Below are 56,657 nucleotides of genomic sequence, written 5' to 3'. Positions count from 1 at the left end.
ACCGCATCGCTGCAATGCAGACAGACAGCGACCAATTCAAGAATGCGGTCAACAGGCTGAGTGAACGTCTCGGCATAACCAAAGAAGGCCCAGCTCATGAGATGTGGCACGATATAAAGCAACGACTGCGATTGGCCGAAGTCAGTCAAAGCCAGCGCGCCGATCTTGAGAAGCGACTGGAAAATGCAACGCTGGCCCAAGCTGACCTCAATCGAAAGGCAAGAATCCATCGCACCAGAACGGAAGAGTTCGCAAGCTTTTTCCAAGTGGACACCTGGCAGCAGGCCCGTGAAGCACTGACTCGTGCCGGCGACCGCACTCTGCTGGTAAAAAGCCGCAATGAATGCGCTGCAGATCTGTGTGCCCAGATGCATGCCGGAAAGACTGAAGAAGCGCTGGAACGGCTGAAAGGGACCGATGAGATAGAATTGGAAGCACGTGCAGAGAGCCTTCGAACAGATTTGAAAACTCTGAGGTCAGATCAGGAAGAGGCGCACACGGGCTTTCGTAATGCCGAGGATGCCCTAGAGAATATCGGTGGCGATGAAGCCGTTGCCCGGCTTGAGGAGCAGCGCCAGACACTCCTTCTGGAGATGGAGGATGGCGCACGGCAAAACCTTCAACGACGGCTTGGCCTGCTTGCGGTCGATGCCGCACTCAGACAATATCGCGACACCCATCGCAGCGGCATGTTGGAACGCGCATCTGAGGCGTTTCGCGCCATGTCTCGCGGGCGCTATTCCGGCCTTGCCGCACAACCGGACGGCGCACGCGAGGTTCTCGTAGCACTGGCTGCAGAGGGCGGCTCCAAGGAAGCTGATCAGCTTTCTGACGGCACGCGCGCGCAGCTCTACCTGGCTCTAAGGATCGCGGGGTATCACGAGTTTGTTCGCAACAACGGACCAGTTCCATTTGTCGCGGATGACATAATGGAGAGCTTCGACGATGACCGTGCGGCTGAAGCGTTTGGGCTTTTGGCAAAGATGAGCGAAACCGGCCAGGTGATCTACCTGACGCACCATACCCATGTGTGTGATATTGCACAGAAAATTTGCCCAAGTGTGCGCATCCACGAGTTGCCGATTTGAATCACCTTTTAATCACTTTTGCAGACAAGCTCCCGCGGCCTGCACCCTAGCAGAACTCAACAGGCCCACTATTCTTCTCTCGGTCGCAACAGCCGTGGTCCCATCTTGCATGTAATAATTCAACCATTCCCTAACAGTGCGAATCCGCCAACATGCCATGGTAAATCCTCCACCCCGAGATACAAAGAAAAACGACCGCCAGTCATGATGGCGAACAGGGCAAAGGAATCGTTTAGCCCCTGTTTTACTAGAGCGACCAGCAGAAGTGACGCCTGAAGCGGGATTGTCCGTCGTCATTCTCATTTACCGGAAGCCAGACTTTCCAAATCAATCAGAATATCCGGATTGCTACCCTTGCCTTCCAACTCTTCACAGACTTGCTCAAGGATCCTGTGGTAGCGTTCCAAGCGCCCATCATGGAATTTGCGCTTGGACAAAAACATGGCCAATTCACGGGTGGCAGATGCTAAACGATCAGCAACTGGATCTTGGCCAACAACGAGTGCCCAGGGGTCGCGTAACCGCCAACGCAACAAACCGACCAGCAGGTAAGGGCCATAAATGTAGGCCGAAGTAAAATCTCGCCCGATTGCCTCGAGCACTTTCATTTCTGCAACTTCTGCTAGGAAATTGACTTCGCTGCGTTCCAGAAGCAACGGTGCACTGTCTGTGCGCGATAGCATAAATGCGGCGCAGGCGATCTGGTCCTTTTTCCACCTCTCCAAAGGAAGTGATAATAGGTGCCTGAAAGCGCGCTCTTGATGCTTCGGATCACGTGCTGTTCTTCCTATTCCCTGCAGCATGAGACCGCGTGATCCACCGGATTGTACAAAGGTATGATTTCCCGTTTGCGCCTCAGCTCCGTCTAACAGATGCGGCACGATCCATTCTGGGCACATATGGAAAAGCCAGGTCAGAAACCGTAGGGATTGGTTATCTCGTGTTCCTTCTCCTGCAAGTCGTTCATGGACGTCTTTTTCAGCGAGACTGATTGCGTCTTGAAGCAAATAATGCGCGGATTGAGGTAGCTCACTTGGAAATTCGCCATCACTCGAGAGAGCATACTCACCAAAAGAACGGCTTGACAGTTTCCCAGTCAGGGCCTTCCAGTCTGGTGCTGACATATCGAGCTCTCGCGCAAGTATATCTTCAAGCCCAGGCTTGTTGTCTTGCTCGAGCCAGGATCCCATCCCACCCGGCAAAACCAGTCGTTTTGGTACAGTGGGATTTTCCTGTTCCAGACTCTCTATGATCTCTTCCCAACTTTGGTCGAGCTCTGATGCGTTTTTCCAGTCCACGACCAAAGGACCAGAAAACGCGTCGGATATCGGCACCAATTGCAGATTCCAGCGAGAGCGACACAGGCGGAAGGTCGGGCAAAGACCGCTGCGGGGACAAAACCGAATGATGAGCAAAGCAATTAAATTAACGCGCCCTTTGAAATTTGAAACCGGTCACTTAACCTGAGCAAGCCAATGAACAGAGGCTTATCTATGACTGACAAACACGACGAAACAAACAGCTGGCAAACTTCCCAGCGATATCCCGATCCTTCCGTGATCTCGCTCGATCCGCGCTTTGATCGATACAGGTTGCCTTTGGCCGGGGTCGAGCGGTTGGCAACCGGCTGTCGCTGGTGCGAGGGGCCTGTGTGGTATGGTGATGGACGTTACCTTTTGTGGAGTGATATTCCAAACAACCGGATCATGCGCTGGGATGAAGTTACTGGGCTGTCATCCGCGTTTCGCCAACCATCGAATTTCGCGAATGGTCAAACACGCGATCGGCAGGGCCGCCTGATCACCTGCGAACATGGCGGGCGACGGGTGACACGCACGGAATATGACGGTTCCATAACGGTGTTGGCAGATAGCTATGACGGCAAAAGGCTCAATTCGCCTAATGACGTGATTGTCAAATCCGATGGCAGCATTTGGTTCACCGATCCGCCATTCGGCATACTTGGCAACTACGAAGGCCACCGAGCTGAACCCGAGCTGGGCCAAAACGTTTATCGGCTAGATCCCAACACAGGGGCGCTGAGCGTCGTTGCTGATGACATTTTTGGACCAAACGGGTTGGCTTTCAACCCCGACGAAACGGTCCTCTATATCGTGGAATCGCGGGGCGTACCGACGCGCAAGATCTTGGCCTATGACGTGGGCACGGACGGGGTCTCGATTCAGAACAAGCGCGTGATGATCGACGCCGGGCCGGGAACGCCAGACGGGTTCCGCGTAGATGTGGATGGCAATCTCTGGTGCGGTTGGGGCATGGGCGAGGCAGAGTTGGATGGAGTGATGATCTTCGCCCCGGACGGAACCTCCATCGGTCGCATTGCCTTGCCCGAACGCTGCGCCAACCTCTGCTTTGGAGGTCGTGCAAACAGTCGGCTTTTCATGGCTGCAAGCCATTCTGTCTACGCTCTTTATGTTAATATCGCCGGAGTGACGGGAGGTTGATTGCACTTCCGGCAATTCCCGCATGTATCTCAACCTGGAGCATTGCCTACCGTAAACACCTATCTCCATACCGCAACCGATGTACCTGAAACCCACCTCGCGGGCGTACTTTCAGGGCGCACGGGATGCCGGTCTTCTTGCCCACCCCATAGCCAATGATCCAGCGAATGACGTTTGACGGTTCTGAATTTCTGTTATCTGGATTGGCATACCCTTGCCGCTCATCGACGGTTTGAAGCCATGTTGGCGCAGGATCTTCTGGTAATCGTGCGAACAATATTGCGACCCACGATCCGTGCGATGGATGCAGTCCTTAGGTGGCGCACGGAACGCAATCGCCATCTTCAAAGCCCGGATTGCCAAGTCCCGTTTCATCCGATTGCTCACGGCCCAACCAATAACGCGGCTGGAATGCAGGTCCAGGATGACGCCGAGATACAACCAACCTTCTCACGCCCAGATATAGCTGAGGTCACCAGCCCACTTTTGGTTTGGGGCATCATCGTTGAAGTCGCGATCCAACAGGTTCGGCGCGATGTTGAACATGTGATCGTTATCGGTTGTGACTTTGTGTTTACGCGTTCGCACTACCGGGTTCAGAAAAACTGTGTTCGCCTTGCCAACGACGCGCTTATCGCCCAGTACGAAGGCCTTGCAGGTCGCGTCCGCCCATCCAAGCCGACCAATTGACTCATAGCGCCCAACGGGTGTCCAGCCGGCGATAAGCTCATTCAGCTGTCTGCGCGCGGGCGTTCCTCTGGCGATCTTGAGACCTTGGTCACAAAGGTCTGCGAGCACTTTGTTAAAGCCAAAGGTCAAGTCTTTTTCGAGAACGTAGCGGCGTCGCACGACGTCCTCGGGATTCACGAACTCAATGCAGCGGCTCCAACTCGCATGCTGGACATTTCGGCCACTGGCTACAACGGCCAGTGGCGAACACAGCCATTCCAATTCAACCTCACCATCCTTGCCGATAGTTTCCACGTAAATTCCCTCATGTGTAGCCGGCCTCGGTAGCGATCTGGAGCTGGGACTTCGTAGGTTTTAGCTCGAGCATCCTGCGTTCGATGTATTTTGCTAAAGGAGTTTCTTCGTGTGGTTTCTTGGTCATTTTCGCTCTCTCAAATGTGACACAGCGCGTGCTGCATGTCTCAAATATAGCGATATTGAAGTTGGGGATGCGTGGCGGGAAGTAATTTATTTTCAGTATTTTAACAAGGATTCAGCTCACGCCACTTGGCCGAATCCGTGTCCAATGTCAGTCTTTTGAGAGGGGACAACAGATTTTTTTGGGAATTTTCTGCATCCGACGTTTGGGTTGCTATAGTTAAAACATGCACGTCAATCTGGATACTCTGCAAGCCGCATATAGCAAGGCGGCCTTATTGGTTATTGAAGACCCGGTTTATCTGCCGGTCTTCGAGAGGATCGAGCGTGAAATCGCCCTTTTCAAAAACCAGGGCGACACAATCCAGCGCGCGAAGGCCATCGCCAGGCGCTAAAAGGCCGTCGCCTGAATGAGCCCCCGCAAGTGGTCCAGGCTCGCTCCCTTGCCATATCGTTCCCGATCTAGCGCATGCCCCATCAGATCGCGCCGGATGCGATCATCGAACCCTGCGGCCAGCATACGGTCCTCGAAGCTGTGACGTAGGCTGTAGAGTGTGTGCTTTGGAGTCTCCATCAAGCCATTTCCGCGCAGGAATTTATTCACTGTCGCTGACAAGCTGGCGGAACTGTCCCGATAGCGGGGGAAGCCGTCCGGGCAGGTACGTATGGCTTCCAGACTAACACCGCAGAGCGGTATCACCCGACGCGCATTGGCGCTCTTGAGCTGACGCTCGACAGGTTCAATGGATATATGCGGCACGCTCCCTTCAAGGTTTATCTGGTGACTCGTCAGAGCTGCGAGTTCGCTCGGTCGAGCACCTGTATTGATCATGGAGAGCAAAATGCAGCGCGCATCCTTGTTCAGTCCGTCCAAGGAGCCTGGCGCTAAGATCTTGCCACGGATCCAATCGTCCGAGAATGGAGGTCTCGCTGAGGCTTCACTTTCTTTGAAACTGAGATCGGACAGGGGAAGAAGCAAGTTCAACCGTTTCATTTTGTTAACTGTCTTCAGGACCTTCCCAAGATGGATAAGGTCCTTGTTCGCACTCCCGGGCGATAGGCCTTCATGCTGGAGCCGATCGAGCCACCAGGCGCGAAAGTCAAGCATGTCGTCGCCGGATATGGCCGAAATCGGTTTGTCGCCGACAACGCTAATGAATGTGCGAATGGCTTTTTTGTACGGATTCTCCCACTTGCGAACCTGATCCTTGCTCTTCCCAAGGGTCTTCTCCCGCGCCAAGTCCCAATAAAGCTCAAGGGCCCGGGTGACAGTGATCTCGGGCTCCCTGGCACCACCGAGAAGCGCTGCTGCCTCCTTCAAGTCAGGCTTGCCTTTGCGGACGGAGACTGCGTCGATCCGCTCTAGAAGTTGGTCAGTGGGCAGTGTTGCGACTCTGTCGACGCGCACGTACCGAAAGCTACGCGCCTCTGCCAGTTCACGAGCCGCTTCGAACCTTTGCTCCGCATCCGATGTGTCGCCGGCTAGCTTGGCCTCCCAGCCAGCGATCAACTGCTCCCACGCCGGGCCAGCCTTCACCTCTGCTTCGGACATGCTGTCCGTGTGCAAGGCCAGCCAGATGAACTTGCGCGCCTCGACGGATTCATACCTTTTGGGGACTCTTCTGTAGAGAGAAAGCTTTTTACCGCGGGGTTTGATCGCCATTCTTGCCTCACTGCTCGGTCAACAATGTAAAGCAGAATGTATAGCGATGTGTATAGCAAAATCGATGGATGAAACTAATCCTGACGCGCTAATTTTACTATTTCACGAATTATTACAAAGGCTTAATCTATTTTTACGCCGTTGATTGATGGCGGAGACGAAGGGATTCGAACCCTCGATACCGTTTCCGGTATACTCCCTTAGCAGGGGAGCGCCTTCGACCACTCGGCCACGTCTCCGCCGACGGGTATATCCTTGCTGGCAAAGGAAGTACAAGACCATTTTTGAGGAATATCGAACCAGATTTGACGAAATTCTTCTGGCTGCAAGAGGGGAGCTTCCCAAATTCCCACAAACCGACGCAGAACGGATGCCTGTAGGGAGAAGAAAACCCGTAACCAACTGAATATAAACAATAATGATTGCTTCGCGTCATCTTATTCATGCGTCGAACACGGGCAAAAAATATGCCACACCGGCTGTAATCTCCCCCGAAAGCTAGTCGCTTGGAGTTGGCTTAATCGCCCTGTGCTACTCTAGATCACTATGTGACCTCATAAGGACGTCCAGAATCATTTCGCCAGCGACGCCACCCAATACGATGTGCTGCATTTTCCCGAAATATGGCAGGTTCAAAATCACTATCATGCAATTGTTGTGTGGCACCTTGCTTTGCAGCCTCTTGACTACACCGACACCAAAGCGAGCACGCAGAAGGGTGCAAGACCGACTTTTGCCAAAAGCGATTGGGTTTCGGAGGCAACCGGCTGAATGATACTTTCATCACCATCGGTAACATTGACTCGCCTAATAATTCCGACATTCTGGTGCGCGACTTCAATCCGGCGATAACACGCCTTCTGGACATCAAATATGACCCATCCAATCATCATGGTCGCACCCAATGGGGCGCGGCGCGACAAGGCGGATCACCCTGCACTTCCCCTGACCTTGCCCGAAATCCTTCAAACTGCGCAGGCGTGCCATGCGGCAGGCGCGCAGGCGCTGCACCTGCATGTCCGCGACGACACAGGCACACATTCTCTGGACGCCGGGCGTTACCGCGAAGCGCTCGACGAACTTGCTCATAGCGTTCCCACCATGCGCGTTCAGATCACGACCGAGGCCGCAGGCATCTATGACGTGGCCCAACAGCTTGCCTGTCTGGAGCAGGTGCGTCCGGGCTGGGCGTCGATTTCAGTACGCGAAACCTTGCGCAACCCGGATCTGGCGCCGCGGATATACGCGGCCTGTGCCGACATGGGCTGCGACGTGCAGCACATCCTCTATGATACGGATGACATTGCCCTGCTTACACAGCTGATGGCGACCGGCATTGTGCGCCCGGATCAGTCCAGCGTTTTGTTTGTGCTGGGCCGCTACAGCGCGGGTCAAACCTCTAACCCGTCCGATCTTGATCCGTTTCTGAACGCGCTGCCTGACGTCGCAAACTGGATGCTCTGCGCCTTTGGGCCGCGCGAACATGCCTGTCTGGCACACGCCGCCCAAAAGGGCGGGAACCTGCGCGTCGGCTTTGAAAACAGCCTCGTGACGGCCGATGGGTCGCCGCACACCGACAATGCTGCCTCTGTGACATCTCTCATCCAACTGCTCGAAAGGCGCCGTTCATGAGCCACGTTTTCCCACGCCACTGCCACGCTTCTCTGCCCACCGCCACAGCGGGTGATGGGTGTTTTCTGATCGATGCTGACGGTAAGCGATACTTTGATGGTTCAGGCGGCGCGGCCGTGTCCTGCCTTGGTCATTCCAATGCCCGGGTCGCCGACGCCGTCAAAGCCCAGATCGACACGCTGGCCTTTGCCCATACCGGTTTCTTCACCTCAGATCCTGCCGAAGATCTCGCAGACCTGCTGATTGCAAACGCACCCGGCACACTAGATCGCGCCTATTTCGTCTCGGGCGGGTCCGAAGCAGTGGAAAGCGCGATCAAACTGGCCCGGCAGTACCATATCGAAAACGGTGAACCCCAACGCCGTCACTTGATTGCCCGCCGTCAAAGCTATCACGGCAATACGCTGGGGGCGCTTGCCGCGGGCGGCAATGAATGGCGCCGCCAGCAATTCTCGCCACTGCTTGTTGACGTTACACATATCGCCCCCTGTTTTGAATATGCCGACCGCCACGCCGACGAAACGCCTGACGCGTACGGGCAGCGCGTCGCGCAAGAGCTGGAAGACGAAATCCTGCGTCTTGGCCCGGATACCGTCATGGCGTTCATGGCCGAGCCGGTCGTCGGCGCGACTTTGGGCGCGGTTCCACCGGTCGAAGGCTACTATGCCCGTATTCGCGAAATCTGCGACCAGTATGGCGTGTTGCTGATACTGGACGAGGTCATGTGCGGCATGGGGCGCACCGGGCATCTCTTTGCCTGCGACGCCGAAGGCATCGCCCCCGACATCCTGACAACCGCCAAGGGTTTGGGCGCCGGGTATCAACCCATCGGCGCCATGCTCTGTACCCGCAAAATTTACGATGCGATTGCGTCAGGTACCGGGTTCTTTCAGCACGGCCACACCTATAATGGCCACCCGGTTGCTGCGGCGGCTGGTTTGGCGGTTCTGCGCGAACTGCTCGACAATGATCTTGTGGCACAGGTGCGCCAGCGGGGCACCTATCTGGAAACAGAACTCAGGCGCCGCTTTGGTCAGCACCCCCATATTGGCGACATTCGCGGACGCGGTCTGTTCTGGGGTCTGGAATTCGTATCCGACCGCGACACAAAACAGCCCTTTGACCCGGTACTGGGTCTGGCTGGCAGGCTCAAGAAAGCGGCGATTGGTCATGGGCTGATCTGTTATCCAATGCCCGGCACACGCGATGGCAGGCATGGCGATCACGTCATGCTGGCCCCGCCTTTCATCTCGACCGAGGCAGAACTGAACGGCGCGCTCGACAGCCTTGAGCGCGCCATCACCGATGTAATACCGACGTAATACCGACGCGTTGCCGAAGGCGGATTTTCACCTTTGGCAACGCCGTCTCAACCGTCGTTCTTTACTGGCGGGAACCGATAGAATTTGTCAGCAACGGTCCAATCCATGTGATTGCGCACATATTGCTGGCTCGCATCCGATGGCGGGTTGTAATCCCAATCCTCCCCAGCCCCGGCATCCATCGCCGCATGTAACGCACGGCGCGATTTCTGGGTGGCGATCACATTGTCGCGCAGCTTTTCGCTGTCCCACCGCGCGGCGACTTCTGCTGCAAACCCCTGAGAAACCTCGCTATATTCTGGATCACCTGCCAGATTGACCTTTTCCTGTGGGTCATTGGACAGATCGTAAAGCTGAGGTGGATCAGGGTCGCAATGGATGTATTTCAAGGCCCCACGCCGGATCATGAACACAGGCCACGGCGTCATCTCCGCGCAGTATTCACCGATGGCCTCGTCGACGGGATCATCTTCTCCTCGCGCTAGCGGCATCAGACTACGCCCATCGACAGGCTCTCCTAACACGGCATCGTCACCCCCCGCTATCTCTATGAAAGTAGGTAATAAATCCACCAGTGAACAGGCATTTGACGCCACGCCTTTGGCCACACCCGGCCCGGTTATGACCAAGGGAACCCGCGCCGAATGTTCAAAGAAATTCATCTTATACCAGAGCCCGCGCTCACCCAGCATGTCGCCATGATCCGCGGTGACAATCACAATCGTATTGTCCAGCTCTCCGATCTCTTCCAGCGTTTTGACAAGCAATCCGATCTTGCTGTCAAAATAGCTCACATTGGCCAGATACCCATGCCGTGCATTGCGAATTTCTTCTTTCGTCAAAGGCACATAGCTTGCCTCGATCCCATCCATGACCCGTCTTGAAAACGGGTCTTGCTGATCCGGTGTCAGCTCGAATTCTGGCAAATCAATATAGTCATCTGAATACAGATCCCACCATTCCGGTCGCGCTACATAGGGATCATGCGGGTGGATAAAGCTGGCAACCATCGCAAACGGGCTGTCATCACCCGTCGTTCGACTGCGGCCCACATCCATCAGCCACCGCCGCGCAGCAAAGCCAACCTCTTCGTCGTAATCGATCTGATACGTGGCCTGCGCCACACCGCTCTCCTTGACGGTCTGCATGTTGTGATACCACTTATCGATCCGCTCATCATGCGCTTCCCAATCCGGGGTCCACGCAAAATCTGACGGGTACACATCTGTTGTGACACGATCCTCAAAGCCGTGTTTCTGATCCGGCCCGACAAAATGCATCTTGCCCGACAAACAAGTACGATACCCTAACGCTTTGAGATAATGCGCAAATGTCGGTACTGAAGCACGAAATTCCGAGGCATTGTCATAAGCCGCGATCCGGCTGATATGCTGTCCGGACATGAACGAAAACCGCGACGGCGCGCATAACGGCGAGTTGCAATAGGCCGCGTCAAATCGCATGCCTTTACTGGCAAGCGCATCCAAATGCGGCGTTTTGGCAGTTCTGTGTCCGTAAGCACCACAAAAATGAGGCGCCAGTTGATCGGCCATGATGACCACGATATTGGGGCGTTTGGGCATGTGTTTTCTCCTGTGTGAACCAACGCAAAAATGAACCGCACGCCCCGGGGGGCGGTTCAAAATGCATCGGCTTGATCGCGGGATGACCCGTACAACAGGGCTCAGACATGCAGACCTTCAGGAAAAGTGAAACCACAATCAGATTGGGATATATCTCAGGGATCGGTCAAGCCGGTTCGCGGCACGCCAAATGGTCAAAAGCGACGCGTTAATCACCCGCTCCGGTTTACACAGCCCAAGCAACCACTTACGACCCTTCACAAAAATCTGTGCTAAAGTGATCTCAAATGACCATTTCAGGTGTTCATAAATGACAACGGACCCGTTTTACAAAGCCCATTGGCGCGACATCAATCCAACGCGCATGTCCACCTATCGCGACGGTTTCAAATGGAACAATAACGCCGAGCTTGTGTACCAAGGCGCCCAGATTGAAAATGGATTGATTGTTGGCGATTTTGGCTGCGGCCCCGGTTGGGTCGCGGCGGAATTTGCGCGTCGTGTCGGCCGCACAGGACAAGTGTATGCCTTTGACATAAATCCTGAATTTCTGGATATTGCCCGTGCCAACGCAAAGGATGCGGGTGTATCTGACTGGTTTCAGGCGCTGGAAAGTGACGGCGTTACGCTGCCGCTCGCAGACAATACGCTCGATTGCATCACCGCACGTAACACGCTGATGTATGTCGACGATCCGGCGGCCACGTTGCGCGAATTCTACCGGGTTCTGAAGCCGGGCGGGCGGGCGCATGTGATCGAAGGCGACTGGTACATGATGGTCGTGGAACCGGTCGACCATGATGACTGGCGCACCTTTGTCAAAGCGGCGTCGCATGCTTGCAAGAACGCCGACATGGGCCGCAAACTGCACCACGATTTTGCCGATACAGGCTTTCAGAACTTAGAAGTGTCCATCCACGCCGAACCAGATGTCGACGGTCGCCTGACCGGCATGATCCGCAACATGGCCAACTATGCGCTGGAAAGCGGCCATTTGTCAGAACCCGACATCGACAAAGTCTGGCAATGCATCAAATCGGCCCAGGCTGACCAGGCCTATCTCGCCACAGCCCCACAATTCATCGTGACTGGCGAAAAGTCAGAACGATGCTAGATCCGATTGATCCCGTTTTGGGAAATCGCATTAGGAGGCTCATCTGATATGAGCGCTGGCACAGCCATCTACCTTTTTCGGCATGGCGAAACCGAGTGGAATACACAAGGAAGAAGACAGGGCCACCTGGACTCTCCCTTAACAGAACGAGGTCGTGTTCAGGCCGTTGAGAATGCAAAACGACTGCAGCAACATCGCCCCAATTGTGAACAAATAGCCGTTTTCTCCAGCACACTTGGGCGAGCAAAACAAACCGCTTCGATTATGATCAAAGAGCTGGGCTTGCCTGCGGATGTCGTCATCAATGAACCTCGACTGATGGAATGCAGCTTTGGATCGTGGGAGGGACTAACCACAACCGAGATCAAAGAACGTTATCCGGAAGAATGGCACGCGCGGTCGTCTGACCGTTGGAACGTCCCGGCACCGGCCGGTGAGTCATATTCTGATGTACATGCGCGCGTGTCCGAATGGTATGCGGGTGTATCGCTTGCTGAAACAACCATAGTTGTGTGCCACGGCTTAACTTCGCGGGTGTTCCGCGGTATTTTTTTGGGGTTGTCCGAACAGGACATCTTTGACTTAAAAGAACCTCAAGATGGGTTCTTTGAACTGTCCAAAGGTACCGCTGATTTCGTTAATTAACATATACTAAGCGACAACCAACGCTGGCGTAGTACGTAGAACTTGACCAATGGGGCTTTTTTCATTTTTCATCGCTGCTCGAATTGGCAATTGTTCTGCCCGGGCCGGGACTCCTGTCGAAAAATGAATATCGCCCTGTCAAAAAGAACCATTATGCCGGTCACAGCCAGCCCGCAGATTGGGCAATTAGAGTGGAGGTTTTGGTGGAGCCTAGGAGGATCGAACTCCTGACCTCTACAATGCCATTGTAGCGCTCTCCCAGCTGAGCTAAGGCCCCAAAACCAGCAAGTTTCCTTGCTTGTGCGCGCCTATTTAGGCGCTCGCCGGGGCGGGATCAAGTGAAAAATCCCGCCCCGTCTGATTAATTTTCGTCGTCGTTTGCAGGCACGTCGGCGATCTCTTCCAACGGCACGTTATCGTCTTCTTCGTCGTCCAGAACATCATCTTCCAGTTCCAGATCCACGTTTTCATCATCTTCCAGAACAGCGTCAGAATCGCCGCCGTTCATGGCTTTTGCTTTCAGCGTTTCCGCATCCTCAGCATCAGCCGAAATCATCCGGCTTTTGCCGGCTTCAACTTCAACGACGTCTCCCGTATACGGGCTGACAATCGGGTTCTTGTTCAGGTCATAGAAACGCTTGCCAGTAGTTGGGCACACGCGCTTGACGCCCCATTCTTCTTTGGGCATGGGTGATCCCCTTTAATCGGTGTGAGTCTTGTCGACGGTCCGCGCCATCTGCCATAACAATGAGGGCGTGTCAAAGGGTACCGCGCCAGAACCGGCCAAGGAGCGTGCATGACGCAACATATCCTCTCCGGAGAACCGCCCCTGACGGTCTTTTTGCGCAAATCCGCCCGCGCCCGGCGGATTAGCCTGCGGGTGTCACGTTTGGATGGCAAGGTCACGCTCACTGTGCCCAATGGCGTTTCCGAGCGCGAAGCACTGGCTTTTGCACAGGAAAAACAAAGCTGGCTGCGTGCCCAGCAGGACAAAAGCCCGACAAGTGTTATTGTGTGCCCAGGCACGGCACTACCCGTCGCCGGGCGTATGCGCACGATCGTACCCGGCAAAGGCCGCCGCGTGGTGCTGGGGGACGACACGCTTGCGGTTCCGGGTACGGAACCCCGAATCGGCGCCCGCGCGCAGGGCTTTCTCAAGGAACTCGCCCGCCATCGTCTTTGCGAAGCTGTTGAGCATTACGAACAAACGCTGGGCCGCGCTCATTCCCGGCTCACCTTGCGTGACACCCGGTCGCGCTGGGGCTCGTGCTCCTCTGCCAAAGCGCTGATGTTTTCATGGCGGCTGATCATGGCCCCACCGGCCGTGCTCGACTATGTTGCAGCGCACGAGGTTGCGCATCTTGTGGAAATGAACCACGCCCCGGCCTTTTGGACCCTGGTCGAGCGGATTCACGGCCCCTATGATGCTCAGCGCCGCTGGTTGCGTGATCACGGACAAGATCTGCACAAATACCGGTTCACGCAAACTGACAAGCCGGATTGACCTTCCCGCACTTTGTGATCACATTTAACAAATGATGCATGTGACCCGCCAACCCCAAGACGCCGCCACCTCGGCCCATGATCGGGTCTACCGCACCCTGCGCACCCGGATCATGTACGGCAAACTCAGCCCGGGTCAGGCGCTCACCCTGCGCGGTATTGGCAAAGAATTCGACGTCTCTATGACCCCGGCCCGCGAAGCGGTGCGCCGTCTCGTGGCCGAAGGCGCGCTGTTTCTGTCCAATTCCGGGCGTGTATCCACCCCCGAACTGACCAGCGAACGGCTCGAAGAGCTGGCAGCGCTGCGTGCCTTGCTTGAGGTTGAACTGGCCAGCCGCGCCCTGCCCCGCGCGCATATGGCACTGATTGATCGCTTAACGTCGATCAACGGTGCGGTGGCCGATGCAGTGTCACGGCGTGATGCTGTGGCCTATATCCAGTCAAATCTCGAATTCCACCGCACGCTTTACCTGCGCGCTCAGGCGCCTGCGATGCTGGCCATGGCCGAAACCGTCTGGCTGCAACTGGGGCCAACCATGCGCGCGCTCTACGGCCGTTTACGTAAAACCGACCCACCCCATTTCCACCGCCTGATCATTGCCGCATTGCGCGCAGGCGACGAACCGGGCCTGCGCCTTGCAGTGCGCTCTGACGTGACACAGGGCCTGCGCCTGCTCGCCCGTTAACACGCCACGCGCCATTTTCATTTTGCCACAAATACTCCGGGGGAGTCGCCACAGGCGACGGGGGCCGCGCCCCCACAGGCTCAGCTTTGCTGAGCCACCGCTACCCTTGAGTGGGCCAGACGCGGTGTTCGTCGTCGATCACAAACGCATGCCGATGTTGACGCCCGCCATGCGCTTGCACATGCGGGTGATCCTCGGGCAAATCAGGATGGGCATGATCCAACACCTGCCCGGTTGAGCGCCACAAGGACAACGCCAGGGCGGTCCCGCCCGCCGCGATAATTCCCATCAACAGCATCGAAACCCAAAGCGCGCTCCAATACGCGACATAGCCGGCCAAAGGATAGGTAATCAGCCAGCATGCGTGACTCAGCGCAAACTGCGCCGTGAAAACGGCCGGTCGATCCTCGGCGTTTGCAGACCGGCGCAACAACCGGCCCGACGGCGTCAGGATCGCGGAATAAAGCGCACCAGAGACCGCCCACAGAAGCAGAAACGCCGGCCATTCCAGCACGCCAAACACACCAATCCAAATTCCATGGCCCACCGTCAACGCCGCCAGCGAGGATGACGCAAAGGCCATGACACGACGGTCCCTTACCCGGTCCAGAACCATCGGCAACACCAGCGCGACCACCATGCTGCCCGCGCCATACGCCGCCATCGCCAGCGCCAGCCCGGTCTCGTTTAGCCCATAGGATTCCCGCACCAACACCACCGTATTGACCAGCACAAAGGCACTGACCGCGGCGGCTCCCAGATTAAAAGCCAGTAGCCCGCGCAAACGTGGCGTGTTCAGGTAAATCCAGATCCCGCGCGTGACACGCTGATGAAACGGGCGCGAAACCGCATCTGATCGGCTGGGTATGTGCGCCCTGCGGATCAAAAGGATCGAGCCTGCAAACCCCAGCGCTGTCCCTACAAAAAGCCCGTGATAGCTCATCACCAAAAGCAATAAGCCCGCCAGCGCGGGCGACACCAGATTTTCCAGATCATAGGCCATTCGAGACAGCGAAAGCCCGCGCGTATAATCGGCCTCATCCTCCAGAATATCGGGAATGGTCGCCTGAAAGGTGGGCGTGAAAGTCGCTGACGCCGCCTGCAGAACAAAAATCAGGATGTAGACTTGCGTGACTGTTTCAACAAATGGCAGGCACAGCGCCACGCCAATACGGATAACATCCATCGCGATCAATACTGCGCGGCGCGGCATCCGGACCACCAGCGCGCCGGTGATTGGGGACAGCCCGACATAGGCGATCATCTTAATGGCATAGGCGGTGCCCAATACGGCCCCTGCCGCCGGTCCGGCCAGATCATAGGCCAGCAACCCCAACGCCACGGTCAGCAAACCAGTGCCCGCCAGGGCCACCACCTGTGCACCAAACAGATGCGCAAAATCAGGATGTTTCAGGACACGCCACATAGGGTTACCCTAGCGCCGAACCAGCGCCGGGCAAGAGTTTTCAGGCAGCCAGTCCGCTGGATCCAAGTTCCAGAAATTTCTCGCGCCGCGCTTTGATCAACTGCTTTGCATCCAGTTTTTCAATGTCTTTCAACATGGCCGCAATTGATCGGCCAACGGCTTCAATTGTCGCGCTGGGATCGCGGTGCGCGCCACCATTGGGCTCCTGAATGATCTGATCCGTCACGCCCAGTTTTTTCAGATCCTGCGCCGTCAGACGCAAAGCCTCGGCAGCCTCACGCATGCGTTCGGCATCTTTCCAAAGGATTGACGCACAGCCCTCGGGCGTGATCACCGAATAAACCGAGTGTTCCAGCATTGCGACCCGGTTGGCCGTGGCAAAGGCCACCGCACCGCCCGATCCGCCCTCGCCGATCACGACGGAAACCAGCGGCACACCAATCTGCAGGCATTTTTCTGTTGAACGCGCAATCGCCTCAGACTGGCCGCGCTCTTCGGCGCCCTTGCCCGGATAGGCACCCGGCGTGTCCACCAGCGTGACCACAGGCAGGCCAAACTTGTCGGCCAGTTCCATCAGCCGGATCGCCTTGCGATACCCCTCGGGGCGCGCCATGCCAAAATTCCGTTCGATCCGTGATTTCGTGTCAGTGCCTTTTTCATGGCCGATCACCATCACGGGGGTGTCGTTAAAACGGGCCAGTCCGCCCATCACTGCATGGTCATCGGCAAAGTTGCGATCACCGGCCAGTGGCGTGTATTCGCTGAACAAGGCGTCAATATAATCTTTGCAATGCGGACGCTCCGGGTGACGCGCCACCTGGCATTTGCGCCAGGGGGTCAGGTCTTTGTAGAGATCAACCAGCAAATCAGCCGCTTTACGGTCCAGCGCGGCGGCTTCGTCGGCCACATCCATCTCTTCGTTCTGGCGTGCCATCGCCCGTAATTCTTCGGCTTTGCCTTCAATTTCGGCGAGCGGTTTTTCGAAATCGAGATAGTTGGTCATCGGGGTCTCCGGGCTGCCATACGCCTTCGCTATATGACGCTGACGGCGCGTAATTGCAACGGGGCGCAAACAAGGAAGTCACACCCGTCTGTTCGCAGAGATTGCCCGTGTCTGACGGTCGGAACTCAGCGCTTTACCGTATTACCCGGCAACGGCGGGCATCACCACGGGATACAGCGACGCGACAAGCAAAGCCGCCATGCTCCAGTTAAAAAGGCGCAAGCGCGTCGGCGACGTCAGCAGGCGGCGCATTTGTTGGCCCAACACCGTCCAGCTGCTGACGCAAGGCAGATTAATCGCCCCAAAGACGGCGGCCACCAATCCAATGGCCCACAAGGACCGGTCGGGTGCATAAAGCGTGATCGCAGTCAGCGCCATTGTCCACGCCTTGGGGTTGACCCATTGAAACAGCGCGGCCTGCACAAACGTAATCGGTGTGCCGTCCTCTTGCGCACCACGCGGCGCACCTGCGCGGGCAATTTTCAGCGCCAGCCACAACAGATAGGCCACCGAAACGACTTTGAGCAGCGTATGCGCCACAGGGAATGCATCAAAGACCTGAATCAGGCCGAAGCCGACCAACAGGATCATCACCACAAATCCAATGCCAATGCCCAACATATGTGGAATGCTTCGGGCAAATCCAAAATTGGCACCCGATGCCATCAGCATCAGATTATTGGGGCCCGGAGTAATGGAAGACACAAAGGCAAACAGGATAAAGGCGAAAAGCAGGTCTTGGGTCATCGCTTGAGTTTGTCGGCAATTCGGACAATTTGGAAATGCAATTTTGTGACGCCTCGTTCACAAATCCTGAACATTTCGGATGTTGCAGTGACGGCGGGGCTCCCGCCCATCGTTGCGGCCTGCGGCCGCGCCTCTGGTTGGGCCCGGCGCCTTCGGCGCGTTTTGAGTATTTTTGGCAAAATGAAGACCGGGGCGCGTTTTAAGACTCTCGTCGAGCGAGACGTTGAGCGCGGGCACTAAAAACGGGGCGCGTGTGGCCCCGTTTTGCGGTGTCTTATGCGGTGTTTTAACCGGCTGCGATCAGTTCGGATTGGGCCACGATGACTTCGGCCTGTTTGATCGAGGCAATATCGACAAGGCGACCTTTGTAAACAGTCGCGCCTTCACCGTTTGCCTTGGCCTGCTCCATGGCCGCCAGAATCTCACGCGCTTCATTTACGGCCTCTTCAGACGGCGTAAAGACCTGGTTGGCGAGCGCAATTTGCTTGGGGTGAATCGCCCATTTGCCCACCATACCCAAGGTCGCCGAGCGTTTGGCCTGCGCGATATACCCATCGTCGTCCGAGAAATCGCCAAATGGCCCGTCGACCGGCAGAACCCCATGTGTCCGGCACGCCGCGACAATGGCGGCTTGTGCCCAATGCCAGGGGTCCGACCAATGCTTTTCACCGTCGCGCACCATGTAATAGTTTTCCTGCGTGCCGCCGATTCCGGTGGTTTGCATCCCCATGGATGCCGCAAAATCTGCAGCGCCAAGGCTCATCGCCTCAAGACGGGGTGACGCCGCTGCAATCGCTTCGACATGTGCGATACCGGCGGCAGATTCGATGATCACCTCAAAGGCAATAGGCTTTGTGCGCCCCTTGGCCCGTTCAATCGCCGTGACCAGCGCATCCACGGCGTAGATGTCTTCTGCGCAGCCCACTTTGGGGATCATGATCTGATCCAAACGGTCGCCCGCCTGTTCCAAAAGGTCGACAACATCACGGTACCAATAAGGCGTGTCCAATCCGTTGATGCGCACAGACAGGGTTTTCTTACCCCAATCGATGGAATTGATCGCCTCAATCGCATTGGCGCGCGCAACATCTTTGTCGGATGGGGCAACCGAGTCTTCGAGATCGATATTGATCACATCGGCGGCTGACACGGCCATCTTGGCGAACAGTTTGGTGTTTGAAGCGGGGCCGAACAATTGACACCGGTTGGGACGTGCCGGGGCGGCGGGCTGAATGCGAAAGCTCATGACGGCTCCTCTAGGTAAGGAAATTACGTTTTTTTCACGTAATGAGTTATTAAATTACGCACACGACTGCAAGCGGGATTTTGCACCTGCAGCGATTTTCGCTGCAACGCAGTGTCGCGCCATTTTGGACGAAAATTGATGATTTCTGAACCGTCCGCGAAAGAGCATACAGAATCGCCTGAGGAGATGTATCCTGTGCCGTATTCACCGTGCCGGGCCAAAGCCTCACAACTTTCTTCGAGGAATTTGCATATTACTGAAAGATAATTGCGTGCTTTGCACATTCCCAAGCAAGTTCGGCAGAAAATTGCGGCGCAACTGGAAGAAAATCGCGGAGACATGACAGGAGACCTGCGCGATGATCGAAACGCCGTATTTGCTTTTTCTGGGCGACGCGCCCGACCAACTGGCCGCCAAGGTGGCGATCGGTATCAAAGACTGGCGCCCTGAAAACGCCGTCGGACAGTTTCGTATGGAGGGTTGCAAGGCTGACCTTGGACTGACAGACATGTCATTGGACGAGGCGCGCAAGGCCGGTGCCAAAACGCTGGTGATTGGTGTGGCCAACCGCGGCGGCGTGATCAGCCAGGCGTGGAAAAAAGTGCTCGTCATGGCGCTGGAAGAGGGTTTTGATCTTGCTTCGGGCCTGCACAACCTTCTGAGCGAGGAACCAGATCTGGTTGCTGTGGCCGAAGCCTGTGGGCGCAGCCTGCACGATGTGCGCATTCCAGAGGTCGACTATCCCATTGCCAATGGCGTGAAACGCAAGGGCAAACGCTGTCTCGCGGTGGGCACGGATTGTTCGGTGGGCAAGATGTACACGGCCCTGTGCATGGACGCCGAAATGCGTGCGCGCGGTATGAAGTCAACCTTTCGCGCAACCGGGCAGACTGGCATCCTGATCACAGGCGATGGGGTGCCTTTGGATGCCGTGATCGCGGATTTCATGGCCGGATCTGTCGAATATCTGACCCCGGATAACGACGATGATCACTGGGACCATATCGAAGGACAGGGCAGCTTGTTCCATGTCTCATTCTCCGGTGTGACCATGGCGCTGATCCATGGCGGTCAACCGGATGCGTTGATCCTTGCTCATGAACCGACCCGCACGCATATGCGCGGTTTGCCGGAATACAAGCTACCTTCGCTCGCCAAATTGCGCGACACGGCGCTGGCATTGGCCCGGGTGGGCAATCCCGATTGTCAGGTGGTTGGCATTTCGGTGAACACGCAGAACATGGCCGAAGATGCAGCACTTGCCTATCTGGCCGAACTGGAGGCCGAAATGAATTTGCCAGCCACTGATCCGTTCCGGTTTGGCGCAGGCAAGCTGGTGGATGCGCTGGCAGCGGTATAAGCTCAGGACGCAGCGGTTAAGCACAAGAAGATGGGGGGTACCCTCCCTCTTCGAGGCATTTTGAGACCATCAATTAAGGGCAGGCCTTTGGACATCACCGTCACCCCCGACGTCTTTAAACTGGCACAAGTGTTTACCATTTCGCGCGGGTCCCGCACCCAGGCCGAGGTTTTGACCGTGCGCGTCACCCGGGACGGCGTGACGGGATGGGGCGAATGTGTGCCCTATGCCCGCTACGGCGAAACATTAGAAAATGTCACAGACATGATCCAGGGCGTGTCCGGGTCTGTGACACGCGACGCCCTGTATGATCTTCCAGCAGGTGCCGCACGCAACGCGCTGGACTGTGCGCTTTGGGATCTGGAAGCAAAATCGAAAGGACAGCGCGTGTGGGACCTGGCCGGACTGCCAGAACCGCAGCCGGAAATCACCGCCTATACATTGTCGCTGGACACGCCAGACGCGATGCAGGCGCAAGCTGCCAAAAACGCCTTTCGCCCGATCCTGAAAATCAAGCTCGGCACCCCCGATGACATGCCCCGCCTTGAGGCCGTGCGCGCCGGCGCGCCAAACGCCACCATAATTGTGGACGCCAATGAAGGCTGGAGCGCTGCTGTCTATGCCGATCTTGCGCCACACCTGGTGCGCCTTGGCGTGGCGTTGGTGGAACAACCCTTGCCCGCCAAAGATGATGACGCTTTGATTGGTCTGAACCGTCCGGTTCCGGTTTGCGCCGATGAAAGCTGTCACGATCGCGACAGCTTGGCCAAACTCAAGGGCAAATATGATGTGATCAATATCAAGCTCGACAAAACCGGCGGCCTGACCGAAGCGCTGCGCTTGCGAAAGGCGGCGCTGGAACAGGGATACAAGGTTATGGTTGGCTGCATGGTTGGCTCAAGCCTTGCCATGGCCCCCGCCACGCTGGTCGCGCAAGGCGTGATGTTCACTGACCTTGATGGCCCCCTTTTGCTGGCCGAAGACCGCGAGACACCTTTGTTATTTGACGCCCAAGGCGTTCACTCTCCGGCGGCCTCGCTCTGGGGCTAGGCGTATTTGCAGATCCTTTTTCAGGCCGTGATCTCTAGGAATTACACGTCAGCCGTCGCAATGATGGTCATTTCTCTGGCCATCCCAACCCATCGCCAAACGCAGCACAAAACAGGTCAAGCGCATACTTATTTGCACTCCAGTCTCGATATGCGACGCAAAGCCCAACATTTTGCAACCGACGCCTGCTATGCAGCAGCGCGCTGATCCTGTAGACCCCGTCCCAACATCGCCAGAACTCGAAAAGGAAGACCCAGCCCATGACCCGCACAGTTTATGTGAACGGCGCTTACCTGCCGGAAAACGAAGCCAGTATCTCGATCTTTGATCGCGGGTTTCTGATGGCAGACGCGGTTTACGAGGTCACATCCGTTCTCGACGGCAAACTGATCGATTTTGAAGGTCACGCCGTGCGCCTCAAACGCTCGCTGGACGAGCTGGATATGGCCGAGCCTTGCACCAAAGACGAATTGCTCGATATCCACCGCAAACTGGTGGCCGAGAACGACATTGTCGAAGGTCTTGTCTACCTTCAGGTCACCCGTGGTTCCGACGGCGACCGCGACTTTGCCTTCCCGTCCGAAGACACCCCGCCCAGCATTGTTCTGTTTACCCAGAACAAACCCGGCCTTGCGGACAGCCCGGCCTCCAAGAAGGGTGCCAAGATCATTTCGATCGAAGACATCCGCTGGGGGCGCCGCGACATTAAGACGGTACAGCTGCTCTATCCGTCCATGGGCAAAATGATGGCCAAGAAAGCCGGATGTGATGACGCGTGGATGGTCGAAGATGGCCATGTCACTGAAGGCACTTCCAACAACGCCTATTTCGTCAAGAACGGCAAGATCGTGACCCGCCCGCTCAGCACGGACATCCTGCATGGCATAACCCGCAAGGCGGTTCTGCGCCTCGCACAAGAAGCCCAGATGCAGGTCGAAGAGCGGCTTTTCACCATCGAAGAAGCCCAGGGCGCCGACGAAGCCTTTACCACCTCGGCCAGCGCGTTTGTCATGCCGGTTGTGGAAATCGACGGTGTTCAGCTGGGCGATGGCACGCCCGGCCCAATCGCAAAACGCCTGCGCGAGATCTACCTCGAAGAAAGCCGCAACGCGGCCATCTAAGGCATCCGGGTTCAGGGGGCAGGCGCCCCCGGCCTTTTGCAAAACCTGCAATGAACCGCGTTGAATAGTATTGGAACAATGAAATACCAGCGTCGGTCTTTCATTGCTCTCTAAATACTCAAAACCTATTCGTTCAACGAATCCAGACGTGCCCGCACACTCAGCCCGTGCGCCTCAAGGCTCTCTGAAACGGCCAACGTTTCCGCGGCAGGACCAATCGCGCGCAAAGCGCCCGGTGTCATCTTTGACAATGTGGTGCGCTTCAGGAAATCCATCACGCTCAAGCCTGACGAGAACCGGGCTGACCGCGCTGTTGGCAAAACATGGTTCGGGCCGCCGACATAATCCCCAATCGCTTCGGGAGTATATTGGCCCAGAAAAATCGCGCCCGCATGACGGATATCTGCCGACAAACCGTCCAGATCAGCCACGCACAGCTCAAGATGCTCCGGGGCCACACGATTTGACAGGGCCGCAGCCTCGGCCAGATCGGCCACAGTGATCACCGCGCCAAAGTCGCGCCAGCTCGCCCCGGCAATCTCGCGACGTTCCAGTGTTTCGAGGCGGGCATCAACCGCTTCGGCCACCGCGCGGCCAAATTCCGCGTCATCTGTGATCAGGATCGACTGCGCACTCTCGTCATGTTCCGCCTGCGACAGCAGGTCCAGCGCAATCCAGTCTGGTGTATTGTCCTTATCGGCAATCACCAATATTTCGGACGGTCCGGCAATCATGTCGATGCCAACCTTGCCAAACACCCGCCGCTTTGCCGCCGCAACAAACGCGTTGCCCGGCCCGGTGATCTTGTCGACCGGCGTAATCGTCTCGGTGCCATAGGCCAAAGCCGCTACAGCTTGCGCGCCGCCAATGCGGTAAATTTCGTCAACTCCGGCCAGCCGCGCCGCCAACAGCACCAGCGGATTGGCCACACCATCCGGCGTCGGCACCACGATTGCCAACCGGTCCACGCCAGCCACTTTGGCCGGGATCGCATTCATCAGCACAGAGGAAGGGTAAGACGCCAGCCCACCGGGCACATAAAGACCAGCAGCCGAAACCGCGCTCCAGCGCCAGCCCAGCGTGGCGCCATGCTCGTCCTGCCAGCTGGCATCCTCGGGCATCTGGCGCGCGTGATAGTCACGAATGCGCGCCGCCGCCAATTCCAGCGCGGTGCGATCTTCTGCGGTGACCTGATTGCAGTGGTCTTCGATTTCTTGCGGTGAAAAGGCCAGAGTTTCCGAGGTCAACTCCAACCGGTCGAATTTCGCCGTCAGTTCGATCACCGCCGCATCCCCCCGGTCGCGCACGTCGCTGATGATACCGGCGACGACAGCATCCACATCCGGGCTGTCTTCGCGCTTGGCACCCAGCAAGCTGACAAATCGGGTTTCGAAATCGGCATCGGCGGTGTTCAGGAACTGCGGCATCGGGGTCTCCTTTGTCGGCTGAATACCCAAGCCCGGGTCAGGCCGCAACCCGGACCGCGCGGCCCGTTAACCCAGGCGGGCATTCAAACCGGCACCGCCGCAATACCGACATGATACCGACGCGGCGCCGATATGCATTTCGTCGCAAAACAAGGGTGTTAACCTTTACCGGCCAATCAACACCACTATAGGCTCAATCGTCGTGGCTGGGCGTGTGCTTTGAAGGGGCCAGATAGGGGCGCGTCACATCCTTTAAAGTGACTTCCAACGCCTCAACAGACAATCGAATGCCACCATCCCCGGCAAGCGTCAGCACCACGTAACCGGCACCATCCTCTTGCGGTTCAAACCCAACCGACAGGATCGACAGGATCATATCCTCGTCGGACCGTTCGACACCCTGACTGGCAACCTTCAGAACATTGTCGATCACCAAAAGCGACTGCACGCGTTCAACCCTGCGCCCCAGACGCTCTGCCGCCTGAAGGTCCTCCCAGCGAAAGCGGTTCACCAAGAGCGCAAAGCGACGCTCCTTTGCCAGCCACTTCATTTCATTGGCTGGGAAAATCGCATCCTGCGCCAGCGCGGACAAGACCTTGAGGTCTTCGTCATCCAGCGCCCCAAGGTTCAGGGGCGCCTCGCGCCCGTCTTCAAACCGTGCGTCCTGCATTATGTTTCCTGTACTCTTTCAATATGGGCGCCAACATTGCCCAACTTATCCTCGACCCGTTCATAACCGCGATCAAGGTGATAGACACGGTTGACGATGGTCTCACCTTCGGCGGCCAACCCGGCCAGGATCAACGAAACACTGGCCCGCAGATCGGTCGCCATCACCGGAGCGCCTTTGAGTTGGTCAACTCCTTGCACCGTTGCTGTGCCGCCATGCACTTCGATCGAGGCCCCCATACGGATCAACTCAGGCGCATGCATAAAGCGGTTCTCGAAAATTTTCTCTTCCAATACAGATGTGCCTTCGGCGGTGCACAGCAACGCCATCATCTGTGCCTGCAGGTCAGTTGGAAAGCCCGGATACGGTTCGGTGGTGATATCCACCGCCTTCACCCGGCCATTTTTGCGCGCCACCTTCAACCCGGCTTTGGTCTCTTCGATGTCTATTCCGGCAGCATGCAACTTCTCTGCAAATGCCCCAACCAGATCAAGACGCCCGCCCAGCAGCTCAACTTCACCGCCGCAAAATGCCGGGGCCAACATATATGTGCCCAGCTCGATCCGGTCTGTCACCACAGGATGGGTCGCACCGTGCAGCCGATCCACGCCCTGAATGGTAATCTCAGATGTGCCATCCCCGTCAATCTCTGCCCCCATGCTGCGCAAACAAGTCGCAAGATCCACGATTTCCGGTTCGCGGGCAGCGTTTTTGATGACCGTGGTGCCTTTGGCCAAAGTCGCGGCCATCATGATATTCTCTGTCGCGCCAACGGACGCAAAGGCCAGCTCTACGATTGCACCTTTCAGCCCCTTGGGAGCCTTGGCGTGCAGATAGCCTTCTTTCAATTCGATCTCAGCCCCCAACGCCTCAAGCCCATGAATGTGCAAATCCATCGGACGCGCGCCAATTGCACACCCACCTGGCAGCGACACCACGGCTTGCCCCAGCCGGGCCAGCATCGGCCCCAACACAAGGTTCGAGGCGCGCATTTTGCGGACGATGTCATAATCCGCGATGTGGTTGTTCAGGTCGTGGCTCGACATGGCGACCACTTTTCCGTCTTGCAGGCTGGTCACTTCCGCCCCCAGCGACTGCAACAATAAACTCATTGTTTTGATGTCGCTCAGACGTGGCGCGTTAGTCAGCGTCAACGGCTCTTCGCTTAGCAACGTCGCCGGCATCAGTGTCAAACAGGCATTCTTAGCCCCGGCAATCGGGATTTGCCCGCTGAGCGGCCCGTTGCCTCGTACAATTATTGAATCCATCAGTCTTTGCCTTTGCTGCTGTCTGCCTCGGGTTGCCCCGGGATGTTGTCCGCACGCGCACGTGCCTGCGCCTTTCTTCGGCCCATGTTGGCTTTGAGCGCGGCCTTAAGACGGTCTTCGCGGGTCTGCGCCTTATTTGGCTTTGATTTGCGGGGCGATTTTTGTTCCATAGTCTTTCCATACATGAGGTACAAAAAAGCGTCCAGATTGGGGTTGCATGCTTTAGACTTTGTCGCTAAATCCGCGCAACGGCAGTTGCTGTGGTAGCTCAGTGGTAGAGCGCACCCTTGGTAAGGGTGAGGTCGGGAGTTCAATCCTCCCTCACAGCACCATCATTCCCAAAATTGGAATTCTGAAATCTGATTTCAATCTGCGCGCTACTGCGCCGTCTTGCCAGAGCCTTGCCAATTCAAAGATTCGGCCGACATCCGAGAACTCCAGATTGATTTTATACGTCGCAAGCTCTTGATTCGAATCGGGTTTGTTTTGCAATTCAGATCAATAATGGTGCATTTTCGCGTTTTGTTTCCTGTTCGCGACCAATCTTTCACCCAGCAGCAAACGAATGAACGAATGGTTAACGCTTCAATTTTCCGAACCCATTGGTTCCAACCCGGAAACGACGCTTGTCTCAAATTCCCAAGTTCTTAGTACGGGCAATGAAAAAAGGCAGAAATAAGGCATAGATTGGGCGCCTGCACCTGCCCTTTTTGCCAGTATTTCGCCACATTTGGGAAACAATGACCCTGCAAACCCTTGTAAAAAAGGCAAAGCTTCAAGTTACTAAAAGAGGCATTTTCGGCTCTTTTTTGTCAAATTCAGAATGTTTTTGTTTTCCCCGGCCTCACAATGGCTCATATTTACTTCACGTCCAACTGGGGGGCGGGAGTACTGGCTTGGGGCGGCCAATCAAAAACTGAAGCATCTTCGCGATGCCAATCTACCGCTGTGCGGACGTCACCGGAACTACCGTTCCGTGTGGGATGTTTCGAGCTGCCGGAGACATGGCGGCGATTAATTAAATGAGGTTAATTATGGCTGATCCTACTGGTCCCGGTATTGTGGACGGCACTTTGAATGACGACGATATGGACGTTGGTTTCTCCGACGCGGGTGTTGGCGGAGACGTTATTACTGAAGGCGACGACATAATCTCGTCGTCTGATGGCAATGACTCTGTTCAGGCAGGTGGTGGTGACGACACCGTATTTGGCGGCATGGGTGACGACACCTTGCGCGGCGGGTCGGACGATGACCTGATTATTTCCGACACATTGGGCCCCTATAACGGTACCGGCGAAGCAGGCGACGACCTGGTGGCCGGCGAAGGCGGAAATGACACAGTATTCGCCTCTGCTGGAAACGACACGATATACGGTGACTACGAGCCAGGTACAGAACCGGCGCCAATCGGTGGTGGTCGCGAGAGCTTCAACTGGAGCGATCTTGGCAGCCCATCAGACGGAGATCCGCTTGACGGCCCAATGACACAGAACACAGGTTCAGTAGAAGTTACCTACACGACCGGTGGAAACCACGGCGTCGACTCGACCTTTGAAACCGACCCACAACTGGTTACAGGGATCAACGGCGGTTCTGAGACAGTAAATCCAAACAGCTCTTTGGACTCGGACCTCGATCCGCGCGAAGCAGCCATTTACAATTTGGAATTCTCCGACCCTGTTGAAGATGTCCAGTTCCGTGTGAGCGACATCGACAACACGTCAGCCGTCAAAGTTTTGGCGTATGACGCAGAGGGCAATAGTATCGAAGTCAATCTGACTGCAACTGATACAACGTCTCTTCAGATTACCGACGTCGACGGTGTGCCAGGCAAAGAAGCTGCGATTTCTTTCGGCGGTGACGGCGAATCCGACGATCCGGACAACTCCGTGTTGTATGATATTCCGGGTCCAGTTGCTCGCATTGAAATCGTGCATCTCAATATTGGTGACGAAGTATCGGACGTGAATGTCTCTGACATTTTCTTCACGTCGCCTAACACAGCTGTCGACGAAGATGCTGACGATCTATTGATCGGTGGCGAAGGTGATGATGTAATCTATGGCCAGCAGGGCGACGATACAATCATCGGCATGACCGGCAACGACTACATGAGCGGTGGCGATGATCAGGACGTATTCGTTTACTTTGGCCCCGGCGACACGATTGACGGTAACGAAGGCGGCGTTGACTTTGACTCCATCTACATGCTGGATGTGGCTGAACGGGTAAATCCGGGCGGTGATCTGCGTGTTGATTATGATCCTGCAAACAGCGAAAACGGCACAATCACTTTCCTGGACGCAGAGGGCAATGAAACCGGTGTTACAACTTTCTACAACATCGAAAACATCGCTGATGAATCATCGGGCCCTCCCACTATTATTTGTTTCACACCGGGCACACGTATCCTGACACCTATGGGCGAAGTTCCTGTCGAAAACCTGCGCGCTGGCGACAAGGTTGTGACCCGCGACAACGGTCTCCAGGATATTTGCTGGTCGGGTAAAAAGCACCTGTCGGGCAAAGACCTGATGGCACGCCCACAGCTGCGTCCGATCCTGATCAAACAGGGTGCACTGGGTCCTAACCAGCCCGAGCGCGATATGATGGTGTCACCTAGCCACCGCATGTTGCTGGTGTCTCAGCAGGCTGAGTTGTTGTTTGACGAACGCGAGGTTCTCGTTGCCGCCAAGCACCTGACTCATCTGGACGGTGTTCTGCAAGTGGATACAGTTGGTGTCGATTACATCCACATCATGTGTGAAAATCACGAAGTATTGCTGGCCGATGGCGCATGGAGCGAGAGCTTTCAGCCTGGTGAGTATTCGATCAATGGCATCGACAATGATCAGCGTTCGGAAATCTTCGATCTGTTCCCAGCATTGCGTGAACGCGAAGGGCTTGAGGCCTATACTGCGGCACGCCACACTTTGAAGCGTCACGAGGCTCAGCTGATCGGCTGATCCGACGCGCACGTTTCGCTATGGGAAGGGGCGGCCTTAGGGCCGTCCTTTCTCGTTTCCAGGGGCGCAATTCTCTGCCGTTTTTGAATTCTCAACCTTGGACAATGTCGCTAAGTCTGTCACTCTTGGGACAGCGGTTACAAAATATCGCACTACAAAACCGCACCCCTAACAAAGCGGGCACAGGCATGAGCATATCCAGACGTCACTTCGCACTCGGCGCGGCCGCCCTTGGGCTGTCCGCCTGTACCAATCAGGTCTTAAAAGACCCTCAGCGCAGCACAGTTTCAATCGCGGGCCTGCCTGCGGATCTGAAACCCACCCCGAATGCCGGGTACGACGCGTGGGTCGCATCCTTTCGGGAACGCGCTGTTTCCAAAGGGATTTCGTCTGCGACCCTGTCGTCGGCTTTCCGCAATGCCGGGTATCTTCCTGGTGTGATCAAGCGCGACCGCAATCAGGCAGAATTCAAACGAAGCCTGGAAGACTACCTGTCCATCGCCGCCTCGGATGAACGCATCACAAAGGGGCGCGCTGCGTTTGGACGCCACCGCGCAACATTGACGGCGCTGGAAGGCACCTATGGAGTCGACGCCGAAATTATCTGCGCCATCTGGGGATTAGAGAGCTTTTACGGCGAACGACGCGGCGACGTGCCGGTGATTTCTGCCACCTCGACACTGGCTTATGACGGGCGTCGCGGCGCATTCTTCGAAAAGCAGCTCATCGCAGCGCTCCAAATCCTGCAAAGCGGCGACACCACGGCCAGTAAAATGACCGGAAGCTGGGCAGGCGCGATGGGTCATACACAGTTCATACCAACATCATATCAGGCGTTTGCGGTCGACTATACCGGTGACGGGCGACGTGACATCTGGGACGACGATCCAACGGATTCGCTCGCCTCAACAGCCGCCTACCTGAAGCGCAATGGTTGGACGCGGGGCGTGCGTTGGGGCGCCGAAAGCGGCCCCGGCGCGCCAGCGGGAAAAATCATTCAACCACAGGTCGGCGGGCCAAAGTTTGCTGTCACAAGCAACTTTAACGTCATCAAGCGTTACAACAATTCGGATTCCTATGCGATTGGTGTCGGACATCTGGCAGATCGCATCGGCGGCGGCGGCCCTTTGCGTGGGAGCTTTCCGCCTGACGAATACGGCCTGACCAAGAAAGACCGCATCGCGATGCAAGAAGCCCTGACAGCGCGCGGGTTTGATACTGGCGGCAGCGATGGTGTCATTGGCCCCAAAACCCGAGAAGCCATCACCAGCTATCAGGGGTCAACTGGCCAGCCGCAAACCGGCGACCCGTCCGTCTCTTTGTTGCGCTCGCTGGGTTAAGTCGTCACAGTTTTGGCGACACTTTAAGAGGAGCGCCAAATGCGAGGGATAAATTTTGAAACCTCTGCGTGACTGGGACGATGCATTTGCCAATATGGCCTATATTCCCGGATCAGAAAAACTGCCGGAAATCTGGGCACAGGATGGTGCTGTCTATCGCGAAAATGCAACGCGCATTGAGGAGGTCGCTTATGGCGATCACCCGCGCGAAAAACTTGATCTGGTCTGGCCAGATAGCGTGCCCAAAGGCCTTGCTGTTTTTGTACACGGCGGGTTTTGGGTCTATTTAGACAAATCCCACTGGTCACATTATGCCGAAGGCGCCCGCGCAAACGGCTGGGCTGTTTGTCTTCCCAGTTACACGTTGGCGCCCGAAGCACGTATCAGCGATATGACCCGTCAAATTTCTACCGCGCTTACAAAGGCCGCAACAATTGTGTCTGGCGAAATTCGGCTGGCAGGGCATTCCGCCGGTGGGCATCTGACCAGCCGCATGGTGTGTGCAGACACGCCGTTGTCTTCAGATGTTTCCAACCGGATCACACATACCTTGTCTATCAGTGGCTTGCATGATCTTCGCCCCTTGCTGAACACAAAACTGAACGAAGCCCTAAACCTGAATCTGGACGAAGCGACGACGGAAAGTGCCGTGCTTCAACGGCCAAACGGACGACCCCGCGTGACCGCTTGGGTCGGGGGTGGCGAGCGACCTGAATTCATCCGGCAATCTCAGATACTTGCTACGATGTGGGAGGGACTGGACGCTGACATCTCTTGCCAGATCGATATGCAACATGACCATTTTTCGGTTTTGGAAGGCCTGCGCGACCCAGACAGCCCGATCACGCAGGCATTTGTTGGAGAGCTCAAATGAGCGAAGGTTACGATCCGTCAGAAGACGGCGCTAAAATGTCCTTTGCCAAAGACATGAGTTATGTTGATTATCTATCGCTTGACCCCATTCTGGGCGTGCAAAACTGCCAATCAGATGCACATGACGAAATGCTGTTTATCATTCAGCATCAGACGTCAGAGCTGTGGATGCGCCTTGTCCTGCATGAATTATCAAGTGCCCGTGTGGCATTAGAACAGGGCAAATTTCCGCCCGCATTCAAAATGTTGACCCGCGTCGCGCGCATTTTTGAGCAACTGAATGGCGCATGGGACGTTTTGCGTACAATGACGCCCAGCGAATATACCCAGTTTCGCAACGCCCTTGGGTCTTCGTCGGGATTTCAGTCGCATCAGTATCGCCTGATCGAGTTTATCTTGGGCAACCGCAATCGCGCGATGATGAAAGTGCATGAACACCGCACCGACCTGCATGACATGCTGGAACAAGAGCTAAACCGGGCATCGCTCTATCATGTTGCGCTGGACAAATTGGCGACCGAAGTTGGGGTGACTTTTGACCCAAACGTCTTTCGAATGGACCAACCACACCAGGTTGATGATGCGATCATGGCCGCTTGGGCCACGGTTTATCAAAATCCGGAAGCCCACTGGACGCTCTATGAACTGGCGGAAAAACTGGTCGATCTGGAGGATTACTTTCGCCGGTGGCGCTTTAACCATGTGACAACTGTGGAACGAATCATCGGGTTTAAACGCGGGTCAGGCGGAACCTCCGGTGTGAAATACCTGCGTAAAATGCTTGAGGTTGAACTGTTCCCAGAGTTGTGGAGCGTAAGAGGAATGCTATGAACGACATCGCTGTAAAACTCCCGATCAAAGACCGCTTCATCCTTCCTGAAGGGATGATCTATCTCGATGGAAACTCGCTTGGCCCACTACCAAGAAACGTCGAAAGTGCCGTGTCCAATATGGTGACAGACCAATGGGGCGCGCATCTGATCAAGGGCTGGAATGTCGATGGCTGGATGGCCCAACCGATGCGCGTTGGCAATATGATTGCTAACCTGATCGGCGCGCCCCAAAACAGCATCACTATGGGCGATACCTTGTCTATCAAGGTATTTCAGGCCCTCGCCTCGTCCCTGAAAATGCGCCCCGACCGCAAGGTAATCTTGTCTGACAGCGGTAATTTTCCGTCCGATCTTTATATGGCCGAAGGTTTGATCAGACATCTGGATCAGGGGTACGAGTTACGGATCGTAGCGCCCGAAGACGTCCAGGCGGCAATGACTGAAGATGTGGCCGTCGCCATGATCACACAGATCGATTATCGCACGGGCCGGATGCACGACATGCAGGCCATCACCAAAGCCGCGCATGCCGCCGGAGCGGTGATGTTGTGGGATTTGGCGCATAGCGCGGGTGCCGTTCCCGTTGATCTGGCTCAATCCAATTGCGAATTCGCGGTGGGATGCAGTTATAAATACCTCAATGGTGGCCCCGGCGCGCCGGCATTCATTTACGTACGCCCCGATCTGGTTGGGACATTGTCACCGGCGCTGAGCGGCTGGTTAGGACATGACGCGCCCTTTGCCTTTGAACAGTCGTATCGCCCGGCCCCGGACATTGAGCGCATGCGCGTCGGTACGCCACCTGTTGTGCAACTGACCGCTCTGGAGGCAGCGTTAGAGGTTTGGGAGGGCGTCGACATGGCTGATCTGCGCACAGCCAGTCTTCACCTTTCGGAAGTGTTTATTGCAGAGGTCGAAGCGAAATGCCCTGAACTCACGCTTGCCAGCCCGCGCAATGGTGCAATTCGCGGTTCGCAAGTTTCGTTTGAATACGAAAACGGCTATGCCGCAATGCGCGCGCTGATTGCGCGTGACGTGATCGGTGATTTTCGGGCGCCAAACATCATGCGATTTGGCTTCACGCCGCTCTATCTGGACGAAGGTGATGTAATTCGCGCGGTCGAAATTCTGGCCGAGATTCTGGACACCAAAGCGTGGGATTGTGCTGAATTCAAAGCGGTCGCGCGGGTGACTTAAGTCCCAGCCGAACCAACGAACTCATGGCCATCAAAGCTCATGCCCCGCACAAACATCGGGCAGGCATCGGGCAAAAAAATGCGCCCCGGGCGGGGGCGCATCTTGTTGTCTAACTGGGATAATACCTTAGTTGGACGCCAGTTGTGCAGGCAGACGGAATGTCCAAAGTGTGCCGCCCTGGTTCAGGTAGTTGACCTTTTTGGCAACTTCACCACCCCAAAGTGGCACCGCGCCACCCCAACCAGAGATGACCGAGATGAACTGTTCGCCGTCCTGTTCCCAGGTGATCGGCTGACCAACGATTCCGGAGCCGGTCTGGAATGACCACAGCTCTTCGCCGGTTTCATCATCAAACGCGATAAAGCGACCTTCGGGTGTGCCAGTAAAGACCAAGCCACCAGCAGTAGTCATAACGCCAGCCCAAAGCGGAGCATCGTTCTTGTACTCCCACTTTGTTTCGCCGGTATCCGGATCAATCGCCTTCAAGCTACCAATATGATCGTCGTAGTTCGGCTTGATGGTAAAGCCCGAACCCAGATAGGCGGCGCCTTTCTTGTACGAAATCGGCTCGTTCCAGATGTCCATACCCCATTCGTTTGAGGGTACATAGAACAGACCAGTGTCAGGAGAATGCGCCATTGGCATCCAGTTTTTCCCACCAAGGAACGACGGCGAAGCAAAGACAACCTCGCCCTTTTTACCGTCGGCCGCGTCTGCTGGATTGCCCGGACGGTTCCCTTCGACAAAGATCGGGCGACCTGTGTCGTCGATACCTTCAGCCCAGGAAATGTCCTTAACGAATGGAACAGCGGACACAAACGCACCGTCTTCACGGTTCAGGACGTAAAAGAACCCGTTCCGGTCAGCAGTTGCGTAACGTTTGTTGCCTGAACGGTCTGTGTAAGCCACCACTTCGTTCACACCATCATAGTCCCAACCTTCGCGGGGTGTTGTCTGATAGTGCCATTTGATTTCGCCAGTGGCCGGATCGATGCCAATGCGCGAGGCGGCATAAAGGTTGTCGCCAGCATTGCCTTCGACCGGCGTGCCAGCATTTCGAAGGTGGCTGTTCCAAGGTGCAGGGTTACCCGCACCAAACACCAGGGTATCTGTGTCGGCGTCATACGATCCGCCAAGCCAAGTGGCGCCGCCACCCGTCTTCCACATGTCACCGGGCCAGGTTGCGTTCAGCGTGCCGGTCATGGTGCTTTCTTCGCCATTCAGCGTGCCCATGTGCCCTTCGATCACGGGGCGTTCCCACACAAGCTCTCCTGTTTCGGCATTGCGGGCCTGAACCGATCCAATGATGCCGAATTCGCCACCGGAATTGCCCGTCACAATAAGACCATTCACGATCAGCGGGGCAGCCGTGTAGCTGTAGCCAGCTTTGTAGTCGGCGATCTTTTTGTTCCAGACCACATCGCCAGTTTTGGCGTTCAGCGCGACGATTCGGGCATCCAACGTTCCAAAATAGACGTTCTCGCCATACAGAGCCGCACCACGGTTGATAACGTCGCAACAAGGCAGAATGCCTTCGGGCAGACGCGCGTCGTATTGCCAAAGTTCCTCACCAGTCTTTACGTCAATCGCATAAAGGCGCGAATAAGATCCGGTAATGTACATGACGCCGTCATGGACCAACGGCTGAGTTTCCTGACCGCGCTGTTTTTCACCGCCAAGCGAAAAAGCCCAGGCTGGAACCAGGTTTTTAACGTTATCTTTGTTCAGTGTGTCCAGTGGCGAGTGGCGTTGCAGATGCCGCCCCATCCCATTGGTAAGCACGTCCTCAGTTGAAGCCGTGTCGTTGAGCAGCATGTCTTCTGTGACTTCCGCGTTCGCTGATCCCGCGACCAGTAAAGCCGCTGATGCAGCCAGTACGAATCTGTTCATCTGGTTCCTCCCTTTGGTTCCATTAAGTCGCGCACCTGAGCCAGGGGCGCTCTCCGACCGAGGCAAATTATTGGCGCATTCCCCGCTCATGGGTATTGAACATTGGTCGTATGACATTTGGTCTCGTATCCATTCATTGTGAAATCAGGGGTGGTGACAGGTCTGAGCGCCCAAATTGAAAACCCCAAAGGGAGAGGATTATGAACTATCGTGTGGTTTTGTTTGCCATCGCTTTCGCACAGCCTGTCGCGGCTGAGGAGCGGCGCGTATACCTTGAAACAGATGATGGCACCCGCATCGATGTGGCGCAGGTCACTGTTACAGAGAACGGCCAGTTCGCTGTCGAAATGAACGACGCTTCGTTCACCGATCACTTTCTATCAATGCGCCCGTTCAAATGCATCGAAGGCCCAGACAAGCATTGGTGCCATGTGCCTTACCCTTATGAAAACAGGCGCAATATCTCGGCAGACCTAACCGATCTGGAATACGATTTTCTGTTCCTCTGGAAGGACAGCACAGAGTACGGAATCGATATGTGGAACGGTGTCTATTACAAGTTGTCACAGGACGGAAACGGGTTGACCGGCATTTTGCACGAGATGGACATGAACACATTATCTGCGCCCCCTGATCCCGGTGATTTGCGCCCAATCGCTGCAAAACACCTTCACGAAAGCGACCCGGACAGCCATTGGCTGCCCAGGTTGATCATCGACTGATCACTCGGTCAGAGTTTCCAGGTAAGCCAAAATGAAATCCTGAACTGTCATGTCTTCAATGCCGACATGGCGCATCTTGGTACCCGGCATAAACCCATCATTGTCTTCCATCCACGCCCGCAAGGCGGCTTTTGTCCAGACAATCCCAGAGTTTTGCAAAGCATCTGAATACTCGTAACCTTCCTCGTCCCCGGCGGGGCGTCCGATGATTCCGATCAGCTCCGGACCATATGAAGGATCCGACTTGTCATCCGAATGACAGCGGCGACACTGAATATCAAAAAGCGTTTGTCCGGCTTCGACTTTGATTTCCTGAAAGGCGCGGTTTGCGACTTTGGACTCGGCAAATGCCGGAGACATTGACCAGGAAACAGCGAGTAGCGTGCCAGCGAGAATAAATTTACGTCCCATAATGGGTCTCCGTGTGGTTTGAGTTCTGATACGTGTTCGCGGTTTTTGGTCTCGCGCTCTTGTACCAAAACAACGCTGGATATCGCGTTGTCCTTTGGTCGTATTTCTAAGGCGGGGCGGAATGGTATGATTTCTCAACACCGGGAGATGAACATGCTTACCCAGAAAATAGTCACAACACTTGCCACTGCTGTCGTGTCAGCCGTGCTTTCGACGTCTGCCATTGCAGAAACAACCGTACTGCGTGCTGCCGTGCTAAAATTCGGTACCGTCAACTGGGAGCTGAACACGATTCAGCACCACGGGCTGGACGACCAAAACGGATTTGAACTGGACGTTCAGGGCATGGCAGGAGGTTCTGCTGCCAAGGTCGCGTTTCAGGGTGGCGAAGCGGATGTCATTGTCTCCGACTGGCTTTGGGTGGCGCGCCAACGCGCGGCGGGTCATGACTATGTGTTTATTCCTTATTCCAAGGCGGTCGGCGGTGTGATGGTCGCCGCAGACAGCGATGCCCAATCTCTTACGGACCTCAAAGGCGCCAAGATAGGCATCGCAGGCGGCCCGTTGGACAAAAGCTGGCTGATACTTCAGGCCTATGCCGCGAAGAACCATGGCATGGATCTGGCCTCCGAGACTGAGCAGGTCTTTGGTGCGCCGCCGCTGATCTTTAAATCAGCGCTGTCTGGCGACGTTTCTGCGGCCATTAATTTCTGGCATTTTATGGCGAAAATGGATGCCTCGGGCATGCGCAAACTGATCGATATCGCAGATGCGGCGCGTGATCTGGGCCTTGATCCGGAAACACCGTTGCTGGGGTATGTCGTCAAGGGTGAGATGCTCAAAGACAACCCTGATCTGGTCAATGGTTTGGCGACGGCCTCTCGTATGGCAAAAGATATGCTGGCAAGCGACGACGCCGAATGGGACAGATTGCGCCCAAAGATGAATGCCAAATCAGATGCCCAGTTTACGGCGCTAAAGGCCGGTTTCCGCGCGGGCATCCCCGCCCCCGGCCCAGTTGATGAAAACGCTGCCGATCGTATGCTGGAACTCATGGTTGAACTTGGCGGTGAAAAGCTTTTGGGAACAGCCACGTCTTTGCCCGAGGGTACATTCCTGCAAAACGGCAGCTAAAGGTCCATAGGAATTGACCGGAACAGTAAACAACAACCTCGCACAGCGACCAGAGATTTTGTCGCTTGAGGTCCAGTCTCTGGTCTTTGCCGGCGCGCCTGTTCTCGGGGCCATTGATCTCAACATCCGGCAAAGTGAAACTGTCGCTCTTGTTGGTCCGTCTGGTATCGGAAAGACGTCGATATTGCGGATCATTGCCGGGTTGGAACGGCGTCATCGCGGCACGTGCAATATTTCCGGGACCGTCGCGATGGTTTTTCAGGAACCAACTTTGCTGCCCTGGCGCTCAGCACTGGACAACATCGTTATCGCGGCAGATGTCAGCCCGGAGATGGCATTGGCGGCACTCGACGACGTTGGCCTTGCGGATCGGAGTGATGACTTTCCCGCGCAGCTATCTCTGGGACAACAACGGCGGTTGTCACTGGCACGCGCCTTTGCTGTCAGACCAGACCTTTTGCTGATGGATGAACCGTTTGTGTCGCTCGACCCGGAACTGGTCGAGGACATGATGGCCCTGTTTGCCAAACTTCGCGCAGCACATCAGGTGACGACAATTCTTGTCACCCATGTGCGCCAGGAAGCTGAAAAGCTGGCCAGTCGCATTGTGTCGCTTGATGGCAGCCCCGCGCGAATAATCGGTGATATTCAGAATACCGGTGCGTATTTCCAGTTGTCAGCGTCTGGCGTGACCTCGTCCAAATCATAATCCGCGGATTGTAATCTCCGGGCGATCTCTAACCCGTCCTGCGCGGCCTCTTCGACGTATTGGCGCCCCAGCGTTTCGTTCTTGGCCACGCCATGTCCGCGCAACAGACCGATACCATAATTAAACTTTCCAACAGGATCACCCAGATCTGCGGCTTTCTTGTCCCATGCCGCAGAGGCATCCGGGTTGTAATCGCCCCCCAGCCCGTTGTTTTCCATCTGGCTCATCCACGTCATCGCACCGGTATAGCCAGCGCCAGCGCAATTCTTAAACAGCAGGCGCGCGGTGTCATGGTCGCCGGATTTGGTGATCGCATACCCCATCGAGCACAGAACCATTCCGGTCTCGCCCTCTTCGGCCTTTTGACGGAACGACTGCCAGGTCATCTCGTCCGGGTTCAATGTGCCAAGGTCAGCTGCCTCTTCAGAACTGGCCTGAGAAGCGATAATCATTAGAATTGGAATAATCTTTTTCATGAACGTTACCTTTCATAGCTTTCGAGACAACCCGGTACGCGCAGGATTATAACCCCAAAGCGCAGCAGCGGTAAAAATAAGTGTAACCAAGACGGTCCAAAGCAGTGCCTGACCATTGAAGCTTGCATATAAGGCAAACCGGATCAGCTCGACCGCGTGGGTAAAGGGGTTGAGCGCGCAGATGTCGTGCAAAAGCTCAGATGATTCCGCCATTTTCCATAGGGGATAAAGGGCAGATGACATGAAAAACATTGGGAAAATTACAAAGTTCATCACGCCGGCAAAGTTTTCAAGCTGTTTGATAAAGCTCGAAAGGAACAGCCCCAGCGCCCCCAACATCAGCCCCGACACCACCAACGCAGGCAAAACAGTGACATAACCCACAGGCGACATTGTAATCCCAAACATCGCCGCCACGGCCAAAAAGGCATAAACCTGCAACACCGAGATCATCGTTGATCCGACCAACTTGCAGAACAACAACCACCAGCGCGGCAATGGGCTGGTCAGCAAAAGCTTCATCGAGCCCATTTCCCGGTCGTAAACCAACGACAAAGAGGACTGCATTCCGTTGAACAACAGGATCATGCCACACAGCCCGGGCACGATATAGGTCTCGTAGGTAATGTACGTCTGATAGGGCGGGATAATGCTCAGCCCCAGCGCAGCGCGGAACCCGGCTGCAAACACCAATAACCAGACCAAGGGGCGCACCAGAGCCGCGATAAAGCGTTCTCTTTGATGGACAAACCGCAACGCTTCGCGGGCAACGATGGCCCGAAGAGATGTCAGATAGATCGTCATGAAACCTCGGCGCCTGTCAGGTTGAGGAAATGCGCCTGCAATGGCGTGTCCTGACATATGTCTGACGCAATACCGTCGGCCAGAACGCGCGCCTGATGCAGGATGATCAGCCGATCATCGGGCGCGACCTCGTCTGTCAGATGCGTCGCCCACAGAACCGTTGTCCCGTCGTCTGACATAGCATGCACATGGCCGGTGATCGCCTGACGCGCCGCAGCGTCCAGCCCGACCGTAGGTTCATCCAGCAACAGGACGGACGGGCGATGGATCAAAGCGCGGGCAATCTCTGTGCGCCGTTTGTGACCGCCGTTTAACGTACGCACCTTTTCCCTGGCGCGTTCACGCATCCCCAGCCGGTCAAGCGCGGCGTCGATGCGCGAGCTGGCGACGGATCCGGACAATCCATGCAGAGCCGCGAAATATTTTAGGTTTTGCCGCACCGTCAGGTCCAGATCCAGCGTGGTTTGCTGAAACACCACACCCAGTTGGGCCAAGGCCGCACGCGGCGTGTTTCCCAGGTCGTGACCTGCAACGGATATGCCCCCTTCAGGTGCGACCAGCAAACGTGTGAGCAGGCCGAAAAGCGTGGATTTACCGGCGCCGTTCGGGCCAAGCAGCGCACAAAACGCGCCCGGCTCGACGGCAAAGCCGACATCGTCCAGCGCCATTTTGGCGCCATATCGATAGCTGAGGTGTGAAACCTCGAGCCCGCTCATTTGATGGTGATGTCCAACCGCTGTGTCTCCCCGGTTGTGCCCGGAATTTTCAGATAATACTGTCCGGGTTTGATCGCGACAAAGCCTATTTCCATTTCGCCGGCTTCGTCAAATTCGACGCTGTCCAACCCCAGCGGGCGGATTTCCAGCCCTTCAACCACAATCTCGTCGATCCAGATTGCCCGAAAGAACTCCGGACCAACCAAAGCCAGTTCCTGTGACCCGTCACCCTGGATTTCAAACTCGTAATACCGTCCCGAGGTCAACGTCCATGGCGCGGATGAAATCGGCTCGCCTGCAGACAGGATGACGGGTGGCAAATCCTCTTTGTTTTTTCCAGACAGCAACCCGGCTGCGCCAAAGGATGGGCCGTCATCATCGCCGGCAAAACCGGGTGTTGCGGCAATTGTCAGCACAAGAAGGGCAGATCGTAACATGAGACTCTCCAGTCTAGGTGTCGTTAAAAGCTCGTCAGATTTCTAGTCATGTGATGCCGGGCGATAGGCCGCGCCCCATGGGAACCGGCCCACTTTGATCGATTTGATCGCCTTGCGTGCGTCAACATCAATCACCGTAACATCGCCCGAGACGCCGTTGGTTGTGAACAATTGGGTTTGATCCTCGTTAAACGCCATGTGCCAGACACGCCGTCCCACAAGAATGTAGTCTTCGACCTCATAAGTCTCGGAATTCACCACGGCGACGTGGTTGGATGGGCCCAGCGCCACAAATGCATGGCTGTCATTTTCTGTGAATTTGAACCCAACGGGCTGCACACGATCCGGGTGCACGCCCTGCACTTCAAATTCAATCTTGGCGATTTCGCTTTGGCTGTCGCTGTCAAATACCGTCAGCGTCCCGCCGATTTCGGAACTGACCCACATCTCGGCCCCATCCTTTGCAAATTCAGCATGGCGTGGGCGGCTATCGACAAGCGTATTGGCAAACAATTCTTGTGTCTCTGTATCGATCCAATGCGCCATATTTGTTGTTTCAGAAGTTGTAATGGCAATTTTCCCGTCTGGCGAGACAGCCATGCCCTCAGGTTCTACGCCTACGTCGATCTGCGCGATCACCTTGCGGCTTTGTGTATCTACAACCGTGGTGATCGCGTCATCTTCGTTTGCAATATAAAGATGGCGATCATTTGGATGCAGAACAAACTGTTCCGGATCCTCTCCGGATGGCAAGTCATGCAGAATTTTGCCGGTGTCAGGGTCCATGACCTGAACAGAATCGCTGTCAGATGCACAGATATAAACCCGGCTGAAATCCTTTGAAAAGGTGATCCCGCGCGGCCGTTCGCCGGTGTCGTAGGTTTGGATCACCTCCAGCGTGTCGGTTGAGATCACTGAAACCGTGTCGTCCTTTTCATTGGTGACCCAGATTTCACCAGCCGAAAGCGGTGTGGTCATCAGCAAGAGAGCTAAAGTCGCGCGTATCATTCAAAGGCCTTACATTTGCTTTCAGGGCGGTCGAGTCCCAGAGAATCCAATTCGTTGACGTGATGAAGAAACCCATCAAGCGGCGCAGAAGCCACAAGCGCACGCGGATGCACGATGGCAATTGGCTGGCGCAGTTGGCCGTTCCAGTCCCGGTAGGTCAACGGGCGACCCTTGAAACCAGCCAGCTCAAAGTCGTCTGAAAAGACAAAGTCGCGTACGTCGTAATAGTCAGCGCTGCTGGTCCTGGTGACGGCTTCACCAACCGTGCGCATCGCCGCCCAAGCCGCATAGTCCTGAGGTGCCATCGCCCGGCCATGCGCCTCTTTGAACCTCGACTGCAGCTGAGCCGCGCCCCATTGTTCAATCACTTGTGCCCATGTGACAGCCGTCAGCCCTTCGGACCCGACAACAGGCCGTGCCGCCCAGGTGTTATACAGGACATAACGCCCGAAATCATGAAGCTCATCAGCAAGGATCAAGGCATCGTAATCGCCAAACTCTTGTGTAAACAGCGGTATCTCCTGAGACGCCGTGCGCCGCATGTCCGCGTCAAAATTCCAGTTCTTTTCAGAGGAAAGCTTCAATCCGAACTTCGTCAAAGACCGTCGCATTGCCTCGGCATAGGCGGCGTCTTCTGCATTAGGTCCTGTGATCATGACCAAATCTGTCCAACGCTTTTTCACAAATACCTGAGCCAAAGCATCCGTGCGCATGGCATCAGATGGAAGGGTATGCAGCAAGTTCGCCCGACAGTTTGCGTCCCGGAGGCTGAGGTCTCCACTGGACGTATTGAACAACATCGCCGCCTGCGCCTCTGGTAGATCCGCGATGGCCAGCTGCACCTCTGATGGTGCTGATAGCACTAAATAAGGCGTTTCGGACAGTAATGCGCGCGCCGCTGCAATCGGGTCCTCGCCCAGCGCCACAAATTGTTCCGTGAAATTATAGCTTTGCCCAAGAAACTTGCCGGTCGTCTGATTGTCATCCAAACCCGTTCTGGCACCTGCGACGCCCAGGTCATCGGGGATCGCATCCAGGTTCGATAATGTCTTGGGCGCGGGTGTTTCCACCTTTAGATAGCCAATCGTCACCTGTGTCTCTGCAAGCGCAACGGCGGCAAAGATGGGCAGGCTCAGAAAAATCGCAACCACACGTCCAAACATCTGGAAACTCTAACCCCACCCCCACCAGCCACAATACGACTTTGGTCCGAACACAACCAAAGTCCAATACCGACGTCATGCTGCGTCGGTTTATAGAGAGACCTGAAACAAAACGTACCTGGCTCGGGAGAGGGCCGCGTTCGGAGGAGGTGTTATGAAATCATCAGTCTTGAATGGTCTGCTTTTGGCGACCGGAATGACCATTGCGTCAACCACTTTTGTCGGAGCCCATGGCGATGTGAAGCCACAAGCCGTGGACACTGCCGGACTTCCCGAGAATGGTGAGGAATGGCTGACAGAAAACCCGTACCGTACAGAAGCCGTTGGGCAAGACGTCTGGTTGAAAGCCGTTGAAATCGGCGCTTCTGGCTACAACCAGAATTGCGCGCGGTGCCACGGCTTAGAAGTTGTGTCCGGCGGCCTTGCACCGGATCTGCGCTTTCTTGAAGCCGAAGAATATGGTGACGAATGGTATGTTGAACGGTTTCGTGACGGGTACACCCAGAACGGCACCACCAAGATGCCCGCCTTCGGAGAGTTGCTGGGACAAGACGCTGCCTGGGCGATCCGAACTTACATCGAAACCAGACCTGACAGCGACGCCATGGAAGCAGTGGTTGACGAACTGAAGGAACTTCGTGACCTGATCGCGGGATATGCGGAAAATGCCACCGGTGCAGATGCCGACGCTCTGAAAGCCCGCCTGACCGTAATTTCCGAGAGCATCGAAACGCTGTCAGGGGCTCCGGTCGCAGATTCCGTCGCTTTCCGTGCTGCCAATTTGATCGACGGAACTCCAGAAGCGTACAGGGCAGCGGCGGAGACCTTGACTATCGGTCTTCCAGCTACACACTAGGCTGATGCGCGCCATAAAAAACCTTTCAATTGTCCTGGGCCTGCTCGTTGTCGGGCCGGCCCATGCTGCCGACCCATGTGCTGACCATGTTCCTCAGGACCGCCCTCAGAATGTCGGACGCGATGTGGTTGGTCAGGAGCTGGATGTTCTGCAGGATCAGGGCCATATGCTGTTCGCAGTGTACGAAGATTATGCGCCCTACAGTTGGGAAGAAAATGGCGTCCCTCGCGGCGTCGACATCGATATTGCCCGCCTGATTGCCCAAGACCTGAGCATTGAGGCACATTTTAACTTTGTGACAGCTGGCGAAAATCTGGATGCCGACCTGCGCAACAATATCTGGAAAGGGCCCCTGATCAACGGGCGCGTATCAAACGTGATGATGCGCGTGCCATATGACAGCGCCTTTAAATGCCGGATTGAGCAGGTTGTATTTACGGGGCAATACGCAACCGACTCCATCGCTATCGCCTTTGACAAGGCCAGCTATCCAGACGACAAACCCATCCCCGCGTATTTTCGCTATGACACTGTCGGGGTCGAGAATGACTCAATCTCGGATTTCTACCTGTCGTCATTCGCGAGTGGACAGGTCGGTAACAAAGTTCAGCGTTTTGGTGAAATGGCAGCGGCCATGTCGGCGCTGGCCGCTGGGGAAACCATGGCAGCAATGGGTCAATTGGGACAGCTGGAATATGGCAAGACCGATACCATCGAAATCCATCAACCCCCTCTGGCCGGGTTCGCGGTCAGCAAGTGGACCTTGGGTGTCGCTGTCAATTTTCGCTATCGTCCCTTGTCCTATGCCGTTGATGACACGATCAACGCTGCGCTTCAGGATGGTCGCATCGCGGAGATTTACGCTTCCTACGGTTTGACCTTTCAACCGCCCGAACGCTAAGGCGCGGTTGCTCTTTCAACTTAGCCAAGCGTCGTCACGTTCCCTTCGAAATCCACCAGCGTAATCTGGTGAATTTCGTTTGTTCCAACAAGCGTTTCGATCATGTCCTGATCCGCCAATGCTAAAGCGGTCGAGAAGGCGTCGGCAAAGACTGCCCTTTTCGCCACAACAGATACTGTCGACCATTTAGGTTGCTCGGAGCGATGCAGGATGTGGCCAGATTGTCCAATCTGCGTCGTGGCAGGGCTGGACGTGGCAATCGCGGCATTGGTGATCGTTCTGGTACCCAAATGCCCATAGTCCGGATCACTCAGCCCAAGCCGCCAAGGCCCGCCAACCCCGCGGTATTCACCGATATTGACCAGCATCTCCGAAACCCCCAATGCGACGAGTGCATCAGACACAAGATCAGTGGCAAAGCCCTGTGCAATGCCATTAAACGTCAGCGACTGGTTGGGCTGCAGGGTGACAGAATTCTCGCCAAATCGCACCTGCCCCCAACCTTGGGACAGATCAGCTTCCGAGGCGTGTTTTCCGAGGGAAAGCGCCTGCCATAACGCCTGAACAGTCGGGTCAAACAGCCCTTGGGTCAACGTGTGAACCCGGTCAGCCTTGTGCATCAATGACAAAAACTTCGCGTCTGGTCGGGGCAATTGTTTTGTCCGGTTCAGCCGCACCAAAGCCGAAGCAGGATCATAGAGGCTAAAGAGTTTCTCGACCTCAGTGATGATCTCGCGTGCAGCGGCCAGCGCGGTTTCCGCCTGCTCACGTGAGCCATGGATAGTCAGGCTGACATCGGCGCCAAACGCCCGTCCCTGCCAGGAATGTGCGCGCGCGCCCTGCGGCGCGACGGCAAACGCTGCGCATACAGACAGAAAACGACGACGGGAAAGTTTCATTCTGCGGCCACCTTTAATCCGCGCCCACGTGCCGCCAAAACCTTGGGGACGCAAAGCGTGTCGCTGTCATGTATCGTGACACAGTCAAGACACTGGAAACATTCCGAATAAGTGATTTCTCCGGTTGGTTTGATGGCGCCATAGTTACACCTGACCTTACAAAGCTGACACGGTGATCCACATTCCTTGCGCCGTTCAATCCAGTCCCTGCCACGCACTAGACCGCCAATGGCCATGATCGCGCCCAACGGGCATACATAGCGGCAGAACCCCTTGAACAGCACCATCGACAACACCAGCAAACCAACCGCATAGGCCACATAATACCATTCACGCACAAAAAACGTGGTGATCGCGGTCTTGAATGGTTCCACTTCAATCGCCTTGTCGAGCCGGGCCGGGGCGACAAAGACCAGAACCAGCATGCTCGCCAGAACGACATATTTCAGCAGCTTCAACCGCTGATCCCAAATCGCCGACGGTTCGACCTGGGGAAGCCGCAGCAGGCGGCCAATATGATGCGTGAATTCCTGCAACGCCCCAAATGGGCACAGCCAGCCACAAAACAATCCGCGCCCCCACCCAACGAAACCAACAATCGTAACGCCCCAAATGGCCAGCGAGAAAGGATCATACAGCAGAAAGCTATATGTGCCGCCCTCAAGCGCTGTGCGCAAAATTGCCAAAGGTGTCGCGATAGACAACTGGCCCTGCCCCGACCAACCAATAAAGCCCGTGACAAAAGCCAGAATGCCCAATCGGATCGGCGTGAAAAACCGATGTCCCGCCAGACGGTTCAAACCCAGCCCAAGCAACGCGAGCAACCCAATCAGGAAAACGGCAAGGACAATCAAATCCGCTTGTCGGTTACGCAGGGCATCAACCCAAGGCGGCGCCGGCTTCACGACTTCGTTGCGAGAGAAAAATCTCTCCGGTGTGGAATGCGTGGTTTCAAGGGTGATTGACCCAATTGGAGGTTGAAACGACCCGTGCTTGCGCAGCACCTTGAGCTTGAAAATCCATTCTGAGGTTGGATCAAACCCCAATCTGCGATCAGTCCGCAATATCAAAGCAGCTCCGTCATGCAGCGCGTCCGGAACGGTTTCGTCCAGCTCAACAAAGATGTCGGAGTCCCGAAATGCGATAGGAAACCCACCTTGTTCAGCGCTGATCAGATCAGGCGCGGTGTTGCGCACGAATTCATCGGTCACAAGACCGTGCCGCGCGGTTTCGATCACCAGAACGGGTTCCGACGCGTCAGCAATTTCCATGAATGATTGCAGCTCTTCAAAGCCATCATCACTCAGCACCGCCCTGGCAATAGACGGCGGACCCAGATCGACTATCCACAGATCGACAAAGGTTCCCTCAGGATTTTCCTTGGCCTCTGGATCATCGTCTTCCCAAAGTGTGCCTTCAAAAAAGGTGTCGATTTCTGCGTTGCTCACGGTTCGGCGGGTCACGATCCCCTTGGCCAACAGATCATCCCAGGTCAGGTTTTCGACATAATCCGTATCTGGAAACGCGGCCGCACCTGTGGCTATGCCATTCATTTTCTGACGGGCGACTTGCAAAGCAGCCGCCAGAACGCTCTCATGGGCAATCCGCACGGATGCTGTACCCTTTGTTACCCCATCAAGATAAACCAGCGCCGAGCCGTCACCCCCAGCCCCATAGGGCGAACCCACCACAAGATTGTCTGAAATCGAGTGACCGCGGTATTGTTTGAAGAAGTCAAGGAACAGCTTTTCAGGAAGACCGGAGACAAAGATCGGTTCGTTGTGCGACAGCAGCTGAACGTCCAGAAACCGCCCCTCAAGATCAAGCACAACCAACAAATTTATTGGAGCACCGGAAAAACCCGGCAAAGGTGCAAGCGGCCCGGTTTCAAAGACATAACCTGCTTCGGCCCCACCCGAATTTAACAACTGATACACCCCAAGATCATCCAGCTGTTCGCCCAGCGACATGGGCGGTACGATCAACGGCGCCAGCGTCTCGCGCGGCGAAGGCTCAGCAAACACGCTAATCACAGACGCAATCCAACAGAATACGCCCAGCACCGCCGTAACAAAGGAAGACCTCAGAACCATTAGCCGAAACTATTCGGACCGATGCGTCCTGCCTATGCGACTAAGGTACGAAAGCTACCAGATTGCCATTTGACAGACCCGCCTTTCGTGGCAGCTTTGCTGCATGAACGATACAACGCCCACGCCGCATGGCTTTGTTGTTGCCGTATCACTGCTGGGGCTGGTCGCATTTTGGGCGCTCGCCGCGCGGATCGGCAATGACGCCACAGTGCTTCCCGGGCCGCTTTCAGTCTGGCAGCTGATCGTAGAAGAAGCGGCCTCAGGCGAGTTGTCACGTCACATGACGGCGACACTGTTTCGAGTCGCGTGCGCGTTTTTCCTCGCCATGGGATTTGGGTTGGTGATCGGCATCGTGCTGGGAACAAAGCCGATGCTCAATCGTTGGCTGGGCCCGTGGCTGGTGGTGCTTTTGAATGTTCCCGCGCTTGTGGTGATCGTCCTGTGTTATCTGTGGATCGGTTTGAACGAAGTGGCTGCAATCACCGCTGTTGCTCTGAACAAAACGGCGATGGTGGCGGTCACGATCCGCGAAGGCGTTCATGCAATGGACCCAAAGCTGAGCGAAATGGCGCGGTCGTTTCGCTTTGGCCCAGCGAAAAAGCTGCGCCACCTGATCCTGCCCCAGCTTTGGCCTTATGTCGCATCCAGCACCCGCAACGGGCTCGCGATCATATGGAAGATTGTTTTGGTGGTCGAGTTTCTCGGGCGCAGCAATGGGGTTGGCTTTCAAATTCACCTGTATTTCCAGTTATTTGAAATTGGATATGTGCTGGCCTATTCTCTGAGTTTCGTCGCATTGATGCTGCTCATCGAATACGGAATCGTAGGCGTGTTGGAAACACGCGCCACACGCTGGCGCCAACCAGCCTGATCAACACATAAACTGCGCCATCTGACATTGTGCGACCTTCAAATAGAAAGGCCCCCACAACTTGTTCTGCGGGGGCCAAATAACTTGTAGTCGATTATCTAAACGCAGGTTCTAGAAGAAACCCAGTTTGTTTGGGTTATAGCTCATCAGGATGTTCTTCGTCTGCTGATAGTGGTCCAGCATCATCTTGTGATTCTCGCGTCCAATGCCTGACTGCTTGTAACCACCAAACGCAGCGTGTGCCGGGTAGGCGTGATAGTTATTGACCCACACGCGACCAGCCTCGATGGCGCGCCCAAAGCGGTAACAGGTATTCGCATCGCGCGACCAAACGCCAGCACCAAGGCCGTACATCGTGTCATTTGCAATCGCGAGCGCCTCTTCTTCGTCCTTGAACGTTGTCACGGAAACAACCGGGCCAAAGATTTCTTCCTGGAACACGCGCATCTTGTTGTGACCCTTCAGGATGGTTGGCTGGACGTAATTGCCGCCCTCCAGCTCACCGCCCATAGGCGCCGCTGCGCCGCCAGTCAAAACCTCTGCACCTTCCTCGACACCAATCGTCAGGTAAGACAGAATTTTCTGCTGCTGTTCGACCGAAGCCTGTGCGCCAACCATCGTTTCGGGATCACGTGGGTCACCCTGTTTGATGGCCTTCACCCGGGCAATGGCCCGCTTGATGAACTCTTCATAGATGTCTTCCTGAATAAGCGCGCGGCTGGGGCACGTGCACACTTCGCCCTGGTTAAAGGCAAAAAGGACAAAGCCCTCGACAGCCTTATCCAAAAAGGCGTCGTCCTTGGCCATCACATCGGAAAAGAAGATGTTGGGGGACTTCCCGCCCAATTCCAACGTGACCGGGATCAGGTTTTCTGTAGCCGCCGCCATGATCTTTTTACCGGTTGCGGTTGAGCCGGTGAAAGCAATCTTGGCAATCCGCTTGGACGTTGCCAAAGCAACACCCACTTCGCCGCCAAAGCCGTTCACGATATTCAAAACGCCATCGGGCAACAGATCGGCAATCACTTCCATGAACACCAAAATGGCCGCGGGGGTCTGTTCGGCAGGTTTCAGGACAACACAGTTTCCTGCCGCCAGCGCCGGGGCCAGTTTCCAGGCCGCCATCAAAATCGAGAAATTCCAGGGGATAATCTGACCCACGACACCAAGAGGTTCATGGAAATGATAGGCAACCGTATCATTGTCGATCTCTGACATATTGCCTTCCTGACCGCGCAGGACACCTGCAAAATAGCGGAAATGGTCCGCAGCTAGCGGAATATCAGCCGCCATGGTTTCGCGGATTGGTTTGCCGTTGTCCCAAGTTTCCGCCTGAGCGATCAGCTCCAGATTTTCGTCAATCCGGTCGGCAATCTTGAGCAGAATGTTTGAGCGTTCTGCCGCCGCCGTCTTGCCCCAGGCGGCCTTGGCCGCGTGTGCTGCATCCAGAGCCAGCTCAATATCCGCACCATCCGAACGTGGGATTTCGTTGATCATAGCGCCAGTGATCGGTGTCACATTTTCAAAATACTGACCATTAACCGGGGGAACAAATTTCCCACCGATGAAGTTGTCGTAACGCAGTTTGAAAGGCGAGGTGTAGGTGCCAACCTCGGTATGGGTCATGTCATTCATTGTAAGTCCTCCAATAGGTCCGAACTCCTCCGTCCGGATTGCAAAGAGGAATGAAGCAGCATGTCAGGCATGTCACTTGGGGGGAATACGACGCCAACGTGGAACTGTCTCAGCAGTGAGACAGGTGTTGCTAGCTTTCATCCAAACCAAGCCGTTTCATGCGCCGGTAAAGGGTCGCGCGCCCGATTCCCAGCTGACGGGCAGCTTGACTTACGTTGCCTCCGGCCCGTGAAATTGCACGAACAACCGCCGCGCGTTCTGCTTTTTCAAAGCCGGTTGGTCCGTCTTCGCGCCCAAGCACATCAACGGCGGGGCGCGGCACAATCGTACCAACGGCATCCATGCCAAATATCCGGCGCGCCTCTCGTGTGGCGCCAATGACAAGATCGTACTCATCTATGGCCAGCAATGTCGACGCTTCGGCATCTTCGCTTTCAACCACAACAACACGCGCCTTTGGAAAGGCCGCACGAAAATTGGCTTCTTCAATGGCGCGGGCTGTTTGGGCAACCTGCGCCGCGATCAGCCGATTGAAAGTTTCGGTCTGGTCGGCCCGTGCCGATGAGACATCCAGCGCGGCCAGAACATGCCCGTCGCTGTCATAAATCGGCGAATCAATGCAACTCATTGCCGTATTGCGCGAGAAAAAGTGTTCGTCCTGATGGATTATCAACTGACGTTGTTCGGTCAGACATGTGCCAATCCCGTTGGTCCCTTCGCGTTCCTCGCTCCAGTCCGCCCCGGTGCTCAGACCCCATTCTCCAAAAACAGGCGCGTCAGCTTCGCTCAGGCGTTGATCCAGAATAACACCATCGGCATCGGTCAGGAAAACGCCACAACCCGACTGCCCGATGAGAGAGAAAAGCAAATCCATGCGCGGTCCGGTGACGGTCATGAATTTTTCCAATTCGGCACGACGGTGGTGCAATGCAGATTGGTCAATCCGCTCGGGCACCCGCATTTCGGCCGGATCAAGACCATGTTTGATCGCCGATCTGTTCCAGCTGGCTGCGACCCGCGACCGGGCGGCGGCAGAATGCGATTGGGTCGTCTCAAGAACTTTTTCGGCGTGCGAAATTTTGCGCATCTTGACGATTTCCAAACATCCATTTCGACCCTTATTCTATTGGTTCTTCCGCTAAATGGCAAAACGCCAAACGCCCGATTTACGCTGTCAGCCAGCAATCCGTGGTAGACATTAGTGGTAGATTTTGCCTCTCGTCGTCCTTCCCCGTCATTTCGGGAAAAATCTGTGCATGAAGCGGAAACGCATCGACTCAGGCCATCAACACTGCTGGCATTTCAAATACGAAGGGATAAATTGTTAGTTGACTCATCGTACGTAATTTACTTAACATGTGAATTATATGCAACAAGGATCCCGATGCCGCATTTCATCGTCGAATACTCTGCCAATCTGGAAAAGGCGCTGGATATGTCCGGGCTTTGCGAAACCATTCGCGCCTGCGCAGCCGGGATAGACACGTTCCCGACACCTGGTATTCGTGTGCGTGCCTTTCGCTGTGATCATTATGCGATCGCGAATGGCGACCCGAAACATGGGTTCATCGACATCTCAATCCGTCTGCGAGGCGGTCGACCAGATGACGTCAAGAAGGCCGCCACCGAACAGATTTTTAAGGCTGCGCGCGCCTTTGTTCAGCCGGTCATGGACACGCGCCCAATCGCTCTGTCGCTGGAAATGCGCGACATTGATCCAAACCTGTCGCCGAAAGCCGGTTCCATTCGCGACCACCTTTGAAAGATCGACAATCGAAAGGACAAGATCATGCCCATCCCTGCCCCGGTCCTTTATCCGCCGTTCAATATCGTCCGCCTGTCGCATGTAGAGTATCGCGTTCAAAACCTTGCGAAATCACGCGCCTTTTATGTCGATACACTTGGACTGCAGGTTACTGCGGAAGACGAAACCAGCATCCACCTGCGTGCACTCGAAGAACGAGGGCACCATTGCATTATCCTGAAACAGGCGGATACATCTGATGTCGGGGTCCTTGGGTTTAAGCTCTATGACGATCCGGACCTCGACAAAGCTGCCGATTGGTTTTCCGCCCGGGGTTTGCCCGTTGACTGGGTCGAACGCCCGCATATGGGGCGCACCCTGCTCACCCGCGACCCTTGGGGCATTCCGCTGGAGTTCTATGTAAAGATGGACCGGCTGGAGCCAATCCATCAGGCCTACAAACTGTATCGCGGTGTGCGTCCGCTGCGCATCGACCATTTCAACATGTTCTCAGCCAATGTCGACGCGTCGGTGGCTTTCTATACCGAGATGGGATTTCGAACGACCGAATACACCGAAGACGCGGACAGTGGCAAAGTCTGGGCCGCATGGATGCATCGCAAGGGTGGTGTGCATGATGTGGCGTTCACCAATGGACGAGGGCCACGTCTGCATCACACAGCGTTTTGGGTGCCAACGCCTATGGCAATCATTGACTTGCTGGATTTGATGGCGACCACCGGCTGGGTCGAAAACATCGAACGCGGCCCGGGACGACACGGGATTTCAAACGCGTTTTTCCTGTATGTTCTGGACCCTGACGGGCATCGGATTGAAATCTATTGTTCGGATTATCAAACCGTTGATCCGGACCTCGAACCGATCAAGTGGGACCTCAAAGACCCGCAGCGCCAGACCCTTTGGGGGGCCGCCGCACCGAAATCCTGGTTTGAACACGGGTCCGGCTTTGATGGCGCAATTGTAGAGGAACCTGCGCTCAGGGCGCAGCCTATTATTGCGCCGTAAGGCAGGTTTTTGAGTATTTTTGGCAATATGAAGCAGGGGGACAATATGAAATTTGCAAGTGTGACCGCAGGCGGACAGCAGCTTTATGGTGCGGTTGTGGATGACGGGTTTGTCGCCCTGTCGCCGGACTTCCCGGAGTGGCCAAGCCTGAAGGACGTGATTATTGCGGATGCGCTGGACCAATTAGAAGCTGCGGCACAAGGTCGGACGGCCACTCACAGCGATTTTGTCTATGACATTCCTTTGCCCAATGCCGAGCGTATTTTATGCGTTGGTGTGAATTTTCCAGACCGCAACGCAGAATACAAAGATGGCAGCAGCCAGCCAAAACACATGTCATTGTTTCCGCGTTTCTCCAGCGGGTTCACCGGACATGGACAAAACCTGATCCGGCCGCCGGAAAACCACACGCTGGATTATGAAGGCGAAGTGGTTGTGGTCATCGGCAAGGCAGGGCGCCGCATTCACGCCGATGACGCTTATGACCACATCGCAGCCTTGACCTTGTGCAACGAGGGAACCATTCGCGACTGGGTGCGCCATGCCAAGTTTAATGTAACGCAAGGCAAAAACTGGGACAAATCTGGCGCCATAGGCCCTTGGCTTGTGCCATTTCGCGATGCGGCCCAACTGGATGATGCGCGCATTGTGACACGTGTGAACGGTGAAGTGCGCCAGGACGATACGCTGAACCGGATGATGTTCCCGATCCGGGAAGAGATTGCCTATATCTCGACCTTTATGACGCTAAAACCGGGTGATATGATTGTGACCGGCACCCCCACCGGCGCCGGCGCGCGATTTGATCCGCCGGTTTATCTGAAACCGGGTGATATGGTTGAGGTTGAAGTGAACGGTATCGGTACTTTGTGCAACGGGGTTGAGGACGAAGTATGACGCCACAGGAACATCGTGACGCGGCCGCAAAATTGCACGCGGCCGAGAAAAGCCGGCAACAAACAGGTCTCTTGTCGATGTGTTACCCGGAGATGACGCTGGATGATGCCTACGCCATACAATCGGCTTTGATGACGGCCAAGCTGGCCGAAGGGCGCCGAGTGATTGGGTGGAAAATCGGTCTGACATCAAAAACGATGCAACGCGCGCTGAACATCGACATACCTGATAGTGGGGTGTTGTTTGATGATATGGTGTTTGAAAATGGTGCCCACATTCCGCAAGATCGCTTTATTCAGCCCCGCGTTGAGGCCGAAATCGCGTTTGTGATGAAAGCTCCATTGGGAGGCGGTCAGGTCACGCGCACGGACGTTCTGAACGCGACCGACTATGTTGCGCCCAGCCTGGAAATTCTGGACACGCGTATTCTGAGGCAGGATCCGAAGACTGGTAAAGCGCGCATCATTACAGACACGGTTTCAGACAACGCGGCAAACGCCGGTATTGTGTTGGGGGATGCGCGACATGCGCCGGACGTACATGATTTGCGATGGGTCGGCGCCATCGTCAGCCGGGACGATGAAGTGGAAGAAACCGGGTTGGGCGCGGGCGTGTTAAATGACCCTGTCGAAGGGATCGTTTGGCTGGCCCGGCGTATGCACACCTACGGACAGCAAATCGAGGCTGGACAAGTGATCCTGTCGGGGTCTTTCATCAGCCCCATTGAATGCCCGCCGGGCGCACGTATCCATGCCGACTTTGGCACGTTTGGTGCCGTGTCCTGCCAATTCTGAATAAAGGAGCCTGCGATGCCTGCCCCAAAGAACACGTTCAAAGCCGCCCTGGGCGAAAAGCGTCAGCTAATCGGGTGCTGGCTGTCGTCCGGAGAAGCAGCCATCGCTGAATTGATGGCGACCACCGGGTTTGACTGGTTGGTGATCGACGGCGAACATGGGCCAAACGACATTCGCAGCATTCGTGATCAACTGGTCGCCATTGCAGGTTCGGACAGCCACCCTGTCGTGCGTGTCCCGGTTGGTGAGCCCTGGGTGATCAAGCAAGCTCTGGATGCCGGGGCACAGACCATTTTGGTCCCCATGATCGACACTGCAGAGCATGCGCGGGAAACCCTGCGTGCGTGTCGCTATGCTCCGCAAGGTATCCGCGGAATGGGCGGCTCTGGCGCGCGCGTTACGGGATTTGGATCGACACCGGATTACGTCCAGACCGCGAATGATGAAATCTGTCTGGTTGTGCAGGTGGAAAGCCGCGCGGCGCTGAACAATCTTGACGACATCCTGGCAGTAGAAGGGGTTGATGGCGTGTTCATTGGCCCGGCTGACCTGTCCGCTGATATGGGGTTTCCCGGCAACGCAGGTGCGCCCGAAGTTGTAGATGCGATCGCCGCAGCAATTGGCAAAATCAATGCTTCAGACAAAGCGTCCGGCATCCTGACACTTACGTCAGCGAACATGACAACTTATGTGGATATGGGGGTCACCTTTGTAGCGGTCGGCATAGATACGATTGTATTGGCAAACGCAGCGCGCGCCTTGTCGGCTCACGCGAAGGCATTGATCAAATAGACACAAATCGGTTCCGTGCCAGTCAGGCAATTTGAACAGATCAGCTGCATTTCGTTTCCAACCCGATCCGACCCTGGTGGCAAGAGGAATATAGGCCGAGTTGGCAGCTGAAGTTCACTCTTCCCGCTTGAAGTCGCCCTGCCCCCGCATTTATTCTTGGGTAGACGCACAAAGAGGAGCCTTTTGTGGGGCAAATTGATCAGCTGTTCTGGGGATCCGTTGTACTCGGGGTCTGTGCGCTTATTCACGTTGGTATGCTGGTCGTCGGAATCCGTCTGATACAGGCACTTGGACACGCGTTAGACGGGCGCAGACCGTCCTTGCAGGTGGCCACATTTGTCAGCGGTGCATTTGCCGCCATGGTCCTTTCGCACACTATTCAGGTCTGGCTGTGGGCGGGCATTCTGATCTACATGGGCGCCTTCGACTTTTGGTATAACGCGCTCTACTTTGCGCTCGTGACCTACACAACCGTTGGATATGGCGACATTGTTCTGACCATTGACTACAGGGTTTTTGGCGCGTTTGCAGGCGTCACGGGCATTTTGTGCTTTGGAATTAGCACCGCGTTCCTCGTCTCGTTGATTGGGCGGCTCTTGCCAAAATCGCTGATGGGCACGGGCAATCATTGAACCAAACCGCAGGCAAGGCTATGTATTCATCATGTTAAAGATTGCTTACACCATGGCGCATGGGCGCGGCGAACTGGACTTGCTTTTGGCTGAGCTGGCGCTGCGATTGCAGGATCGTGGGCTTCAGACACGCGGTATTGTTCAGACGAATACAGGCTGCGAAACCGATCAGCGCTGCGACATGGATGTTCAGGTGTTGCCAGATGGGCCTATGATCCGCATCTCACAATACTTAGGAAAAGAGGCGCGTGGCTGTCGGCTTGATCCCGACGCAATGGCGACTGCTGTTGCCACGGTGGAACGTTCGCTGAGCACACCTTTCGACGTGTTCTTGTTAAACAAATTCGGCAAACAGGAAGCCGAGGGGCGCGGATTCCGCGATCTTCTGGCTGAAGCCGCCGCAGCGGGTGCCACGGTGATTGCCGGAACCAACCCGCTGAACGCTCAGGCTTTTGATGAATTTTCCGATGGTCAGGCAACCTGCGTTCCTGCCAACATAGACGACCTGCTGGCGTGGTATGAACAGATTAACGCAGCCTAGCCTTCTTTGCGGACGGCCATCTCACTTGGGATTTCGCCGTTGTTGGTCAACATGATCGCCAATGGGCGTGTGATCCGGAAAAACGACATGATTGTCATGATCCCGGATGTCAGGATCACCGACAGAATGGCGCCAATGGGCCCCCAGATCGCAGCCCACGCCGCCAGCGAC

55 protein-coding genes, 3 tRNA genes and 1 pseudogene (2 of these 59 running past the window's edge) are annotated in these 56,657 nt (G+C 55.6%); 31 read left to right on the top strand and 28 right to left on the bottom strand.

Annotated elements, in window-relative coordinates; translation table 11 throughout:
* On the top strand, positions 1-1,088 hold the 3' portion of the coding sequence (locus tag ABJI08_RS06510; protein WP_348401013.1) for an AAA family ATPase. It extends 2,356 nt beyond the left edge of the window; only the last 1,088 of its 3,444 coding nucleotides appear in the window; its start codon lies off the left edge, out of view; it ends in the stop codon at positions 1,086-1,088.
* A 299-nt stretch (positions 1,089-1,387) separates the two neighbouring features.
* On the opposite strand, the gene ABJI08_RS06505 is transcribed toward ABJI08_RS06510, so the two are convergent.
* The gene (locus tag ABJI08_RS06505) at positions 1,388-2,503 is read right to left on the bottom strand and encodes a hypothetical protein (protein WP_348401012.1); all 1,116 of its coding nucleotides are present in this window, start codon (positions 2,501-2,503) and stop codon (positions 1,388-1,390) included.
* Between the two features lie 78 nt (positions 2,504-2,581).
* Between ABJI08_RS06505 and ABJI08_RS06500 the strand changes: the two genes are divergently transcribed.
* Positions 2,582-3,550, top strand: a complete 969-nt coding sequence (locus ABJI08_RS06500; protein ID WP_348401011.1) for an SMP-30/gluconolactonase/LRE family protein — start codon at positions 2,582-2,584, stop codon at positions 3,548-3,550.
* Between the two features lie 210 nt (positions 3,551-3,760).
* Here the strand turns inward: ABJI08_RS06500 and ABJI08_RS06495 are convergent.
* Positions 3,761-4,534, bottom strand: a pseudogene (locus ABJI08_RS06495) (DDE-type integrase/transposase/recombinase); the annotation flags it as partial.
* A gap of 350 nt (positions 4,535-4,884) precedes the next feature.
* Between ABJI08_RS06495 and ABJI08_RS06490 the strand changes: the two are divergent.
* Entirely contained in the window at positions 4,885-5,052 is a 168-nt protein-coding gene (locus tag ABJI08_RS06490) for a hypothetical protein (protein ID WP_348401010.1), read from the top strand.
* Here the strand turns inward: ABJI08_RS06490 and ABJI08_RS06485 are convergent.
* Both ABJI08_RS06485 and ABJI08_RS06480 read right to left on the bottom strand, forming a co-directional pair.
* Positions 5,049-6,320 carry a tyrosine-type recombinase/integrase gene (locus ABJI08_RS06485; RefSeq protein WP_348401009.1) on the bottom strand — a complete coding sequence of 424 codons (1,272 nt, stop codon included), beginning with the start codon at positions 6,318-6,320 and terminating at the stop codon, positions 5,049-5,051. The two genes, ABJI08_RS06490 and ABJI08_RS06485, sit on opposite strands and share 4 nt — an antisense overlap.
* Before the next feature lie 149 nt (positions 6,321-6,469).
* Positions 6,470-6,559, bottom strand: a tRNA-Ser gene (locus ABJI08_RS06480).
* 634 nt (positions 6,560-7,193) lie between these two features.
* Here ABJI08_RS06480 and ABJI08_RS06475 point away from each other — a divergent pair.
* Together ABJI08_RS06475 and ABJI08_RS06470 are read left to right on the top strand one after the other, a co-directional pair.
* The gene (locus ABJI08_RS06475) at positions 7,194-7,952 is read left to right on the top strand and encodes a 3-keto-5-aminohexanoate cleavage protein (RefSeq protein WP_348401008.1); all 759 of its coding nucleotides are present in this window, start codon (positions 7,194-7,196) and stop codon (positions 7,950-7,952) included.
* Positions 7,949-9,274: an aspartate aminotransferase family protein gene (locus tag ABJI08_RS06470; RefSeq protein WP_348401007.1), complete on the top strand. Its 1,326-nt coding sequence runs from the start codon at positions 7,949-7,951 to the stop codon at positions 9,272-9,274. The genes ABJI08_RS06475 and ABJI08_RS06470 overlap by 4 nt, the downstream gene beginning before the upstream one ends.
* A 47-nt stretch (positions 9,275-9,321) precedes the next feature.
* Here the strand turns inward: ABJI08_RS06470 and betC are convergent, their stop codons facing one another.
* Complete coding sequence (betC, locus tag ABJI08_RS06465) at positions 9,322-10,857, bottom strand: choline-sulfatase (RefSeq protein ID WP_348401006.1); 1,536 nt, start codon at positions 10,855-10,857, stop codon at positions 9,322-9,324.
* 310 nt (positions 10,858-11,167) lie between these two features.
* On the opposite strand from betC, the gene ABJI08_RS06460 reads away from it, so the two are divergent.
* Positions 11,168-11,971 carry a methyltransferase domain-containing protein gene (locus ABJI08_RS06460; protein ID WP_348401005.1) on the top strand — a complete coding sequence of 268 codons (804 nt, stop codon included), beginning with the start codon at positions 11,168-11,170 and terminating at the stop codon, positions 11,969-11,971.
* Positions 11,972-12,019: 48 nt separating this feature from the next.
* Complete coding sequence (locus ABJI08_RS06455) at positions 12,020-12,616, top strand: histidine phosphatase family protein (RefSeq protein WP_348401004.1); 597 nt, start codon at positions 12,020-12,022, stop codon at positions 12,614-12,616.
* Positions 12,617-12,817: 201 nt separating this feature from the next.
* Here the strand turns inward: ABJI08_RS06455 and ABJI08_RS06450 are convergent.
* Together ABJI08_RS06450 and ABJI08_RS06445 are read right to left on the bottom strand one after the other, a co-directional pair.
* Positions 12,818-12,893: transfer RNA gene (locus tag ABJI08_RS06450), tRNA-Ala, on the bottom strand.
* Between the two features lie 84 nt (positions 12,894-12,977).
* Positions 12,978-13,304, bottom strand: coding sequence for a TIGR02300 family protein (locus ABJI08_RS06445; RefSeq protein ID WP_348401003.1), 327 nt, complete (start codon positions 13,302-13,304; stop codon positions 12,978-12,980).
* Positions 13,305-13,412: 108 nt separating this feature from the next.
* On the opposite strand from ABJI08_RS06445, the gene ABJI08_RS06440 reads away from it, so the two are divergent.
* Positions 13,413-14,120, top strand: coding sequence for a SprT family zinc-dependent metalloprotease (locus ABJI08_RS06440; protein ID WP_348401002.1), 708 nt, complete (start codon positions 13,413-13,415; stop codon positions 14,118-14,120).
* 34 nt (positions 14,121-14,154) lie between these two features.
* A complete protein-coding gene (locus tag ABJI08_RS06435; RefSeq protein ID WP_348401020.1) occupies positions 14,155-14,805 on the top strand; it encodes a GntR family transcriptional regulator in 651 nt (216 codons plus the stop codon).
* A 100-nt stretch (positions 14,806-14,905) separates the two neighbouring features.
* Here ABJI08_RS06435 and ABJI08_RS06430 read toward each other — a convergent pair whose 3' ends face one another.
* The 4 genes from ABJI08_RS06430 to ABJI08_RS06415 form a co-directional block, all read right to left on the bottom strand.
* Positions 14,906-16,231 carry an MFS transporter gene (locus ABJI08_RS06430; protein WP_348401001.1) on the bottom strand — a complete coding sequence of 442 codons (1,326 nt, stop codon included), beginning with the start codon at positions 16,229-16,231 and terminating at the stop codon, positions 14,906-14,908.
* A 40-nt stretch (positions 16,232-16,271) separates the two neighbouring features.
* The gene (locus tag ABJI08_RS06425; protein WP_348401000.1) at positions 16,272-17,234 is read right to left on the bottom strand and encodes an acetyl-CoA carboxylase carboxyltransferase subunit alpha; all 963 of its coding nucleotides are present in this window, start codon (positions 17,232-17,234) and stop codon (positions 16,272-16,274) included.
* Positions 17,235-17,375: 141 nt separating this feature from the next.
* On the bottom strand, positions 17,376-17,981 hold the full coding sequence (locus ABJI08_RS06420) for a LysE family translocator (RefSeq protein ID WP_348400999.1): 606 nt from the start codon (positions 17,979-17,981) through the stop codon (positions 17,376-17,378).
* A 286-nt stretch (positions 17,982-18,267) separates the two neighbouring features.
* Entirely contained in the window at positions 18,268-19,227 is a 960-nt protein-coding gene (locus ABJI08_RS06415) for an L-malyl-CoA/beta-methylmalyl-CoA lyase (protein ID WP_348400998.1), read from the bottom strand.
* A 358-nt stretch (positions 19,228-19,585) separates the two neighbouring features.
* On the opposite strand from ABJI08_RS06415, the gene dgcN reads away from it, so the two are divergent.
* The 3 genes from dgcN to ABJI08_RS06400 all read left to right on the top strand — a co-directional run bounded on the left by dgcN (position 19,586) and on the right by ABJI08_RS06400 (position 22,758).
* Complete coding sequence (gene dgcN, locus ABJI08_RS06410; protein ID WP_348400997.1) at positions 19,586-20,587, top strand: N-acetyltransferase DgcN; 1,002 nt, start codon at positions 19,586-19,588, stop codon at positions 20,585-20,587.
* Between the two features lie 87 nt (positions 20,588-20,674).
* Positions 20,675-21,637: an N-acetyl-D-Glu racemase DgcA gene (dgcA, locus tag ABJI08_RS06405; protein WP_348400996.1), complete on the top strand. Its 963-nt coding sequence runs from the start codon at positions 20,675-20,677 to the stop codon at positions 21,635-21,637.
* 260 nt (positions 21,638-21,897) lie between these two features.
* Positions 21,898-22,758: a D-amino-acid transaminase gene (locus ABJI08_RS06400; RefSeq protein WP_348400995.1), complete on the top strand. Its 861-nt coding sequence runs from the start codon at positions 21,898-21,900 to the stop codon at positions 22,756-22,758.
* A 125-nt stretch (positions 22,759-22,883) separates the two neighbouring features.
* Here the strand turns inward: ABJI08_RS06400 and hisD are convergent, their stop codons facing one another.
* The 4 genes from hisD to ABJI08_RS06380 all read right to left on the bottom strand — a co-directional run bounded on the left by hisD (position 22,884) and on the right by ABJI08_RS06380 (position 26,293).
* On the bottom strand, positions 22,884-24,185 hold the full coding sequence (gene hisD / locus ABJI08_RS06395; RefSeq protein ID WP_348400994.1) for a histidinol dehydrogenase: 1,302 nt from the start codon (positions 24,183-24,185) through the stop codon (positions 22,884-22,886).
* Positions 24,186-24,378: 193 nt separating this feature from the next.
* Complete coding sequence (locus ABJI08_RS06390; protein ID WP_348400993.1) at positions 24,379-24,855, bottom strand: DUF2948 family protein; 477 nt, start codon at positions 24,853-24,855, stop codon at positions 24,379-24,381.
* Positions 24,855-26,123 carry a UDP-N-acetylglucosamine 1-carboxyvinyltransferase gene (murA, locus tag ABJI08_RS06385; RefSeq protein WP_348400992.1) on the bottom strand — a complete coding sequence of 423 codons (1,269 nt, stop codon included), beginning with the start codon at positions 26,121-26,123 and terminating at the stop codon, positions 24,855-24,857. Before murA ends, ABJI08_RS06390 begins: the two co-directional genes overlap by 1 nt.
* A complete protein-coding gene (locus ABJI08_RS06380; protein WP_348400991.1) occupies positions 26,123-26,293 on the bottom strand; it encodes a hypothetical protein in 171 nt (56 codons plus the stop codon). Before ABJI08_RS06380 ends, murA begins: the two co-directional genes overlap by 1 nt.
* An 87-nt stretch (positions 26,294-26,380) precedes the next feature.
* Here ABJI08_RS06380 and ABJI08_RS06375 point away from each other — a divergent pair.
* The 6 genes from ABJI08_RS06375 to kynU all read left to right on the top strand — a co-directional run bounded on the left by ABJI08_RS06375 (position 26,381) and on the right by kynU (position 33,335).
* A tRNA-Thr gene (locus tag ABJI08_RS06375) sits at positions 26,381-26,455 on the top strand.
* A 702-nt stretch (positions 26,456-27,157) separates the two neighbouring features.
* A complete protein-coding gene (locus tag ABJI08_RS06370) occupies positions 27,158-29,092 on the top strand; it encodes a Hint domain-containing protein (RefSeq protein WP_348400990.1) in 1,935 nt (644 codons plus the stop codon).
* Positions 29,093-29,280: 188 nt separating this feature from the next.
* Positions 29,281-30,432, top strand: coding sequence for a lytic murein transglycosylase (locus tag ABJI08_RS06365; RefSeq protein ID WP_348400989.1), 1,152 nt, complete (start codon positions 29,281-29,283; stop codon positions 30,430-30,432).
* A 55-nt stretch (positions 30,433-30,487) separates the two neighbouring features.
* Entirely contained in the window at positions 30,488-31,306 is an 819-nt protein-coding gene (locus ABJI08_RS06360) for an alpha/beta hydrolase (protein WP_348400988.1), read from the top strand.
* Positions 31,303-32,136: a tryptophan 2,3-dioxygenase family protein gene (locus ABJI08_RS06355; RefSeq protein ID WP_348400987.1), complete on the top strand. Its 834-nt coding sequence runs from the start codon at positions 31,303-31,305 to the stop codon at positions 32,134-32,136. Before ABJI08_RS06360 ends, ABJI08_RS06355 begins: the two co-directional genes overlap by 4 nt.
* Positions 32,133-33,335, top strand: coding sequence for a kynureninase (gene kynU, locus ABJI08_RS06350; RefSeq protein ID WP_348400986.1), 1,203 nt, complete (start codon positions 32,133-32,135; stop codon positions 33,333-33,335). Before ABJI08_RS06355 ends, kynU begins: the two co-directional genes overlap by 4 nt.
* Positions 33,336-33,461: 126 nt before the next feature.
* Here kynU and ABJI08_RS06345 read toward each other — a convergent pair whose 3' ends face one another.
* Entirely contained in the window at positions 33,462-35,225 is a 1,764-nt protein-coding gene (locus ABJI08_RS06345) for a PQQ-dependent methanol/ethanol family dehydrogenase (protein ID WP_348400985.1), read from the bottom strand.
* Between the two features lie 200 nt (positions 35,226-35,425).
* Between ABJI08_RS06345 and ABJI08_RS06340 the strand changes: the two genes are divergently transcribed.
* Positions 35,426-35,947: a hypothetical protein gene (locus ABJI08_RS06340; protein WP_348400984.1), complete on the top strand. Its 522-nt coding sequence runs from the start codon at positions 35,426-35,428 to the stop codon at positions 35,945-35,947.
* Here the strand turns inward: ABJI08_RS06340 and ABJI08_RS06335 are convergent, their stop codons facing one another.
* The gene (locus ABJI08_RS06335; protein WP_348400983.1) at positions 35,948-36,358 is read right to left on the bottom strand and encodes a c-type cytochrome; all 411 of its coding nucleotides are present in this window, start codon (positions 36,356-36,358) and stop codon (positions 35,948-35,950) included.
* A 153-nt stretch (positions 36,359-36,511) separates the two neighbouring features.
* Between ABJI08_RS06335 and ABJI08_RS06330 the strand changes: the two genes are divergently transcribed.
* Positions 36,512-37,492, top strand: coding sequence for an ABC transporter substrate-binding protein (locus ABJI08_RS06330; protein WP_348400982.1), 981 nt, complete (start codon positions 36,512-36,514; stop codon positions 37,490-37,492).
* Positions 37,493-37,505: 13 nt separating this feature from the next.
* Positions 37,506-38,201 carry an ABC transporter ATP-binding protein gene (locus tag ABJI08_RS06325; protein WP_348400981.1) on the top strand — a complete coding sequence of 232 codons (696 nt, stop codon included), beginning with the start codon at positions 37,506-37,508 and terminating at the stop codon, positions 38,199-38,201.
* Here ABJI08_RS06325 and ABJI08_RS06320 read toward each other — a convergent pair.
* From ABJI08_RS06320 to ABJI08_RS06295, 6 genes are read right to left on the bottom strand one after another with little or no spacing between them, the layout of a single operon-like run.
* Positions 38,141-38,677: a sel1 repeat family protein gene (locus tag ABJI08_RS06320; RefSeq protein WP_348400980.1), complete on the bottom strand. Its 537-nt coding sequence runs from the start codon at positions 38,675-38,677 to the stop codon at positions 38,141-38,143. The genes ABJI08_RS06325 and ABJI08_RS06320 overlap by 61 nt on opposite strands.
* Positions 38,678-38,689: 12 nt before the next feature.
* Positions 38,690-39,481 (bottom strand): ABC transporter permease, encoded by a 792-nt coding sequence (locus tag ABJI08_RS06315; protein WP_348400979.1) that lies wholly within the window; start codon positions 39,479-39,481, stop codon positions 38,690-38,692.
* Entirely contained in the window at positions 39,478-40,197 is a 720-nt protein-coding gene (locus ABJI08_RS06310) for an ABC transporter ATP-binding protein (protein ID WP_348400978.1), read from the bottom strand. The genes ABJI08_RS06315 and ABJI08_RS06310 overlap by 4 nt, the downstream gene beginning before the upstream one ends.
* Positions 40,194-40,634 (bottom strand): hypothetical protein, encoded by a 441-nt coding sequence (locus tag ABJI08_RS06305; RefSeq protein ID WP_348400977.1) that lies wholly within the window; start codon positions 40,632-40,634, stop codon positions 40,194-40,196. The genes ABJI08_RS06310 and ABJI08_RS06305 overlap by 4 nt, the downstream gene beginning before the upstream one ends.
* A gap of 42 nt (positions 40,635-40,676) precedes the next feature.
* Positions 40,677-41,642: a YVTN family beta-propeller repeat protein gene (locus ABJI08_RS06300; protein WP_348400976.1), complete on the bottom strand. Its 966-nt coding sequence runs from the start codon at positions 41,640-41,642 to the stop codon at positions 40,677-40,679.
* Positions 41,639-42,805 carry an ABC transporter substrate-binding protein gene (locus tag ABJI08_RS06295; RefSeq protein ID WP_348400975.1) on the bottom strand — a complete coding sequence of 389 codons (1,167 nt, stop codon included), beginning with the start codon at positions 42,803-42,805 and terminating at the stop codon, positions 41,639-41,641. The genes ABJI08_RS06300 and ABJI08_RS06295 overlap by 4 nt, the downstream gene beginning before the upstream one ends.
* A gap of 154 nt (positions 42,806-42,959) precedes the next feature.
* Between ABJI08_RS06295 and pedF the strand changes: the two genes are divergently transcribed.
* Positions 42,960-43,661, top strand: coding sequence for a cytochrome c-550 PedF (gene pedF, locus ABJI08_RS06290; RefSeq protein ID WP_348400974.1), 702 nt, complete (start codon positions 42,960-42,962; stop codon positions 43,659-43,661).
* A gap of 4 nt (positions 43,662-43,665) precedes the next feature.
* Entirely contained in the window at positions 43,666-44,562 is an 897-nt protein-coding gene (locus ABJI08_RS06285; protein WP_348400973.1) for a transporter substrate-binding domain-containing protein, read from the top strand.
* Positions 44,563-44,582: 20 nt separating this feature from the next.
* Here the strand turns inward: ABJI08_RS06285 and ABJI08_RS06280 are convergent, their stop codons facing one another.
* Complete coding sequence (locus ABJI08_RS06280) at positions 44,583-45,461, bottom strand: FAD:protein FMN transferase (protein ID WP_348400972.1); 879 nt, start codon at positions 45,459-45,461, stop codon at positions 44,583-44,585.
* Positions 45,458-47,554, bottom strand: a complete 2,097-nt coding sequence (locus tag ABJI08_RS06275) for a 4Fe-4S binding protein (protein ID WP_348400971.1) — start codon at positions 47,552-47,554, stop codon at positions 45,458-45,460. The genes ABJI08_RS06280 and ABJI08_RS06275 overlap by 4 nt, the downstream gene beginning before the upstream one ends.
* A gap of 103 nt (positions 47,555-47,657) precedes the next feature.
* Between ABJI08_RS06275 and ABJI08_RS06270 the strand changes: the two genes are divergently transcribed.
* Positions 47,658-48,425 carry an ABC transporter permease gene (locus ABJI08_RS06270; protein ID WP_348400970.1) on the top strand — a complete coding sequence of 256 codons (768 nt, stop codon included), beginning with the start codon at positions 47,658-47,660 and terminating at the stop codon, positions 48,423-48,425.
* Positions 48,426-48,536: 111 nt separating this feature from the next.
* Here the strand turns inward: ABJI08_RS06270 and adh are convergent, their stop codons facing one another.
* Positions 48,537-50,060 carry an aldehyde dehydrogenase gene (adh, locus tag ABJI08_RS06265; protein ID WP_348400969.1) on the bottom strand — a complete coding sequence of 508 codons (1,524 nt, stop codon included), beginning with the start codon at positions 50,058-50,060 and terminating at the stop codon, positions 48,537-48,539.
* 130 nt (positions 50,061-50,190) lie between these two features.
* Entirely contained in the window at positions 50,191-51,147 is a 957-nt protein-coding gene (locus tag ABJI08_RS06260) for a GAF domain-containing protein (protein ID WP_348400968.1), read from the bottom strand.
* A gap of 297 nt (positions 51,148-51,444) precedes the next feature.
* Here ABJI08_RS06260 and ABJI08_RS06255 point away from each other — a divergent pair, with 297 nt between their 5' ends.
* From ABJI08_RS06255 to ABJI08_RS06225, 7 genes are all read left to right on the top strand, one after another.
* Positions 51,445-51,822, top strand: coding sequence for a 5-carboxymethyl-2-hydroxymuconate Delta-isomerase (locus tag ABJI08_RS06255; protein ID WP_348400967.1), 378 nt, complete (start codon positions 51,445-51,447; stop codon positions 51,820-51,822).
* A gap of 27 nt (positions 51,823-51,849) precedes the next feature.
* The gene (gene hpaD, locus ABJI08_RS06250; RefSeq protein WP_348400966.1) at positions 51,850-52,830 is read left to right on the top strand and encodes a 3,4-dihydroxyphenylacetate 2,3-dioxygenase; all 981 of its coding nucleotides are present in this window, start codon (positions 51,850-51,852) and stop codon (positions 52,828-52,830) included.
* 45 nt (positions 52,831-52,875) lie between these two features.
* On the top strand, positions 52,876-53,727 hold the full coding sequence (locus tag ABJI08_RS06245) for a fumarylacetoacetate hydrolase family protein (protein WP_348400965.1): 852 nt from the start codon (positions 52,876-52,878) through the stop codon (positions 53,725-53,727).
* The gene (gene hpaH, locus ABJI08_RS06240) at positions 53,724-54,521 is read left to right on the top strand and encodes a 2-oxo-hept-4-ene-1,7-dioate hydratase (protein WP_348400964.1); all 798 of its coding nucleotides are present in this window, start codon (positions 53,724-53,726) and stop codon (positions 54,519-54,521) included. Before ABJI08_RS06245 ends, hpaH begins: the two co-directional genes overlap by 4 nt.
* 15 nt (positions 54,522-54,536) lie before the next feature.
* A complete protein-coding gene (locus ABJI08_RS06235) occupies positions 54,537-55,313 on the top strand; it encodes an HpcH/HpaI aldolase/citrate lyase family protein (protein ID WP_348400963.1) in 777 nt (258 codons plus the stop codon).
* A 185-nt stretch (positions 55,314-55,498) separates the two neighbouring features.
* A complete protein-coding gene (locus ABJI08_RS06230; RefSeq protein WP_348400962.1) occupies positions 55,499-55,945 on the top strand; it encodes a potassium channel family protein in 447 nt (148 codons plus the stop codon).
* Positions 55,946-55,976: 31 nt separating this feature from the next.
* Entirely contained in the window at positions 55,977-56,486 is a 510-nt protein-coding gene (locus ABJI08_RS06225) for a DUF2478 domain-containing protein (RefSeq protein WP_348400961.1), read from the top strand.
* Here the strand turns inward: ABJI08_RS06225 and ABJI08_RS06220 are convergent.
* A protein-coding gene (locus ABJI08_RS06220; protein ID WP_348400960.1) for an AI-2E family transporter crosses the window boundary here: on the bottom strand, positions 56,483-56,657 show its 3' portion. It continues 923 nt past the right edge of the window; only the last 175 of its 1,098 coding nucleotides appear in the window; its start codon lies off the right edge, out of view; its stop codon occupies positions 56,483-56,485. The two genes, ABJI08_RS06225 and ABJI08_RS06220, sit on opposite strands and share 4 nt — an antisense overlap.

The sequence above is a fragment of the Shimia sp. genome (assembly GCF_039969785.1).
Classification (GTDB): domain Bacteria; phylum Pseudomonadota; class Alphaproteobacteria; order Rhodobacterales; family Rhodobacteraceae; genus Shimia.
Note: the sequence above shows the minus strand (reverse complement) of the source record. Positions and strands in the feature narration are given on the sequence as shown.

Excerpts from the sequence above, each read along its gene's own strand:
- ABJI08_RS06500 (WP_348401011.1), top strand. The coding sequence starts at position 2,582 with ATGACTGACAAACACGACGAAACAAACAGCTGGCAAACTTCCCAGCGA.
- ABJI08_RS06490 (WP_348401010.1), top strand. The coding sequence starts at position 4,885 with ATGCACGTCAATCTGGATACTCTGCAAGCCGCATATAGCAAGGCGGCC.
- ABJI08_RS06485 (WP_348401009.1), bottom strand. The coding sequence starts at position 6,320 with ATGGCGATCAAACCCCGCGGTAAAAAGCTTTCTCTCTACAGAAGAGTC.
- ABJI08_RS06475 (WP_348401008.1), top strand. The coding sequence starts at position 7,194 with ATGACCCATCCAATCATCATGGTCGCACCCAATGGGGCGCGGCGCGAC.
- ABJI08_RS06470 (WP_348401007.1), top strand. The coding sequence starts at position 7,949 with ATGAGCCACGTTTTCCCACGCCACTGCCACGCTTCTCTGCCCACCGCC.
- betC (WP_348401006.1), bottom strand. The coding sequence starts at position 10,857 with ATGCCCAAACGCCCCAATATCGTGGTCATCATGGCCGATCAACTGGCG.
- ABJI08_RS06460 (WP_348401005.1), top strand. The coding sequence starts at position 11,168 with ATGACAACGGACCCGTTTTACAAAGCCCATTGGCGCGACATCAATCCA.
- ABJI08_RS06455 (WP_348401004.1), top strand. The coding sequence starts at position 12,020 with ATGAGCGCTGGCACAGCCATCTACCTTTTTCGGCATGGCGAAACCGAG.
- ABJI08_RS06445 (WP_348401003.1), bottom strand. The coding sequence starts at position 13,304 with ATGCCCAAAGAAGAATGGGGCGTCAAGCGCGTGTGCCCAACTACTGGC.
- ABJI08_RS06440 (WP_348401002.1), top strand. The coding sequence starts at position 13,413 with ATGACGCAACATATCCTCTCCGGAGAACCGCCCCTGACGGTCTTTTTG.
- ABJI08_RS06435 (WP_348401020.1), top strand. The coding sequence starts at position 14,155 with ATGCATGTGACCCGCCAACCCCAAGACGCCGCCACCTCGGCCCATGAT.
- ABJI08_RS06430 (WP_348401001.1), bottom strand. The coding sequence starts at position 16,231 with ATGTGGCGTGTCCTGAAACATCCTGATTTTGCGCATCTGTTTGGTGCA.
- ABJI08_RS06425 (WP_348401000.1), bottom strand. The coding sequence starts at position 17,234 with ATGACCAACTATCTCGATTTCGAAAAACCGCTCGCCGAAATTGAAGGC.
- ABJI08_RS06420 (WP_348400999.1), bottom strand. The coding sequence starts at position 17,981 with ATGACCCAAGACCTGCTTTTCGCCTTTATCCTGTTTGCCTTTGTGTCT.
- ABJI08_RS06415 (WP_348400998.1), bottom strand. The coding sequence starts at position 19,227 with ATGAGCTTTCGCATTCAGCCCGCCGCCCCGGCACGTCCCAACCGGTGT.
- dgcN (WP_348400997.1), top strand. The coding sequence starts at position 19,586 with ATGATCGAAACGCCGTATTTGCTTTTTCTGGGCGACGCGCCCGACCAA.
- ABJI08_RS06400 (WP_348400995.1), top strand. The coding sequence starts at position 21,898 with ATGACCCGCACAGTTTATGTGAACGGCGCTTACCTGCCGGAAAACGAA.
- hisD (WP_348400994.1), bottom strand. The coding sequence starts at position 24,185 with ATGCCGCAGTTCCTGAACACCGCCGATGCCGATTTCGAAACCCGATTT.
- ABJI08_RS06390 (WP_348400993.1), bottom strand. The coding sequence starts at position 24,855 with ATGCAGGACGCACGGTTTGAAGACGGGCGCGAGGCGCCCCTGAACCTT.
- murA (WP_348400992.1), bottom strand. The coding sequence starts at position 26,123 with ATGGATTCAATAATTGTACGAGGCAACGGGCCGCTCAGCGGGCAAATC.
- ABJI08_RS06380 (WP_348400991.1), bottom strand. The coding sequence starts at position 26,293 with ATGGAACAAAAATCGCCCCGCAAATCAAAGCCAAATAAGGCGCAGACC.
- ABJI08_RS06370 (WP_348400990.1), top strand. The coding sequence starts at position 27,158 with ATGGCTGATCCTACTGGTCCCGGTATTGTGGACGGCACTTTGAATGAC.
- ABJI08_RS06365 (WP_348400989.1), top strand. The coding sequence starts at position 29,281 with ATGAGCATATCCAGACGTCACTTCGCACTCGGCGCGGCCGCCCTTGGG.
- ABJI08_RS06355 (WP_348400987.1), top strand. The coding sequence starts at position 31,303 with ATGAGCGAAGGTTACGATCCGTCAGAAGACGGCGCTAAAATGTCCTTT.
- kynU (WP_348400986.1), top strand. The coding sequence starts at position 32,133 with ATGAACGACATCGCTGTAAAACTCCCGATCAAAGACCGCTTCATCCTT.
- ABJI08_RS06345 (WP_348400985.1), bottom strand. The coding sequence starts at position 35,225 with ATGAACAGATTCGTACTGGCTGCATCAGCGGCTTTACTGGTCGCGGGA.
- ABJI08_RS06340 (WP_348400984.1), top strand. The coding sequence starts at position 35,426 with ATGAACTATCGTGTGGTTTTGTTTGCCATCGCTTTCGCACAGCCTGTC.
- ABJI08_RS06335 (WP_348400983.1), bottom strand. The coding sequence starts at position 36,358 with ATGGGACGTAAATTTATTCTCGCTGGCACGCTACTCGCTGTTTCCTGG.
- ABJI08_RS06330 (WP_348400982.1), top strand. The coding sequence starts at position 36,512 with ATGCTTACCCAGAAAATAGTCACAACACTTGCCACTGCTGTCGTGTCA.
- ABJI08_RS06320 (WP_348400980.1), bottom strand. The coding sequence starts at position 38,677 with ATGAAAAAGATTATTCCAATTCTAATGATTATCGCTTCTCAGGCCAGT.
- ABJI08_RS06315 (WP_348400979.1), bottom strand. The coding sequence starts at position 39,481 with ATGACGATCTATCTGACATCTCTTCGGGCCATCGTTGCCCGCGAAGCG.
- ABJI08_RS06310 (WP_348400978.1), bottom strand. The coding sequence starts at position 40,197 with ATGAGCGGGCTCGAGGTTTCACACCTCAGCTATCGATATGGCGCCAAA.
- ABJI08_RS06305 (WP_348400977.1), bottom strand. The coding sequence starts at position 40,634 with ATGTTACGATCTGCCCTTCTTGTGCTGACAATTGCCGCAACACCCGGT.
- ABJI08_RS06300 (WP_348400976.1), bottom strand. The coding sequence starts at position 41,642 with ATGATACGCGCGACTTTAGCTCTCTTGCTGATGACCACACCGCTTTCG.
- ABJI08_RS06295 (WP_348400975.1), bottom strand. The coding sequence starts at position 42,805 with ATGTTTGGACGTGTGGTTGCGATTTTTCTGAGCCTGCCCATCTTTGCC.
- pedF (WP_348400974.1), top strand. The coding sequence starts at position 42,960 with ATGAAATCATCAGTCTTGAATGGTCTGCTTTTGGCGACCGGAATGACC.
- ABJI08_RS06285 (WP_348400973.1), top strand. The coding sequence starts at position 43,666 with ATGCGCGCCATAAAAAACCTTTCAATTGTCCTGGGCCTGCTCGTTGTC.
- ABJI08_RS06280 (WP_348400972.1), bottom strand. The coding sequence starts at position 45,461 with ATGAAACTTTCCCGTCGTCGTTTTCTGTCTGTATGCGCAGCGTTTGCC.
- ABJI08_RS06275 (WP_348400971.1), bottom strand. The coding sequence starts at position 47,554 with ATGGTTCTGAGGTCTTCCTTTGTTACGGCGGTGCTGGGCGTATTCTGT.
- ABJI08_RS06270 (WP_348400970.1), top strand. The coding sequence starts at position 47,658 with ATGAACGATACAACGCCCACGCCGCATGGCTTTGTTGTTGCCGTATCA.
- adh (WP_348400969.1), bottom strand. The coding sequence starts at position 50,060 with ATGAATGACATGACCCATACCGAGGTTGGCACCTACACCTCGCCTTTC.
- ABJI08_RS06260 (WP_348400968.1), bottom strand. The coding sequence starts at position 51,147 with ATGCGCAAAATTTCGCACGCCGAAAAAGTTCTTGAGACGACCCAATCG.
- ABJI08_RS06255 (WP_348400967.1), top strand. The coding sequence starts at position 51,445 with ATGCCGCATTTCATCGTCGAATACTCTGCCAATCTGGAAAAGGCGCTG.
- hpaD (WP_348400966.1), top strand. The coding sequence starts at position 51,850 with ATGCCCATCCCTGCCCCGGTCCTTTATCCGCCGTTCAATATCGTCCGC.
- ABJI08_RS06245 (WP_348400965.1), top strand. The coding sequence starts at position 52,876 with ATGAAATTTGCAAGTGTGACCGCAGGCGGACAGCAGCTTTATGGTGCG.
- hpaH (WP_348400964.1), top strand. The coding sequence starts at position 53,724 with ATGACGCCACAGGAACATCGTGACGCGGCCGCAAAATTGCACGCGGCC.
- ABJI08_RS06235 (WP_348400963.1), top strand. The coding sequence starts at position 54,537 with ATGCCTGCCCCAAAGAACACGTTCAAAGCCGCCCTGGGCGAAAAGCGT.
- ABJI08_RS06225 (WP_348400961.1), top strand. The coding sequence starts at position 55,977 with ATGTTAAAGATTGCTTACACCATGGCGCATGGGCGCGGCGAACTGGAC.